The sequence below is a fragment of the Microcoleus pseudofavosus SVA1_A4 genome (genome assembly GCF_036700565.1).
GTDB lineage: Bacteria > Cyanobacteriota > Cyanobacteriia > Cyanobacteriales > Microcoleaceae > Microcoleus.
This window is the reverse complement of sequence record NZ_JAUBPE010000047.1, coordinates 1-55,443: the sequence shown is the minus strand read 5'-3', so window position 1 is coordinate 55,443 and position 55,443 is coordinate 1. Positions and strand designations below refer to the sequence as shown.

62 protein-coding genes and 1 tRNA gene (1 of these 63 only partly in view) are annotated in these 55,443 nt (G+C 46.9%); 39 read left to right on the top strand and 24 right to left on the bottom strand.

Going from position 1 to position 55,443, the window contains the following annotated elements; genetic code table 11:
- The 4 genes from QUA02_RS20150 to QUA02_RS20135 all read left to right on the top strand — a co-directional run.
- Window positions 1–484, top strand: partial view of an ATPase domain-containing protein gene (locus QUA02_RS20150; protein ID WP_333030145.1) — the 3' portion only. 980 nt of this gene lie to the left of the window's left edge; only the last 484 of its 1,464 coding nucleotides appear in the window; the start codon falls outside the window, past its left edge; the stop codon is at window positions 482–484.
- Window positions 485–886: 402 nt separating this feature from the next.
- A complete protein-coding gene (locus QUA02_RS20145) occupies window positions 887–1,258 on the top strand; it encodes a response regulator (protein WP_333030143.1) in 372 nt (123 codons plus the stop codon).
- A complete protein-coding gene (locus QUA02_RS20140) occupies window positions 1,255–2,415 on the top strand; it encodes a hybrid sensor histidine kinase/response regulator (protein ID WP_333030142.1) in 1,161 nt (386 codons plus the stop codon). Before QUA02_RS20145 ends, QUA02_RS20140 begins: the two co-directional genes overlap by 4 nt.
- 5 nt (window positions 2,416–2,420) lie before the next feature.
- Complete coding sequence (locus tag QUA02_RS20135; protein WP_333030141.1) at window positions 2,421–2,675, top strand: DUF4079 family protein; 255 nt, start codon at window positions 2,421–2,423, stop codon at window positions 2,673–2,675.
- Between the two features lie 96 nt (window positions 2,676–2,771).
- Here QUA02_RS20135 and QUA02_RS20130 read toward each other — a convergent pair whose 3' ends face one another.
- Complete coding sequence (locus QUA02_RS20130; RefSeq protein ID WP_333030139.1) at window positions 2,772–3,623, bottom strand: DALR anticodon-binding domain-containing protein; 852 nt, start codon at window positions 3,621–3,623, stop codon at window positions 2,772–2,774.
- 355 nt (window positions 3,624–3,978) lie between these two features.
- On the opposite strand from QUA02_RS20130, the gene QUA02_RS20125 reads away from it, so the two are divergent.
- From QUA02_RS20125 to QUA02_RS20105, 5 genes are all read left to right on the top strand, one after another.
- On the top strand, window positions 3,979–4,836 hold the full coding sequence (locus QUA02_RS20125) for a Crp/Fnr family transcriptional regulator (protein WP_445305187.1): 858 nt from the start codon (window positions 3,979–3,981) through the stop codon (window positions 4,834–4,836).
- A gap of 124 nt (window positions 4,837–4,960) precedes the next feature.
- Complete coding sequence (locus QUA02_RS20120; protein WP_333030150.1) at window positions 4,961–5,629, top strand: HAD-IB family phosphatase; 669 nt, start codon at window positions 4,961–4,963, stop codon at window positions 5,627–5,629.
- A gap of 259 nt (window positions 5,630–5,888) precedes the next feature.
- Window positions 5,889–6,518: a methylthioribulose 1-phosphate dehydratase gene (gene mtnB / locus QUA02_RS20115; RefSeq protein WP_333030149.1), complete on the top strand. Its 630-nt coding sequence runs from the start codon at window positions 5,889–5,891 to the stop codon at window positions 6,516–6,518.
- A 265-nt stretch (window positions 6,519–6,783) separates the two neighbouring features.
- A complete protein-coding gene (locus QUA02_RS20110) occupies window positions 6,784–7,818 on the top strand; it encodes a patatin-like phospholipase family protein (RefSeq protein WP_333030137.1) in 1,035 nt (344 codons plus the stop codon).
- A 202-nt stretch (window positions 7,819–8,020) separates the two neighbouring features.
- A complete protein-coding gene (locus QUA02_RS20105; RefSeq protein ID WP_333030136.1) occupies window positions 8,021–8,833 on the top strand; it encodes an MlaE family lipid ABC transporter permease subunit in 813 nt (270 codons plus the stop codon).
- Window positions 8,834–8,995: 162 nt separating this feature from the next.
- Here the strand turns inward: QUA02_RS20105 and QUA02_RS20100 are convergent, their stop codons facing one another.
- The 5 genes from QUA02_RS20100 to QUA02_RS20080 form a co-directional block, all read right to left on the bottom strand.
- Complete coding sequence (locus QUA02_RS20100) at window positions 8,996–10,285, bottom strand: SGNH/GDSL hydrolase family protein (RefSeq protein WP_333030135.1); 1,290 nt, start codon at window positions 10,283–10,285, stop codon at window positions 8,996–8,998.
- A gap of 332 nt (window positions 10,286–10,617) precedes the next feature.
- Window positions 10,618–10,920, bottom strand: coding sequence for a hypothetical protein (locus QUA02_RS20095; protein ID WP_333030134.1), 303 nt, complete (start codon window positions 10,918–10,920; stop codon window positions 10,618–10,620).
- Window positions 10,910–11,491 carry a cache domain-containing protein gene (locus QUA02_RS20090; protein ID WP_333030133.1) on the bottom strand — a complete coding sequence of 194 codons (582 nt, stop codon included), beginning with the start codon at window positions 11,489–11,491 and terminating at the stop codon, window positions 10,910–10,912. Before QUA02_RS20090 ends, QUA02_RS20095 begins: the two co-directional genes overlap by 11 nt.
- A gap of 409 nt (window positions 11,492–11,900) precedes the next feature.
- The gene (locus QUA02_RS20085; protein ID WP_333030132.1) at window positions 11,901–12,134 is read right to left on the bottom strand and encodes a hypothetical protein; all 234 of its coding nucleotides are present in this window, start codon (window positions 12,132–12,134) and stop codon (window positions 11,901–11,903) included.
- Window positions 12,135–12,242: 108 nt separating this feature from the next.
- Entirely contained in the window at window positions 12,243–12,629 is a 387-nt protein-coding gene (locus QUA02_RS20080) for an AbrB/MazE/SpoVT family DNA-binding domain-containing protein (protein ID WP_332983916.1), read from the bottom strand.
- A 267-nt stretch (window positions 12,630–12,896) separates the two neighbouring features.
- Here QUA02_RS20080 and QUA02_RS20075 point away from each other — a divergent pair, with 267 nt between their 5' ends.
- From QUA02_RS20075 to QUA02_RS20055, 5 genes are all read left to right on the top strand, one after another.
- Window positions 12,897–13,340 carry an Rrf2 family transcriptional regulator gene (locus tag QUA02_RS20075; RefSeq protein WP_332983918.1) on the top strand — a complete coding sequence of 148 codons (444 nt, stop codon included), beginning with the start codon at window positions 12,897–12,899 and terminating at the stop codon, window positions 13,338–13,340.
- Between the two features lie 33 nt (window positions 13,341–13,373).
- Complete coding sequence (locus QUA02_RS20070) at window positions 13,374–13,775, top strand: GFA family protein (RefSeq protein WP_333030131.1); 402 nt, start codon at window positions 13,374–13,376, stop codon at window positions 13,773–13,775.
- Window positions 13,776–13,884: 109 nt separating this feature from the next.
- Window positions 13,885–14,964, top strand: coding sequence for an adenosylcobinamide-phosphate synthase CbiB (gene cbiB / locus QUA02_RS20065; protein ID WP_333030130.1), 1,080 nt, complete (start codon window positions 13,885–13,887; stop codon window positions 14,962–14,964).
- A 268-nt stretch (window positions 14,965–15,232) separates the two neighbouring features.
- A complete protein-coding gene (pyrR, locus tag QUA02_RS20060; RefSeq protein ID WP_333030129.1) occupies window positions 15,233–15,766 on the top strand; it encodes a bifunctional pyr operon transcriptional regulator/uracil phosphoribosyltransferase PyrR in 534 nt (177 codons plus the stop codon).
- 116 nt (window positions 15,767–15,882) lie between these two features.
- Complete coding sequence (locus QUA02_RS20055; RefSeq protein ID WP_333030128.1) at window positions 15,883–16,005, top strand: hypothetical protein; 123 nt, start codon at window positions 15,883–15,885, stop codon at window positions 16,003–16,005.
- 80 nt (window positions 16,006–16,085) lie between these two features.
- On the opposite strand, the gene QUA02_RS20050 is transcribed toward QUA02_RS20055, so the two are convergent.
- Window positions 16,086–16,158: transfer RNA gene (locus QUA02_RS20050), tRNA-Ile, on the bottom strand.
- A gap of 184 nt (window positions 16,159–16,342) precedes the next feature.
- Between QUA02_RS20050 and QUA02_RS20045 the strand changes: the two genes are divergently transcribed.
- Window positions 16,343–17,035: a hypothetical protein gene (locus QUA02_RS20045; RefSeq protein WP_333030127.1), complete on the top strand. Its 693-nt coding sequence runs from the start codon at window positions 16,343–16,345 to the stop codon at window positions 17,033–17,035.
- Window positions 17,036–17,105: 70 nt separating this feature from the next.
- Window positions 17,106–18,584, top strand: a complete 1,479-nt coding sequence (locus QUA02_RS20040; RefSeq protein ID WP_333030126.1) for a hemolysin family protein — start codon at window positions 17,106–17,108, stop codon at window positions 18,582–18,584.
- Window positions 18,585–18,591: 7 nt separating this feature from the next.
- Here QUA02_RS20040 and QUA02_RS20035 read toward each other — a convergent pair whose 3' ends face one another.
- A complete protein-coding gene (locus QUA02_RS20035) occupies window positions 18,592–19,206 on the bottom strand; it encodes a hypothetical protein (protein ID WP_333030125.1) in 615 nt (204 codons plus the stop codon).
- Between the two features lie 164 nt (window positions 19,207–19,370).
- Between QUA02_RS20035 and QUA02_RS20030 the strand changes: the two genes are divergently transcribed.
- Complete coding sequence (locus QUA02_RS20030) at window positions 19,371–19,700, top strand: tetratricopeptide repeat protein (protein ID WP_333030124.1); 330 nt, start codon at window positions 19,371–19,373, stop codon at window positions 19,698–19,700.
- Window positions 19,701–19,963: 263 nt separating this feature from the next.
- On the opposite strand, the gene queC is transcribed toward QUA02_RS20030, so the two are convergent.
- Window positions 19,964–20,638 carry a 7-cyano-7-deazaguanine synthase QueC gene (queC, locus tag QUA02_RS20025; protein ID WP_333030123.1) on the bottom strand — a complete coding sequence of 225 codons (675 nt, stop codon included), beginning with the start codon at window positions 20,636–20,638 and terminating at the stop codon, window positions 19,964–19,966.
- A 166-nt stretch (window positions 20,639–20,804) separates the two neighbouring features.
- Between queC and QUA02_RS20020 the strand changes: the two genes are divergently transcribed.
- Window positions 20,805–20,930: a hypothetical protein gene (locus tag QUA02_RS20020; RefSeq protein WP_333030122.1), complete on the top strand. Its 126-nt coding sequence runs from the start codon at window positions 20,805–20,807 to the stop codon at window positions 20,928–20,930.
- 53 nt (window positions 20,931–20,983) lie between these two features.
- Here QUA02_RS20020 and QUA02_RS20015 read toward each other — a convergent pair whose 3' ends face one another.
- Window positions 20,984–21,166 (bottom strand): hypothetical protein, encoded by a 183-nt coding sequence (locus QUA02_RS20015; RefSeq protein WP_333030121.1) that lies wholly within the window; start codon window positions 21,164–21,166, stop codon window positions 20,984–20,986.
- Window positions 21,163–22,488 carry a cytosine deaminase gene (locus tag QUA02_RS20010; protein WP_333030120.1) on the bottom strand — a complete coding sequence of 442 codons (1,326 nt, stop codon included), beginning with the start codon at window positions 22,486–22,488 and terminating at the stop codon, window positions 21,163–21,165. Before QUA02_RS20010 ends, QUA02_RS20015 begins: the two co-directional genes overlap by 4 nt.
- A gap of 418 nt (window positions 22,489–22,906) precedes the next feature.
- Here QUA02_RS20010 and QUA02_RS20005 point away from each other — a divergent pair, with 418 nt between their 5' ends.
- The 3 genes from QUA02_RS20005 to QUA02_RS19995 all read left to right on the top strand — a co-directional run bounded on the left by QUA02_RS20005 (window position 22,907) and on the right by QUA02_RS19995 (window position 26,676).
- Entirely contained in the window at window positions 22,907–24,154 is a 1,248-nt protein-coding gene (locus QUA02_RS20005; protein WP_333030119.1) for a GTP cyclohydrolase II, read from the top strand.
- Window positions 24,155–24,349: 195 nt separating this feature from the next.
- Window positions 24,350–25,432, top strand: a complete 1,083-nt coding sequence (locus QUA02_RS20000) for an adenylate/guanylate cyclase domain-containing protein (RefSeq protein ID WP_333030118.1) — start codon at window positions 24,350–24,352, stop codon at window positions 25,430–25,432.
- Window positions 25,429–26,676 carry a URC4/urg3 family protein gene (locus QUA02_RS19995; protein WP_333030117.1) on the top strand — a complete coding sequence of 416 codons (1,248 nt, stop codon included), beginning with the start codon at window positions 25,429–25,431 and terminating at the stop codon, window positions 26,674–26,676. Before QUA02_RS20000 ends, QUA02_RS19995 begins: the two co-directional genes overlap by 4 nt.
- A 133-nt stretch (window positions 26,677–26,809) precedes the next feature.
- On the opposite strand, the gene QUA02_RS19990 is transcribed toward QUA02_RS19995, so the two are convergent.
- The gene (locus tag QUA02_RS19990) at window positions 26,810–27,382 is read right to left on the bottom strand and encodes a DUF4360 domain-containing protein (RefSeq protein ID WP_333030116.1); all 573 of its coding nucleotides are present in this window, start codon (window positions 27,380–27,382) and stop codon (window positions 26,810–26,812) included.
- 520 nt (window positions 27,383–27,902) lie between these two features.
- On the opposite strand from QUA02_RS19990, the gene upp reads away from it, so the two are divergent.
- Together upp and QUA02_RS19980 are read left to right on the top strand one after the other, a co-directional pair.
- On the top strand, window positions 27,903–28,538 hold the full coding sequence (gene upp, locus QUA02_RS19985; protein WP_333030115.1) for a uracil phosphoribosyltransferase: 636 nt from the start codon (window positions 27,903–27,905) through the stop codon (window positions 28,536–28,538).
- 319 nt (window positions 28,539–28,857) lie between these two features.
- Window positions 28,858–29,004, top strand: coding sequence for a hypothetical protein (locus QUA02_RS19980; RefSeq protein WP_333030114.1), 147 nt, complete (start codon window positions 28,858–28,860; stop codon window positions 29,002–29,004).
- Between the two features lie 303 nt (window positions 29,005–29,307).
- On the opposite strand, the gene QUA02_RS19975 is transcribed toward QUA02_RS19980, so the two are convergent.
- The gene (locus QUA02_RS19975) at window positions 29,308–31,227 is read right to left on the bottom strand and encodes a hypothetical protein (protein WP_333030113.1); all 1,920 of its coding nucleotides are present in this window, start codon (window positions 31,225–31,227) and stop codon (window positions 29,308–29,310) included.
- Between the two features lie 37 nt (window positions 31,228–31,264).
- Window positions 31,265–32,635 (bottom strand): glycosyltransferase family 4 protein, encoded by a 1,371-nt coding sequence (locus QUA02_RS19970; protein WP_333030112.1) that lies wholly within the window; start codon window positions 32,633–32,635, stop codon window positions 31,265–31,267.
- A 76-nt stretch (window positions 32,636–32,711) separates the two neighbouring features.
- Between QUA02_RS19970 and QUA02_RS19965 the strand changes: the two genes are divergently transcribed.
- The 3 genes from QUA02_RS19965 to QUA02_RS19955 all read left to right on the top strand — a co-directional run bounded on the left by QUA02_RS19965 (window position 32,712) and on the right by QUA02_RS19955 (window position 34,606).
- The gene (locus tag QUA02_RS19965) at window positions 32,712–33,182 is read left to right on the top strand and encodes a tetratricopeptide repeat protein (RefSeq protein ID WP_333030111.1); all 471 of its coding nucleotides are present in this window, start codon (window positions 32,712–32,714) and stop codon (window positions 33,180–33,182) included.
- Between the two features lie 128 nt (window positions 33,183–33,310).
- Window positions 33,311–34,267: a glycosyltransferase family 2 protein gene (locus QUA02_RS19960; RefSeq protein WP_333030110.1), complete on the top strand. Its 957-nt coding sequence runs from the start codon at window positions 33,311–33,313 to the stop codon at window positions 34,265–34,267.
- Between the two features lie 108 nt (window positions 34,268–34,375).
- A complete protein-coding gene (locus QUA02_RS19955) occupies window positions 34,376–34,606 on the top strand; it encodes a ssr2422 family thylakoid membrane protein (RefSeq protein ID WP_333030109.1) in 231 nt (76 codons plus the stop codon).
- A gap of 39 nt (window positions 34,607–34,645) precedes the next feature.
- On the opposite strand, the gene QUA02_RS19950 is transcribed toward QUA02_RS19955, so the two are convergent.
- From QUA02_RS19950 to QUA02_RS19940, 3 genes are read right to left on the bottom strand one after another with little or no spacing between them, the layout of a single operon-like run.
- Window positions 34,646–35,149: a DinB family protein gene (locus tag QUA02_RS19950; protein ID WP_333030147.1), complete on the bottom strand. Its 504-nt coding sequence runs from the start codon at window positions 35,147–35,149 to the stop codon at window positions 34,646–34,648.
- Between the two features lie 53 nt (window positions 35,150–35,202).
- Complete coding sequence (locus QUA02_RS19945; RefSeq protein ID WP_333030108.1) at window positions 35,203–35,484, bottom strand: putative quinol monooxygenase; 282 nt, start codon at window positions 35,482–35,484, stop codon at window positions 35,203–35,205.
- A gap of 56 nt (window positions 35,485–35,540) precedes the next feature.
- A complete protein-coding gene (locus QUA02_RS19940; RefSeq protein ID WP_333030107.1) occupies window positions 35,541–35,714 on the bottom strand; it encodes a hypothetical protein in 174 nt (57 codons plus the stop codon).
- 174 nt (window positions 35,715–35,888) lie between these two features.
- Between QUA02_RS19940 and QUA02_RS19935 the strand changes: the two genes are divergently transcribed.
- Entirely contained in the window at window positions 35,889–36,575 is a 687-nt protein-coding gene (locus QUA02_RS19935; protein ID WP_333030106.1) for a diacylglycerol/polyprenol kinase family protein, read from the top strand.
- A 153-nt stretch (window positions 36,576–36,728) separates the two neighbouring features.
- Here QUA02_RS19935 and QUA02_RS19930 read toward each other — a convergent pair whose 3' ends face one another.
- A complete protein-coding gene (locus QUA02_RS19930) occupies window positions 36,729–36,878 on the bottom strand; it encodes an isochorismate synthase (protein WP_333030105.1) in 150 nt (49 codons plus the stop codon).
- 499 nt (window positions 36,879–37,377) lie between these two features.
- On the opposite strand from QUA02_RS19930, the gene QUA02_RS19925 reads away from it, so the two are divergent.
- From QUA02_RS19925 to QUA02_RS19900, 6 genes are all read left to right on the top strand, one after another.
- On the top strand, window positions 37,378–38,781 hold the full coding sequence (locus QUA02_RS19925) for a nicotinate phosphoribosyltransferase (protein WP_333030104.1): 1,404 nt from the start codon (window positions 37,378–37,380) through the stop codon (window positions 38,779–38,781).
- Window positions 38,782–38,894: 113 nt separating this feature from the next.
- Window positions 38,895–39,494 carry a nicotinate-nucleotide adenylyltransferase gene (locus QUA02_RS19920; protein WP_333030103.1) on the top strand — a complete coding sequence of 200 codons (600 nt, stop codon included), beginning with the start codon at window positions 38,895–38,897 and terminating at the stop codon, window positions 39,492–39,494.
- On the top strand, window positions 39,455–40,204 hold the full coding sequence (locus QUA02_RS19915; protein ID WP_333030102.1) for an NUDIX hydrolase: 750 nt from the start codon (window positions 39,455–39,457) through the stop codon (window positions 40,202–40,204). Before QUA02_RS19920 ends, QUA02_RS19915 begins: the two co-directional genes overlap by 40 nt.
- 70 nt (window positions 40,205–40,274) lie before the next feature.
- On the top strand, window positions 40,275–40,568 hold the full coding sequence (locus tag QUA02_RS19910; protein ID WP_333030101.1) for an isochorismate lyase: 294 nt from the start codon (window positions 40,275–40,277) through the stop codon (window positions 40,566–40,568).
- An 89-nt stretch (window positions 40,569–40,657) separates the two neighbouring features.
- A complete protein-coding gene (locus tag QUA02_RS19905) occupies window positions 40,658–42,394 on the top strand; it encodes an NAD+ synthase (protein ID WP_333030100.1) in 1,737 nt (578 codons plus the stop codon).
- A 19-nt stretch (window positions 42,395–42,413) separates the two neighbouring features.
- Entirely contained in the window at window positions 42,414–43,340 is a 927-nt protein-coding gene (locus QUA02_RS19900; RefSeq protein ID WP_333030099.1) for a DUF192 domain-containing protein, read from the top strand.
- A 108-nt stretch (window positions 43,341–43,448) separates the two neighbouring features.
- Here QUA02_RS19900 and hpf read toward each other — a convergent pair whose 3' ends face one another.
- On the bottom strand, window positions 43,449–44,102 hold the full coding sequence (hpf, locus tag QUA02_RS19895) for a ribosome hibernation-promoting factor, HPF/YfiA family (protein ID WP_333030098.1): 654 nt from the start codon (window positions 44,100–44,102) through the stop codon (window positions 43,449–43,451).
- 151 nt (window positions 44,103–44,253) lie between these two features.
- Between hpf and lipB the strand changes: the two genes are divergently transcribed.
- On the top strand, window positions 44,254–44,931 hold the full coding sequence (gene lipB, locus QUA02_RS19890) for a lipoyl(octanoyl) transferase LipB (protein ID WP_333030097.1): 678 nt from the start codon (window positions 44,254–44,256) through the stop codon (window positions 44,929–44,931).
- Window positions 44,932–44,976: 45 nt separating this feature from the next.
- Here the strand turns inward: lipB and QUA02_RS19885 are convergent, their stop codons facing one another.
- Window positions 44,977–45,201 carry a helix-turn-helix domain-containing protein gene (locus QUA02_RS19885; RefSeq protein ID WP_333030096.1) on the bottom strand — a complete coding sequence of 75 codons (225 nt, stop codon included), beginning with the start codon at window positions 45,199–45,201 and terminating at the stop codon, window positions 44,977–44,979.
- Window positions 45,202–45,422: 221 nt separating this feature from the next.
- On the opposite strand from QUA02_RS19885, the gene QUA02_RS19880 reads away from it, so the two are divergent.
- Both QUA02_RS19880 and QUA02_RS19875 read left to right on the top strand, forming a co-directional pair.
- Complete coding sequence (locus tag QUA02_RS19880; protein ID WP_333030095.1) at window positions 45,423–45,656, top strand: hypothetical protein; 234 nt, start codon at window positions 45,423–45,425, stop codon at window positions 45,654–45,656.
- Window positions 45,657–46,017: 361 nt separating this feature from the next.
- A complete protein-coding gene (locus tag QUA02_RS19875; RefSeq protein WP_333030094.1) occupies window positions 46,018–46,365 on the top strand; it encodes a hypothetical protein in 348 nt (115 codons plus the stop codon).
- 150 nt (window positions 46,366–46,515) lie between these two features.
- On the opposite strand, the gene QUA02_RS19870 is transcribed toward QUA02_RS19875, so the two are convergent.
- Both QUA02_RS19870 and QUA02_RS19865 read right to left on the bottom strand, forming a co-directional pair.
- A complete protein-coding gene (locus QUA02_RS19870; RefSeq protein ID WP_333030093.1) occupies window positions 46,516–47,070 on the bottom strand; it encodes a single-stranded DNA-binding protein in 555 nt (184 codons plus the stop codon).
- A 114-nt stretch (window positions 47,071–47,184) separates the two neighbouring features.
- The gene (locus QUA02_RS19865; RefSeq protein WP_333030092.1) at window positions 47,185–49,728 is read right to left on the bottom strand and encodes a sugar phosphate nucleotidyltransferase; all 2,544 of its coding nucleotides are present in this window, start codon (window positions 49,726–49,728) and stop codon (window positions 47,185–47,187) included.
- Window positions 49,729–50,408: 680 nt separating this feature from the next.
- On the opposite strand from QUA02_RS19865, the gene QUA02_RS19860 reads away from it, so the two are divergent.
- Entirely contained in the window at window positions 50,409–50,606 is a 198-nt protein-coding gene (locus QUA02_RS19860) for a hypothetical protein (RefSeq protein WP_333030091.1), read from the top strand.
- A gap of 7 nt (window positions 50,607–50,613) precedes the next feature.
- Window positions 50,614–51,354 carry a class I SAM-dependent methyltransferase gene (locus QUA02_RS19855; protein WP_333030090.1) on the top strand — a complete coding sequence of 247 codons (741 nt, stop codon included), beginning with the start codon at window positions 50,614–50,616 and terminating at the stop codon, window positions 51,352–51,354.
- A 286-nt stretch (window positions 51,355–51,640) separates the two neighbouring features.
- On the opposite strand, the gene QUA02_RS19850 is transcribed toward QUA02_RS19855, so the two are convergent.
- Together QUA02_RS19850 and QUA02_RS19845 are read right to left on the bottom strand one after the other, a co-directional pair.
- Entirely contained in the window at window positions 51,641–53,302 is a 1,662-nt protein-coding gene (locus QUA02_RS19850) for a hypothetical protein (RefSeq protein ID WP_333030089.1), read from the bottom strand.
- A gap of 486 nt (window positions 53,303–53,788) precedes the next feature.
- Window positions 53,789–54,268 (bottom strand): NUDIX domain-containing protein, encoded by a 480-nt coding sequence (locus tag QUA02_RS19845; protein WP_333030088.1) that lies wholly within the window; start codon window positions 54,266–54,268, stop codon window positions 53,789–53,791.
- 145 nt (window positions 54,269–54,413) lie between these two features.
- On the opposite strand from QUA02_RS19845, the gene QUA02_RS19840 reads away from it, so the two are divergent.
- Window positions 54,414–55,115 (top strand): esterase/lipase family protein, encoded by a 702-nt coding sequence (locus QUA02_RS19840; RefSeq protein ID WP_333030087.1) that lies wholly within the window; start codon window positions 54,414–54,416, stop codon window positions 55,113–55,115.
- Window positions 55,116–55,443 lie beyond the last annotated feature (328 nt).

Genomic DNA, 55,443 nt, shown 5'->3' with positions numbered 1-55,443 from the left:
TGTGGAACCTTTGCTGTACTCGCCGGATCAGTTTGCCTGTATGGTACGCCAGGAGGTGGAGCAGGAAAAGACGCGGATTGTGATGATTGACAGTATTTCTGGCTATCAGCTTTCGATGCAGGGGCAAGATTTGGTGAACAATTTGCACGCTTTGTGCAAGTATCTCAAGAATATGGGAGTCACCGTTATCTTGATTAATGAGGTAGAAGCCCTTAGCGGAGATTTTCGGCTGACCGAGATCGGGATTAGCTATTTGGCGGATAATCTTCTGTTTATACGTTATCTGGAACGCCAACTGCATAATAGGACAGAAATCCGCAAGGCGATCGGAGTAATTAAAAAACGAGTCAGCAATTTCGAGAGAACTCTGCGAGAACTCGAGATTACTCGCTACGGCATCAAAGTCAGCAAACCGATAGGGGGGCTGCGCGGCATTTTGAGCTCGGCGCCGGTGTGGATTGAGGAGGGAGCGGATGAAGATTGAATCGGGGCTTGTCGTGCTGTTTTTGGGCAATTGCAGCTAATTTTGCAGTAGTGAATCAAATTAGTAGGGTGCGCACCGCGCACCTCACCACTAGCCTCTGTCCTGGAAAACTTAAATATATTGGTAAATTTGTGTATTTTTCGACTTTTATCGTAGTGTAGTTTTCAATTCTATGAAATACACTAGGGGCAAAGGGCACGCGGCCGTGTCCTGTACCCCTACTGTATTTCACTCAACTGAAAACCGATGAAATCCCTCGCCGAAAAGTAAGCTAATACCAGATAAAAAAAACTCCAACTTTATGCACGATCCAAACCCATATATAATCAGTCATTCCCTATTCTTCAATTCTTTAATCTAAAATCTAAAATAGTAGAACTCGTATTGAAAGGAAGCTGATAGATGACTGAAAACTCAATAATTTTAGCGGTTGACCGCAATCACCGAAACTTGGAACTCCTAGCACAATTTCTCAACAAAGAAGGATACCAGATGATCGCAGCTTATAGCTTTGAAGATGTTGCACAAGCTATCAGTCAGCCTGCTAGGATCGGGATGGCTTTAGTAGATATTTCTGGTTTCGACCGCCGGATTTGGGACTGCTGCGAAAAATTGCGAAATCACCAAATCCCTTTTATGATACTCTCGCCCAAACAAAGCGCTGCCATTCAGCACGAAAGCCTCTACCACGGTGCTCGGAATATATTGGTAAAACCTTTGATAGTTAGAGATTTGCTGGGAATTGTTCACAGCTTGCTAGGAGAACTTGCGTGAGTCAAATTTTATTGCTTGTCGAACAGAAAGAAAATCGCCGCCTGTTATTAGAATGGCTAGCTGTTTACTATGAGGTATTGCTGCCACACTCAACAGAAAATAGTGAGGAGTTTTTACCATTTAATCAATCTTTTGACCTGGCGATAATTGACGGTCTTGCCCTGAAACGCCACTGGCAATGGGTGGCAGCCCAAAAACAGGCCGAACACCCGGTATCCTTGCCTTTTCTTTTGATTACATCCCGCTCGGATGTAGGGATGGCAACGCAATTTATTTGGCAAAGTATTGACGATTTGATTATCGCTCCGATCGAGAAAATAGAATTGCAAGCGAGGGTGGAGATTTTGCTGCGATCGCGCCAGTTGTCTTTAACTCTCAAATTGTCTCACGACCAGCTCGATCGCACTCTGCAAACAGCTCAAGAACTCAACGAGATGAAAACATCTTTGCTGTACATGATTGCCCATGATGTTCGCAACCCTTTAAATTTCATCATCGGCACTACACAACTTCTTACCAAGTACAAGTTGACATTAACAGAGGAGAAAACACAAGAACTTCTAGACAAAACTCAAGCCGCCGCAAAAGGCATAGATTTGTTATTAGATGATGTTCTGCTGCTGGGGCGTGTTGAGTCAGGACAAGCCGGGTTTTGCTTGGTACCGCTAGACTTAGCAAAGTTTTGTAATGAGTTGGTAGGGGAATTTCAGAACAGCCTGAAGTTGAAACCTCAAACTGACCCGGTGACGCTGATTTTTGTGAATCACAGTCAATCGGCGATCGCGTGTTTGGAGGTCAGCTTGCTCCGGCGCATTCTGGGCAATTTGCTGTCAAATGCTATTAAGTATTCTCCCCCAAATACCGAAGTAATTTTTGAATTCAAACTTACTGAAACTGAGGCTATTTTTTCGGTACAGGATGCAGGAATTGGCATACCTGTCGCAGACCAAGAACGGCTGTTTGATTCATTTTACCGGGCTAAAAATGTCGGTCGCATTCCCGGTACTGGACTGGGGCTGAGCATTGTTAAAAAATGCGTTGACTTGCACGGCGGCGAAATTACTTTGAGTAGTGAAGAAGGCGTCGGCAGTACATTTACAGTAACGCTGCCGATCGCAAAACCTGGAAAAAATCAAATCTCGCCTGCAACGCCTTAAACTAGATGCAGGAACTATCTTGGGATTTCAAGACGGGATTTTTCGCAGGGACGATGAATGGCTGGTTTCTTATTTTTACGGCATCGCTGCCGCTTTTGATGGTTTTTTCGCTGGCAATTACGCCGGAATTTTATCAGGCTCGATCGCACCGCTGGCGGAAAATTCACACTGTTTTAAACTGCATCGCGCTGCTATTTCTCTGTCAAAGACTAACGGCTTCTCGCTATTTGTTGGAAATTCGTTTAAACTGGCAAAAATAACTCAGTTATTAATGCGATTTCAAAAATTAAACTTGTCAGAAACAGCGCCAAAATACAGTAAGATACTTTATTTTATGCTCGTTATTACTTTCTAACTCAAAGTTCTAAAGGAGCAATAGCGTTAAACAAATTTTCTAGGATAAATCGCAGCAAAGATTGTGTTGCTAATACTAAACCCAATCTGGATTGGGCGAGTTTTGGCTGTTCTATTTTAACTTCTCCCCAAATTCGGCACTGACTGTAAAAGGTCTGAAATGCTTCGCTCAAACTATTGGCTAATTTGAAATAATTGACAGGCTTTTCGCGTTTTGTTACTTCAAAAATAGGATATAAATTGTCTAGCACTGTTAACAGTTGCGATATTAAATTGCATTCTGCTGGATGTACTAACCGCAGTCGATCGCCACCGTCAATCCAAGGGATAGGATTTGGACTTGCCAGCGACCAAATTTCGGGTGCTGTAGCGACATCGGGCTGCGCGATCGAAATTAGGCGATCGCGGTGGGCCATTCGCAGCAGAGAACAGCAGCGCGCGTGGCTGTACTGAATGGGAAACAGCCGATCGGCACACACAACAGGAGATAATATTGTAGATTCTGGAACTGGGAGGTTCGTTTGAGCTAAACGCTGCAACCAGACGGCTAAACCCGCATCAGTCAACTCCAGCTCGATAATTCCAGCCGGCGCGACTTTAACTGCGAAATCTGGGCCGCACAGCGGTTCGAGAGTTTCGGCCAACTGTGCCGCGATCGCCTGCGGTGTCTGCTGCCAAGTTTTAGCCAATTTCAGGGCGATCGCAGACACGTACAGCACCCGCGCGCTATCTTTACCCCGATTTAACGGAATTTCAGTCAGTGTCCCCTGCTGGGCGATCGCGCTTTGGAACCTTGAAAGCAAGAAACGCTTCACTGTAACTTCCAGGCACTGCTCCATATTTGCTGTATCCATATCGGCCGATCCTGCGGTAACAGCGACGGTCGATTGTTACCGCTTGCACTGTTGTTGTACGTTAAACTGCTGATGTCAGAGATAGTCGATCGGCTCCCCCGGGCGGGGCTACATCGAAATCATCGGCTTTATAGCGATTTTTGGGCTCAACATACAATAATTTACGACAAATTCTTTGCTGAATTCTACCATTTTGATGTATTTTTTGCTACATTAAATCTTTCGGTAAAACTGAGAAAAGTTAGCACAGTTAAGCTAGTGTAAGCTCGATCGCGGGTTGGTTATCTCACTTTGTATCGCACTGCTGGCAGAAGCTGTTTTTCTTACTGATTAAATATATCCCAGAGCCTCACTTATGCAATCAACTTCCACACCTCTAGAGACTATCGATCGACCGTTTATCACTTGGCAGCGAATTATCGACTGGGCCCAGGAACACTACCGCTACCGGACTTTTAGCAAAGACGAGCGGATTCCCGCCAGACCCGGACTGCTGTATTTAGTCCAGAAAGGTTCTGTGCGGCTCGTAGGCAGCGCTCAAGTTAGCGCCGCAGCCACGAAGTCAAAATCCGCTGACAAAACTACAGAAGAAGCTTTTTTGGGCTTCGTCGGCGCCGGTCAGCCGTTTGAACTGGTTGCTCAGTCTCCGTTTACTCTCCAAGCTTACGCCCACGCAGATCAAACTCACGTAGTGTGGATGTACTGGCACGACTTGGATAATTGGCCTCACTTCCGCAGGGAAATTTTGGATGCGTTTCGCTACCAGCACCAGCGGAAACTTCTCTGGCTGAGCACTTTGGGACAGCGCCGGACGATCGACCGACTGCTGGGATTTCTCACTTTGTTGATCGAAGAGTTCGGCGAACCTTACGTAGGTGAGGCTGAACCGGATGTGGTTCGGGGCTACCGGCTGCCTTGGACCTTGACTCACGCTCAAATTGGCAGCGCGATCGGCTCGACGCGGGTGACGGTGACGCGGCTGATGGGTAAGTTGCGATCGAAAGGTTTGATTAATACTGAGGATGATAATTTAATCTGTTTGCCGGCTAAGTCTAACCCCCAAAAGACAAAAAACCAAAAACAGGACGTAGAAGCATTCCTCGAAGATTCCCTCGAAGATTCCCTCGAAGATTCTCTCGAAGATTCCCTCGAAGATTCCCTCGAAGATTCTCTCGACGATTCCCTCGAAGATTCTCTCGAAGAATCTGCATAAAATCCTGCGGGCAATTGCCAACAAACAGCGCGTCACTATTAGTTTTTCGCCGTCGCGCTCTGTCGCTCGACAGTGTACGATGAATTGTGTAAAATTTTCCCGCGATCGAAAGGTGCGACTGACAATGACCGATGACAAGCAAAAATCTCCAATCCCGAACAGTCAGCAACGGGTGGTATTCTGCGACTTTGACGGCACGATAACCGTTGAAGAAACTTTTGTGGCAATGCTCAAGCATTTCGCACCGGAATTGTCGTCTCAACTGATGCCTGAAATATACGCTAGAAGGCTGAGTTTGCGATCGGGAGTGCGGCAGTTACTAGAGTCTATTCCCTCGGAACGTTATGGGGAAATTGTGGAATTTTCTAGGGGAAAGCTGATGCGGCCGGGATTGGTGGAATTGCTGGATTTTTTGGACGAGCGAAAAGTGGATTTTGCGATCGTTTCCGGCGGGCTTCGGGTCATGGTAGAGACGGTAATGGGGGATTTGGTACACCGGGCGAGCGCTATTTACGCTGTGGATGTGGACGCTAGCGGCCCTCGCTTGCAAGTCAATTCTGAGTTTGAAGGAGATGCGGAATTGGTGTCTAAGGTACGGGTGATGGGACAGCACCCGGCCCGGGAACAGGTGGCGATCGGAGATTCGCTGACGGATTTTAACATGGCTTTGCAGGCTTCGTCGGTGTTTGCGCGCGATCGGCTTGCCGAGTATCTAGACGAACAGCAAAAGCCTTATACTAAATGGGATAATTTTTTTGACATTTTGGAAAGTTTGTCCCAGAAATGGAAGTGAAACTATCGGCTTTCTCAAGAAAAGCTATGTGTGTATTGGTAAAGTACGCACTGCCCACCATACGTTTAGATAAGCCAGGGCAATTCCTATTAACTCACATCTTGCACCATTGTCAATAAGCCTTTCACGAGCGGGCAGGATGCCCACCGCACAAGAAAATTTACTCTTCGCTTCACAGGCATCTTGCCTGTTCTTGAGAATGGTGCAAAATGTCACTATTAACGTAAAAAGTAGATTAAAAGCTGAGGATTTGCAAAGAATGAGTGGCGATTTGAGATCGGATTTAATTGCAGCAGCCAGACATTTTTACGATCGCGGTTGGATGGTTGGTACTGCTGGCAATCTTTCAGCCCGCTTACCAGATGGCAGTTTTTGGATTACTGCTAGCGGCCGCGCGAAAGGGCAGTTAACTGAAGAAGATTTTATCAGAATGAGCTCAGACGGCGCAATTGTCGAGCAACCTGTTCCCGACAGCCGCCCTTCGGCCGAAACCAGCATTCATTTAGCCGTTTACAATTGTTTTCCAGACGCTAAAGCTTGCTATCACGTCCACTCCATTGAGGCAAATTTAGTTTCTCGGCTAACAGCAGGAGATGCAGTGCCTTTACCCGCGATCGAAATGCTGAAAGGTTTGGGGGTGTGGGAGGAAAACCCGCAGGTGGCGATACCCCTATTTGCAAATTATTTGGAAGTCCCTAAAATAGCCAAGGAAATTTGCGAATCCTTTGCCATTTGTGCGCCCTCTGTACCTGCTTTGTTAATTCGCGATCACGGCATCACAGTCTGGGGAGACTCGCCAGCGGCCGCCTACAATTACGTAGAAATTGTAGAATACATTTTTCGCTACACGATCGCGGCCCGCCAATTAAATCTAGATTTGAAATGTTAAATTAGGACAGTCTTGGACGCAGCAGAGGTAGGGACACGGCAGTGCCGTGTCCCTACGGCACTCGCGAGTCATATCAATTCCGGCTGCACCGGAATGATATAGAGGACACGGCTTGGCCTAAGTCCCTACAATTGATCGTGGTAGGGAAACGGCACTGCCGTGTCCTCCGTTTATATCATTCCGATGAAGAGCCCAATTGATATCAAACCACTTTTTGCATCCAAAAAAGTAAGAAACGAGCAAACATCGAGAAGAGGCAACAATTATGGCTAAATATACCAGAGTTTTATCCATAGATGGAGGCGGAATTAGAGGGATTATCCCCGCGCAAGTTGGAGTTAGGATTGAGTCAAAGCTGCAACAAAAAAGTGGCAACCCAGATGCAAGAATAGCTGACTATTTTGATTTAATCGCCGGCACGAGTGCGGGAGGAATTTTAACTTGCATCTATTTATATCCCGATGCCGAAAATCCCAGCAGACCTCGGTGGTCTGCCCAAGACGCTGTTAATTTTTCGATCAAAACCGGCCGCGATGTTTTTAAGAGCTCATTTTGGCAAAAACTCAAATCTCTAGACGGTTTGGTAGATGAGAAATATCCGAGCGATAGCTTAGAAAAATTCTTTTTGGAAAACTTTAGAGATTGCAAACTCAGCGAACTGCTGAAACCTTGTTTAATTTCCAGTTACGATGTCGAAAGGAGAAAAGCTCACTTTTTCAATCAAATAGATGCTAAAAAAGCTCCAGCAGAAGAGTATTTTATTCGAGATATCGCCAGAGCCACATCTGCCGCTCCCTCTTACTTTGAAGTTCCCAAAATCCGCTCTTTGACCAACGAATCCTATGCTTTAATTGACGGAGGAGTATTCGCAAACAATCCCGCACTTTGTGCCTATGCAGAAGTTAGAAATAAATTCAGAATTCCCGACGAGCGCCCCGACAAAGGTCCGACAGCAAAAGATATGGTAATTTTATCCTTGGGGACGGGAGAAGCTCAGAAAAAATTCCCCTACGAAGAAGTGAAAAATTGGGGTCAAGTTGAGTGGGTTGAGCCTTTGATTAATATCATGATGACGGGAGTTGCTGAAACTGTAAATTATCAAATCCTCCAAATTTTTGATGCGATTGAAAGACCAAATCAATATTTGAGAATTAATCCAGATTTGAGCCACGAACAACCGCTGCCGATTGATGATGCCTCGGAAGAGAAGATATCGGAACTGGTGAGAATTGGCAAGGAGCAAGCCGAAAAGTACAATGAAGAGTTGGATAAGTTTATCGACTTGTTGCTTGCCCAGTAGTCAGTCATATTGTAGGGTGGGTTGGGCGCGGCGATTAAGTTAAGTCACCAATAAATAAATCTTAAACCGCGCCTAACCAATCGCAGGGCTGGCAGACAGAAAATATATGTTGACAAATCGTGCAATAACTGCTGTACAATAAACTAAATCTCTATTTAGCAATGCTTCGCCCTGTTTGCAATTAATCGCGAGCCGTCAGTAATTGGTTAAAAAATACCAAGAAAAGCGCGATCGACATTTAGACGAAACCTTCAAGAACAGGTGGTTTCAGCGGTTTTTAGTGACCCTGTTCCTGGGCGGTCAAGTGCTGCTGCGTATACTCCAAGGCAAAATCGACCGCCGCAAAATCATGGAACATTTAGTAACAGTAGGGCTGGATTCTTTCCGATCCGTGCTGCTAATAGCCTTTTTTGCCGGCATGATTTTTACCGTTCAATCGGCCAGAGAATTGATTCGGTTTGGGGCGGTTGGGGCAGTGGGAGGTGCTTTTGCTGTGGCATTTTGCCGCGAATTAGCACCAGTGTTAACGGCGGGCGTGGTGGCGGGACAAGTAGGTTCGGCCTTTGCGGCGGAGATAGGAGAAATGCAGGTGACGGAACAAATAGATGCCCTGTATATGTTGAGAACAAATCCGGTTGATTATTTAGTAGTGCCGAGGGTGATAGCTTGTTGCATCATGCTGCCGATTTTAACAATTTTTGCGGTATCAGTGGGGATTTTGGGCGGGCTGTTTGTGGCGGCTTATTTTTATGATTTGGAACCGTCGGTATTTTTGGAATCGGTGCGGACTTTTTTGGGGCCTTGGGATTTAGTAACTGTGGCGATTAAGAGTTTTATTTTTGGGTTGATAATTTCCCTTGTCGGTTGCGGTTGGGGCTTGACGACGGTGGGCGGAGGGAAAGGAGTAGGTCAAGCTGCAACGGCGGCGGTGGTGACTTCTTGGGTGTTTATTTTTGTCGCGGATTTCTTTTTATCGCTGTTGATGTTTCACGAGTTGGGGATTACGAGAAGTTGATAATCTTGGCGATTATAGCAGGAGTCAGGAGTCAAGATGCTTAAATATTAAGGGTTTGAACAATCATCAACCCGATTGCCACCAGGATTGCTATAAAATAACATGAAGATTTTTTAAACCGCAGATGAACGCAAATAAACGCTGATGCAATTTGATCGGCGTTTATTTGCGTTCATCCGCTGATATCTGCGGTTTAAAACTCTCAACTTTAGATGGTAGATTGGAGAAAGGAGGGCGATACACTCGAATTGCTTTAATTGGCACTTTCCCATCAGTTTCGGGGACGATTTCGAGGATGTGTTTAGAGTTGCTCAAATTCTGAGCTAATGTTGTAGGGTATTCGCGGCTTGAATCTGCAATCTTTGGCGGAACGTATGAATCAACAAACATCGGTCGCACCTGCCACGCAATTTCAAAGCCTTTTGGCGTCGGCTTTTTCGAGTATTCATAGGCATTTTGCAGCCACCAGTTTCTCGGTTCAATTACGACGCGGCCAGAGTTTGAGACAAACATTTTGTCGTTTGTACCGCTGCCGTCGTAACCTGTTTTAGAACCTACAACGTCAAATTTAAACTTGCTGGCGTCGCTGTTAATCTCAGTAATTACGGCTTTCCAATCTTCGACGATTAGCGGTTTTTGGCTGGATACTTGGAGAACAGCCGGCCAAGCGACGCCAAGACTAAGGCTAGGTCTGGTGATGCTGTAAAGTTCAGGAAATTCGGAGGGTTTTTTGCCGTCGATCGCAATTCTAGCAGAAATTGCCTCGCCGTTGAAGGTTTTATCGGCGATCGCATCTATTCTATTTCCTTCAAATTCTAAAACCAACTTGCCATCTTGCCACTTAACATCGCTGCCAACTGTATAGGTTTTCACTAAATCCTGCGGCAGCGCTTGAGGAGAATTTGGGTTGTATCGCAGGTGCGGTTTTATGAGAGCAGCTAGGAGAAAATTTCCCCAAGCGTTGAGGTGAATCCCGTCGCTCAATAGCTGTTTTGGCTGCAAGCGATTGTCTTTCAAATACCTGCGCCAAGGTTCGCGAATTTCCGCGATTTCGCAGCCGTATTTATCGGCCAACTCCGGCAGCCATTTAGTAGAATGAGTGTTGTGCCATTCGTATCGGTCGATTGCATGTGGATCGTCGCTGCGGCCTGTCGGCATCCAGTCGATATGGTCTGAATGCAAGAGTATTTCGCTAGCAGTGCGGCGGCGGACATTAGCAATTATAGCTTCGTAATCTTCATCGCCTCCGTAGACGTGGAAAATTAGCAAGTCTGGATAAAAAGGATACAAATCGTGTTCGCTGGGACGGATTAAAATCTGGGCTGCAAATCCTCCGATTGCCCGATTTTCAACAATCAAATCTGCATTGGGAAATCGCTGTTTCAAATCCTTTACTACATCTTGCCACCAATCTTGCTGAGTGATGGATTGACCGTAAAATAGGATACGCACTTTTCGACGTTCTGTTGGAGTGCTTGCCGCAAGTAACCCCATCGTCCTTTGAATTCTTGCTCCAAAACTAGCATTATTTGCAATAGGAGCGGGCGGGGGAAATGAGGTATCGGCAGCTATTTTTTTGATAACCGGAACTAACAGAAAGCTCAGACACAAAAAAAGCAACCACAAGTAGCGATAAATCTTTGATTTCCTGCTATTTTCCGGCAATTTTTTCATATAAACAACTCGGTAAGTGGGAAACGAGCGAGTCTTTAGACCTGAGAGAGAAACGACCCTGCGGCTACGCGAGCAGGCATCGCACGGGCGGTTTTAACCGCCGTGAATCTTTAAAATGCGTAACCGTAACCATCTCGACGACGGACAATTTGACAGTATTTGTAACTGATTCGTTGCACCAATTCTGATGCTGAAATATTAAATGAATTAGTTGACCTGACTGCAACACGACCAACGTATTCACCTACTTTCTTGCCAGCGGTGACTACTGCTTTATTAATGTCACCCGTTTGAAAGCCTTTGACCAACTTAAACCTCGGAACGTACCGAGATGGAAAGCCAAACTTGTGGGTACGGCACATTTGCCTGGTTTCGTATCCCGTTAATTTAATCAACAAAGGCTTAGTTGTCAAAACTTTCAACTCCCCAACTTGTCCAACACAATTGGCTGTCTAAAACATTCAGCGGCTCCGGTTGCTGCTTTCGAGACATCTTTCTAAAGGGTGATTCTTGACTCGAACTGGCAACCAGCAAGCCCGATCGTTCGATCGCGAAAATTTGTCCCGTTTTGCTAAGCTTGATGCGATCGAGATATTGCTGAATCTCCGAGAGCGAAAAGTCTACCGCACTAACTCCCAGCAATTTACCATTTCGACCGAGAATCGGTTGGCTCGCAGCAATAAAAACAGTCCCGGGAGTAAAACCCGGATAAATGCTCGTCCAAATCGGTTTGTTAGGTGCGACAGCTTCTTTGTACCAGGGGCGCAGGCGGACACCGTAGGTTCCCGCTTCTGCGTTTAATTTGGCCGTGCGAGTGCCTCTTTTGTCTGTAGCGTAGTAAATGTTATGAGAGTTGGTAGACTTCGAGGCTGCGACGATTTGCACCGCAGCAGAGGCTACTAGAACGCAGGGCAGGGGTATTTTTGTTTGCTGTTGGAAAGTTTTGCTCGCGAATCGGGGCAACGGCACAGGCAGGTGACTCATGGCTCCCTAACACTTTAACTGTTCCGACCGGTAATTTCAGTAAGGGGCGATCGGCGCTGTTTGCTTGCCGTCAAAACACCTCCCACAGAAACAAGCATCAGGAGCGATCGCGGGACTTATACTATTTTAGATTTTAGATTAAAGATTAAAGAATTCAATAATTGGGAATGACTGATGACTACCGTGGTTTGGAGTGTGGCTACATTTGCATTCTTTTTTTCAACTGGTAGTATTACGCACTGTTAGCTTAGAATACCTCCGCCATTTTCTTGCTTTGTTGGGTTTCCTACCTCAACCAAACCTACTTCTTCCCTCAAACCTCTTCCCCACCTCCGTTACATCTGAGATGTTGCACCATTCTCAATAAGGCTTTTATGGGCGGGCTAGAAGAGCCCACCCCACAAGAAATTCATTCTTTGTGGAACAGGCCTTTCGGGCCTGTTAAGCGAGAATTGTACTCTGGGCGTGAGTTACATCCGTTAAATCCCGTACACAATCCGCTGCCGAACTTCTCTTCAACTGCTACGCGGAAAATCCCCCGCTTGTCCAAACGGATGTAGCGAGGGGCGAGAATAGGTATTCTCGGAAAATATGAAGTGGTGGCATTGGCTTTTGTCGAGCCATTGCCATCTATAGAAGCCATACTGTTTTAGGCGCACTGAAAAATTTCAGAGCCAACTCTCTGCTTGCAGTCAATGCTTGAAATCAAACCAATTAGTTCAAGCAAGAAGTCAAAGCACGTCGTAAAGGCCTAGGATACTTCTTCGCGATCGATTTGGCGCAGGTGAATGTGCTTGCGTCCCAGAGAGATTTCAAATTCATCTCCCGGCTGGAGTTCCATCTGTTTGGTGTAGGCGGCTCCAATCAGTAAGTTGCCGTTAGATTGAACGCTAATCCGATAGCTGGCCGAACGTCCGCCGCGTCCGTTGCCGTTTTGCTTCCCGTCTAGCTGAATGCCTTCTGCATCAATCAGCGCATTCAGGAATTTCATCATGTTGACCCGTTCTACGCCGTTTTTGGTAACGGTGTAGTAGCCGCAGGCTCTAGCTTTTTCTTCCTTGGTAAGGTTCTCTAGGTCTTTGACCTTTTTGATGAGACCTTCGCCTTCAAGGGGTTCGACATTTTTCTTTTTAGCCATCTACTGAGTCCTGAAATATTCAACTGGTGTACGGATTTTTTCTCGGTTGGTTTTTGGTTTGACCAAGAAACTTTAGCTTTATAGCTGGTCGTAAAACCATATTACACCGATCGGCTCAATTGTTAACCACTATTATCTAAATATTTTTAACAGCGTGCAGTCTTTCTTGAGGAGTAGCTGCTGGGTTTGTGCGAGCAATCTCTAGACTCGGTAGCATAAGCTATCAGCTATCAGCTAGCTGAATATTTGCCCCGATCTTAAAATCCCATGAAGTTAACCACACGCGGACACTACAGTGTCAAAGCACTACTGGATCTAAGTTTGCAACCTCGGTTCGGCCCGACATCGGTGAAATCGATAGCGAACCGACAGGAGTTACCGGCTCCGTATCTAGAAAAATTGCTGATTGAAATGCGACGAGCCGGTTTAGTCCAATCAGTTCGGGGCTCCCAAGGAGGATATCAATTGGCCCGGGAGCCCGCTCAAATCTCTTTAGGACAAATCTTAGAGGCTGTAGGCGAAACTATTGAACCTTTACCTCGACATTCTCCCGACGCTTCCCAACCAGAGGACTGGGTAACATTCAGTTTGTGGAACCGATTGCACAAAAAACTCGCCGAAGCGCTGTACAGCATTTCCCTCGAAGACTTATACTATGATGTCCGCAGTTGGCAAGCGGCTCTTGGGGAAGAAACTAGCTTTATCATTTAACTGGTAAGTTCATTTATTCGATCGCGAGCAAACATGGACGAAACACTTGTTACCTACTCCGGCGGCTGTCACTGCGGTGCTGTCCGCTTCCTTGTCACCGTTGACAAACACGAAGCATCTGATTGCAACTGCTCTATCTGTAAAAAGAAGGGATTTTTGCACCTGATTGTGCCGCCGGAACGTTTTACCTTGCTGTGCGGCGAAGATGTTTTGACAACCTATACGTTTAATACAGGCACTGCTAAACATACTTTCTGTCGGATTTGCGGTATTCACTCGTTCTATCGCCCCCGATCGCATCCCGATCAATTCGATGTCAACGTCCGCTGTCTTGACTCAGATGCCATCAAACACTTTCAGATCCTACCCTTTGACGGTGTTAATTGGGAGCAGAACGTACACTTGCTGGGCGACGAAAGTAATCTCAGCAGTTAAAATTGCAGCTCAAAAATCTTGCGTCCGCAAGGGTAGCAGCAGTTAAAACCTGCGCTATCCGGCGATCGAGGAGAGCTCGGACGGACTATCAAGTTTGACACAATATATAATGATGCCGGATCAATTTGCTGTTTTGATTTTAGCTGCGGTATTGGATTATTCGATCGGCGATCCTTGGGGTTGGCCTCATCCCGTGCAGGCGATGGGTTGGGCGATCGACCGCTATACTCGACTTGTCTTTAATATATGGAATAATCCCGCAGCCCAAATGCCTGAAGCTGGCGATCGTCCCGCTCTCGTCCGGCACAAACTGCTGCTACGATGTGCTGGGACAATGCTAGGGATCGGGCTGATTCTAGGCAGTTATACTGTCAGTTGGTCGATCGTCCTTGCTGCTAGTTGGGTGCATCCTCTTTTAGGCATTGCCCTGCAGACCATTTTGCTGGCAAGCTGTTTTGCAGGCCGCAGTTTGAGGGCGGCTGCGGTAGACGTGCTAACGCCTTTAAATGTTGGAGATTTAGTCAAGGCGCGAGAACTGTTGAGCCTTTACGTCGGCCGGGATACCGAAAACTTATCGGAGCCAGAAATTCTGCGAGCATTGTTAGAAACTGTAACAGAGAATGCAGTCGATGGCGTCACAGCACCGCTATTTTATGCCCTAGTTGGGTTCGCTGTGCCGCATCTATTATTAAGTGTTACCGATCGCCCGATCGATCCTAACTCGATGTGGGTGAATGCTATAGTCCCCTTGGCAATGGCTTACAAAGCAGCCAGCACATTAGATTCTACCGTCGGCTACAAAGAAGCGCCGTACACTGATTTAGGATGGTTTAGTGCCAAACTAGAAGACGTGCTGACGTGGATTCCTTGCCGGCTAACAGTGATTACTTTAGCCGTTATATCTGGCAAACCGATTTACATTTGGCAGATTTGTCAGAGAGATGCTGTTAAAGATGCCAGTCCCAATTCCGGTTGGAGCGAGTGCGCCTACGCCGCCATCTTGGGAGTGCAACTAGGAGGTACAAATTCCTATCGTGGAGTTCTCAAACACAAACCGCTGTTAGGCGAGCCGGTTCACCCGATCGCAGCGCAGCTAATTTGCCAAGCATTGCAATTAACTCGGTATTGCTTTCTGATTTGGTTGGGACTATCATTGCTTTTTTATACCTTATTATGTTTGAGCCGCTAACTGATGACCTCACCCAAACAGTCCAAAAAGCATAAATAACGTATTTCTGTCATTGTTCGCGCTCCAAGCATTGCAATCGCAGCATCTGCTTTTCATTCGTTCTGGGTAAGCCCAGCAGAAGACAGATATAAGCCACCGACAGGAGCAAAAAAAGTTTTGACCTTAGTTCAAACCCCCAAATTCATCTGTAAAGTCAATCTAAAATCTAAAATCTAAAATCTAAAATTGTTCGATCCGTCAACAGCCAACAATTAGCTCGCAGCAAGCAATGACTAAAATTATCCAAATTTTATCGCCAGATGAAGTGAGGCGCACTCTCACCCGCGTCGCTTCCCAGATTGTCGAAAAATCAGGGAACCCCTCGGAGTTAGTGCTGTTGGGGATTCATAGTAGAGGAGTGCCTTTAGCTCAAATTTTGGCAGATCAAATTGAAGTCCTCGAACAAGTCAAAGTATGCGTGGGCGCTTTGGATATTACCTTTTACCGAGATGACTTGGATCGAGTTGCGATGCGGACACCGGCTAAAACAGAAATTCCTTTCGATTTGACGGGCAAAACTGTGGTGTTGGTAGATGATGTTATCTATAAAGGCAGAACGATTCGAGCTGCTTTGAATGCGGTAAACGATTACGGGCGACCGGAGAAAATTTGGTTGGCGGTATTAGTCGATCGCGGCCACCGAGAAGTACCGATTCAGCCGGATTTTACAGGTAAAAAGTTGCCGACTGCAAAGGAAGAACAAGTTAAGGTTTACGTTCAAGAGCTCGACGGGCGCGACGGAGTGGAGTTAATTAAGGGTTGATATCATTTCCGGTTACACCGGAATGATGTTGACGGTTGACTGTTGACTGTTGACAGTGAACAGTCAACAGTCAACAGTGAACTCGAATTTACTATTCCGAGGCTAACGGATTTGATATGATATCGTTGACCAACGATCGGAATCAGAATTTTCGAGTGCAGTGCGATCTCAGGAGCGAGTCGATCGACCAAGTGTCTAGTTCGCGATCGCACTTGCGACCTCAGAAACCTGGTTTCTAGCCCCCTATGCGCCCAGGACAGGTATCTGGGAATAAACCTGGTTTTTAGCCAGAGCGCGGAGCTTCCTGATTTATTTGAAATCGGCAGTGCAGGAGTTGAACCTGCCTGGGGCGAATTATGAGTTCGCTGCCTAAACCGCTCGGCCAACTGCCGTTAAGTCGATTTGTTCGACCTAACTCAAAATGAATTATAACATAATTTCCCAGTCCGTGCTAGAACTAGAGAACAAAAATCAAAATCTTTAGATCTGCTGAGTCCCGATCGCCTGTTAGCCGCTGTGCTCAAGCCGATCGACCCGACAAAGCAGTTTCTACGACTCGGCATAAACTTATAGGCAATGGCAGTGAATTCGACAGTAGTGCTGACTCTAATTCTGCTCGCTCTGATGTTTGGAGCAGGTGTGACGAGTTCTGTTTGGGGATTTACTATAGGTCGCGAAGCCTTGAAAGGAACGACTCAACCCGATATTCGCCCCAGCAACAATGCCGGCAGCGGCAAGCAGGGAAATCCGGCTAGCAAAGACCAAGTGAGCATTTTGAAAGAAAAAGACATTCTCAAAACCGTCAAAGCGCGGGTAGAAGGTCGCGATCCAGACAAAACAACGGCCGGGGCAAATACTAAAACAGACAAGGCAAGCTCTAAACCAGCCACGGCAAAAAAACCAACTGCACAAAATGCCAGCGCCAAGTTTCCCCTCAACAGTCGCGACGGGGGAATAACCCTGGAAGTGAGCGCGGCCAGTCAGCGCAGCAATTCCATGCTGCTAGACGTGAGTATGAAAAACGAAGGCTCCCAAGCTGTGAGGTTTCTCTACAGTTTCTTGAACGTGACTGACGATCGCGGCCGGGCCCTGAGCGCGACTGCCGAGGATTTGCCGGCGGAACTGCCCCCCAACGGGCAGGTGTATTACGGTACGGTGACTATTCCCACAGCTTTGCTGGAAAATGCTAAGGAAGTTTCGCTGACGCTGACAGATTATCCAGGTCAAAAACTTCAGTTGCAAATATCTGGCATTCCAGTGGCGAAGTAAAACAAAAGGAGCAAAACCTCCAAAGGGATTCTCACGTTTTTTGATCGAGAAAGTTTTTTTAGGGAGCATTGTGTCACTTTTAGGGGCGAGAGTGCAGGAGATATCTGATTTACCCGCGATGACTTGGACAGAGGTGCTGTCGCGGTTGCTGTCAGTGCTGTTGCTGATTGCGATCAATGCTTTTTTTGTGGCGGCTGAGTTTTCGATGGTGACGGTACGCCGATCGCGCATCAATCAGTTAGTAGATGCTGGCGACGTTGCAGCTTTAACTGTTCAATCTTTACAGCACAGTATTGAGCGATTGCTCTCGACAATGCAGTTGGGAATCACTCTTTCTAGTTTAGCTCTCGGCTGGATTGGGGAAGATACGATCGCCGTGCTAGTCCAAGCTGCGATCGGCTGTTTGCCGCTGCCAATTTACATCAAGTCTGCGATCGCCCATTCTTTGGGCATATCAATAGTAACTTTTTTCCTGTTAGCTTATCTGCAAATCGTACTCGGCGAACTCTTTCCCAAATCTGTAGCGTTACTGTATTCCGAACAGCTAGCGAGAACTTTAGGGCCTCCGAGTTTATTGATTGCCCGTTTGTTCAATCCCTTTGTGTCGTTTCTCAATCAATCTACTCGATCGCTCTTGCGGTTTGCGGGCATCGAATACGACCTAAGGCACCGACCGGTTACTCCCGAAGAACTGCAATTAATTATAGCTACTTCCAGCGAATCAAGCGGCTTGGAAGCAGAAGAGCGAGAACTGCTTAACAACGTGTTTGAATTTGGCGAAGTTTGGGTAGAAGAAGTTATGGTGCCCAGGCCGAGCATTGTCGCACTTCCGAAGACGGCTACCTTTCAAACTTTGCTCGAAGAAATGGCGATTTCTAACCATTCCCGCTATCCGGTGACGGGAGATTCTTTAGACGACATTATCGGCATTATTGGCTTCAAACAACTTGCAAAACCCCTAGCTGAAGGTTTGCTCTCTCCCGACACGCCAATTGTAACTTGGATGGGTTCGGTGAGGTTTGTGCCGGAGATGATGCTGCTGGGGGAACTGCTGCCTTTGATGCAGAGTTCGTCGGAAGAAATTGCGATCGTAGTTGATGAATTTGGCGGCATTTCCGGGTTAGTGACGCTGAGGGATTTGATTGCGGAAATTATCGGCCGCAGCTACGAGTCGCCCGACAGCAAAGAAATTGCTTTGCAAGTATTGGACGATCGCACTTTTTTAGTGCAAGCGCAGTTAAATTTAGATGATGTGAATCAAATATTGAATTTGGATTTGCCAGTAACTGACGAATATCAGACAATCGGAGGTTTTCTGAGCTATCAGTTGCAAAGAATGCCTGCTGTTGGGGAAGTTTGGCGCGGCGAAAATGTGGAGCTTACGGTTGTTTCTGTGTCCGGGCCGCGGTTGGATCAACTTCAAATTCACTTGCTGTCAGGGGCGGCGGGCGATCGAGCTTTGGGTGAAGTTGCAGCAGCGGATGGGGAAGTTGTGGGGAAAGGGCGATCGAATAGCGGGGTGAGTAGTGTGGCGAAATTTTCTAGTTGAGAATATTTTAGCGAATACCTACATAATCTACTCGCTCGAAGTCGCTGCGTACTAAATCATCTAACGTCGGGCCTTTGGGGCGTAAATTAACGCGATCGCCAGCCTTCACATTTTCGTAATATACGTAGGGAATATAGATGTCTTGCTCCTGCATAAAAGCGAAAGTAAAGCTAAAAGCACTGTCAATGTCCTCAGCTTTAACATCACGAAAATCAGAGAGGAATAGGAGATCCATTTCTGCTTCAAAGTACAGCATCTCTGCAAATGCACCTCTGTCATAGCAGTTATAACCAATATAACCGCAAGTGTCGCTACACTTGTAGTAGATGGCGCGAGTGGATAGGAACCAGGAAAGGGTGATAGCATCTCCTTCTCCAAATACAAGGCCACCGGGCTGATGATTTAGTTGCTCAACGATCGTCCAAGGGTGTCCTCGGAACTGAAATACAATATAGCTTTCGGTGGTAATTTCGATTTCGCGATCGTATATATCCCGTTCCCAAACATCCGCACGTCTCGCCCTACTAAGCTTTTGGGCTACTGATTCAATAGGAGCGCGAACGAGAAGTAGATTTTGGTTTCTGTCAATTGTTTCAATACCTCGGCGCTCTTCAATAGACATATCTTTTAGCTTGCGAAAAACAATCAATAATTAGTCTACCTCTTTTTCAGACTCTAGCGAATGCTCAGGAACAACCAGGGTGCTTTATAATTGATTCATCAGGTCAAGTCAACAGACTCGATCCTTTATGCAAGCGAGATGAACAGCAGAAATTAAGAAATGCCATGAAAGCTCAAGAACTTTATCAAAAAGGATTCGACCTCGGTCGCAGAGAACTGTATAAGGAAGCATCTGAAGCTTTTACTCAAGCAATTAATCTCAATCCTGATTTGGTAGAAGCTTATATGGTTCGTGCTCGTATGCGAGCTGTAATTAGAGAAAAACAAGGTGCAGTAGAAGATTTTCAGAAAGCGATAGATATCTACAGGGCTAGAGGACAATCGCAAATAGCTGATATGCTTTTAGTCCCATTGAATTCGCTGCAAAATGAAATTAAGTTTGACCAGGAAGACCAGCTTCAACCGGAAGTTGAGGATGAGCCGAAAGCTAAATAAGCAACGGAGGACACGGCAATGCCGTTTCCCTACCCCGAAATAATCACGAGCACTCCATCAGAGATATAACTATCGCCCGATTAATTGTAGGGAAACGGCACTGCCGTGTCCTGACTGTGGGTAATATTAATTTCGATGCCACCGGATTTGATATGACGCACCCTACGAACTAACTTAGAAACCGGGTTTTTTACCGTTTCGGCGGGCGGAAGCGAAGAGACTCGAAAAAACCCGGTTTCTGACTACCCGTGCGTAAGTAATGTTTAAGCGTAAGCCACGGGATCTTTTAATCCCAATTCCTCAAAAGCCGCCAGCCGCAGCCGACAAGAATCGCAAACGCCGCAGGCAGTTTCGCCGCCTGCATAGCAAGACCAAGTTTGCTCCCAAGGCACTCCTAATTTGTTGCCTAATTGAATAATTTCTGTTTTTTTAAGTTCGATTAAAGGTGTTACAATATTAATAGGTTCTCCTTCTCTTCCTTGCTTGGTTCCTAACCGAAATACTTCCTGCATGGCTTGGATGTAATCGAGGCGACAGTCGGGATAGCCGGAATAATCTAAAGCGTTGACACCGATGTAAATACGATCGGCTTCTAGGGTTTCTGCGTAGGCGAGGGCAAAGCTGAGAAAGATCGTATTTCTAGCTGGAACGTAGGTACTGGGGATGTTTTGAGACATTTCTCCCAGAGTGCGATCGATCGGCAATTCAATCTGATTGTCCGTCAAAGCCGAACCGCCCCAAAGCGTCAGGTCAAAGTTTACCACCTGATGCGCCTTAACATCCGCCGAAAGTGCGATCGCCCGTGCTGATTCCAACTCCCGCCGGTGCCTTTGCTTGTAATCAAACGAAATAGCGTAACACTCGCAGCCGTCGGCCTTGGCTTGATACAAAACAGTTGAGGAATCCAGCCCTCCCGACAATAAAATAACTGCTTTCACTTAAAACATCCTCGATTGAATCAGCTTTTATATTTATATCAAATTAGTTCTCAATTGACAAGATGGAATTATAAATGAAGAGATTTTTTTTGAACTAACCGCGAGGACTCGTTCGGCGAAGCCGTTCCCGAAGGGTAGGACGCGAAGGAAGAAAAGAGAAGAGAATTTGGTTGATAATGTAGGGTGCGTGTTGTGTACTTTATCTAATATCAAATCCGTTGGCATCGTAATTAATATTACCGGAAATCAGGAGACGGCAGTGCCGTTTCCCTACAATATTATTTGGGGGTAGGGACACGGCATTGCCGTGTCCTCTATCATGTCGCTCCTGCAACCGGAATGGATTTAAATTCCTAACAAATCGTCTAGTTCGCGGTAATCGGGCAAAGTTGTATGAATTTTAATATTACCGGAAATCAGGAGACGGCAGTGCCGTTTCCCTACAATATTATTTTGGGGTAGGGACACGGCATTGCCGTGTCCTCTATCATGTCGCTCCTGCAACCGCAATTGATTTAAATTGCTCACAAGTCGTCTAGTTCGCGGTAATCGGGCAAAGTTGTATCAATTTCTTTACCCTGCCGCAAAACTGTGCGATCGCGCTGTGACCTAGATAACAATTCGCTGAAATTCCGCGCTTTAAACAAAATTAAATCTGCTGGTAAACCAACTCCTATTCGTCCTAAATTCGGCAATCCCATTAAATCTGCTGGTGTTTTTGTGACTGTGCGCGGCCAATCTTCCCAAGGCCTATCTAAATGGGCGATGCGAACTGCCATATTGAAGACTTCTAAAACATCGTGATCGCCAAATCCGTAAAACGGATCGCGACAATTGTCGCTAGCAACTGCAACGGGAATTCCTGCTGCTTTGAGTTCGTGCAGCAGCGTCACTCCCCGCCAGCGCGGTGTACGCCCAGATTGTCGATCTTGCAGGTAAAGGTTGCACATCGGCAAGCTGACAATGCCAATATTTGCTTCCTTGACTAATGTCAAAGTTTCTGTTACTAAATCTGGTGGTTGTACGGCTAAACTACAGCAGTGCCCGCAGATTATTTTACCGCTAAATTCATGGCAAATAGCCGTTTTTGCTACTTCCCGCAGTGTTACTGATTCTGGATCGTCGGTTTCGTCGGTGTGGAAGTCGAGGTTTAAACCGCGTTCTTGGGCTAAGCTAAAGATGCGATCGAGTTGTTTGTCTAAGTCGGGATTCATATAGGCGACGCCGCCGAGGATGCCACCGATTTCAGCAATTTTGTCGGCTAATTTTTCGCCTGCGGGTGTCAGGAAATAGTCGAGGGAAACTAGGGAAACTGCTTGCAAAATTAGCCGATCGCCCCATTCGGCTTGCAGCGCTTCAAATACTCCCAAACTAACGGTTCCCTGTTCCCCTGCGCTGTCGATGTGAGTGCGGATGGCCTTGGTTCCGTGGGCGTAGCTGCATTTGAGGCCGAACTCCATCCGCCGGTAAACATCCTCTGCATTCCAGTTTTTTTCGGCATCAGCGCGTGCTGTGTCGATCGCGCTGGCAAAAGTTCCATCGGGATTGGGCGATCGTTCCCAAATGTGTCCTTTATCTAGATGCGCGTGCATATCCACAAAACAAGGCCAGATTAAGCCGCCTTGCAAATCTACAACTGGGATATCTGCAATTGGGAATAAAGGTTCCGTACCTGTGGGGATGATTTGGGCGATCGTACCCGCTGCAATTTCCACATCCACCGCACAAAAATTGTTCTCAGTCCCTGTTGTTGCGACAGTAGAAGCTGAGGGGGCGATCGATTGCATCTCTAGAATAGACGCCGGCACGCGACCATTTTTGAGCAAATAATTAGATGAACTTGGCAACATTAATTTTGTGAGTTAGTATGTATTTTCTTGATAATTCAGCGCTACCAGTTTTAACTATAGCAACCCTTGCAGGAATTGCGAACATCTCTCTTTTCCTCTTTATCTCTTTTCTAGATTGTCTGCGTCAAGAGCGCCCTCTGCGGTTAGTTGAAAAAAAATCATGCACAAATGAAATACAATTGCTCAAGAAACTGGGGTTAAATATGTAGCTTTGTTGTTGGCAGTGCAGCCCCGATCGCTGAAGCACAAAGATAAAATTTTTATATTTTTGAGGAAAGCGCGCAAGTCAGCGTCACGGGTTTGGCTATGCCGGATACTTCCCGATCCTGAATCCTGTTGCTATCATAAATCACTGCTTCAAATTGCAATTTCACTTTCAACCAACAGCAGCATCCATAGCAAGAACCCAAAAAAAACTGTGTCAAAACCCAAGCATATAGTTTTAACCTCCCATCCCGACAGATCCGGCAGAAAACCTCTTCCCATCTACTGGGGAGAAATCGATCCCCTGAAACGGGGGCCTGTGATTGGCAGCCTCACCAAATCATCTCACCGGAATGCGATCGGCACTCATTCGGGTTCCTACTCTGTTTATCGAGCGCTAGCAGTTGCTTCTGGCGCACTCCAAGCAGATCACCGCCCCGATTTTACCAACACATCTCCGGCCGCACACATCGGGCCGCACCAGAGTTGGGGCGATCCCAATTTGATTGTTTCTCTCGATCCCTTTGGGGGTTTGGTCAGCGAAGTTTATACTTCATTTCTCCAGCAGGGATACGATATTCGACCGACAATTGCTGTTACTAAAGCTCACATTAATATGCCGGAATTGCAAGATGCTATCGCTAAGGGGCGAGTGCAAATTGATGGTAAAATAGTCAAAGAAGGTGGCAATTTAGCAGTAACTAAAATTGCGATTGACCCGGTGTGGTATTTACCGGGAATTGCCCGCAGGATCGGCGCCCAAGAAAGCGTTCTCCGTCGTGTCCTGTTTGAGGAAACAGGCGGAATGTTCTCGGACTTAGTGACGCGGCCGGACTTGCACGTTTTTTTGCCGCCAATTGGCGGAACTACGGTTTATATTATTGGCGATGTCGCGAATATTTCTGACCCGGACAAGCTGTTGGCGGTACGGGTACACGATGAATGCAACGGTTCTGATGTCTTCAGTTCGGATATCTGCACTTGCCGCCCTTATTTAGTACACGGGATTGAAATTTGCATCCAAACGGCACAATCCGGCGGTTCAGGGGTAATTGTTTACTTCCGCAAGGAAGGGAGAGCCTTGGGGGAAGTGACTAAGTTTTTAGTGTACAATGCCAGAAAACGGCAGGAAGGCGGCGATCGCGCTGATGCCTATTTTTCTCGCACTGAATGTGTTGCGGGAGTTCAAGATATGAGGTTTCAAGAACTAATGCCAGACGTGCTGCACTGGTTGGGTATCGCTCGAATCGACCGTTTAGTTTCCATGAGCGATATGAAATACAATGCGATTATCAATTCAGGCATTCAGGTGGTCGATCGCATCCCAATTCCAGAAGATTGGATTCCAGCAGACGCACAAGTCGAAATCGTCGCCAAAAAAGCCGCTGGCTACTACACGCCCGACCCCGTGCCAGATGCTACAATTCTTGCTGAAACTCAAGGGCGGGATTTAGGAGATTGAAATGGCAAAGACGCGATCGATCGCGAACAATCGCGTCTTTGCCAAATAAAATAGGACGCTTGGCAAAAAAAACTGGTTTCTGCCAAAAATCCTCTGGTGGTCGCCAAATAACTGCGCTAGAAATCTGTTTTTTGGTCAAGGGTGCGTAAGTTCAGTAAAATTAATTGCTTGTTTGTTTATAAGTCAGGGTAGGTTATGGCTAATTTGCGCTCTACTGTGATCGTAAAAACAGATATTTGCGGATATACCGGCCGAGTTAAAAAATTATCTCAGTCGGACTTAAGTAGTTTGTTAAACGAGCATAAAACTTTTGTTTCAAATATTAGCACCAGAAATGAAGGCAGCGTGATTAAAGGGGAAGGTGATTCATTTTGGATGATTTTTCCCAGCGTCACAGCAGCGGCTGTGGCAGCCATAGAAATGCAGCAAGAATTGAGAGCGCAGCAATCTAGCAAGGCGAACGACGAACGATTGGCTATTCGCGTGTCGATTACATTAGGAGATGTCTTGCATCAAGATAAAGATATCTTTGGCGATACGGTGAATTTAACAGCGCGCATAGAATCAGTAACTCCGCCGGATGAAATATATTTGTCCCAAGCAGCATGGCTGGCGCTCAACAAAGCAGAAGTGCAAACATCTTTTGTCAACGAGTTTTCTTTGAAAGGGATGAGCGAACCTGAAAAAGTTTACAAAGTTGACCAAAGTTACAAAACGCGAATAGTAGAAAATCAAGCAATAATTAAAGCAGATTTGAGAGGTTTTATTGCTTATCAAGAATCTAATTCTATCAAAGACGTTGAATATTTGCTCACCAACTTCGATACTTTTGAAAAAACAATTTGCGAAGAATACGGCGGCACAATTCGGAGTATTGTTGGCGATTCGCATTTGTTGACTTTCCCGGAAGCTCACGCAGCCTTAGCGGCAATGGAAAGTTTGTGCGAGAATTGGAAACTTTTTATTCATGGCAATCACATACCTTGCGGCTTGTCGGTGGGAGTTGCTAAGGGAAATTTGTATATATTTCGGTCTTGCACTTATGGAAAAGATATTAACATCGCCGACAGGCTGGAAGATTTAAGTAAAATAGTATCCCCTGGTTCAGAAAAAAATTCGGTGATAGTTTCCGATAAAATAAAACGCGAAGTCAGCGGCTCGAAGTGGGAATATAAGCTGATTAAAATCGATAAAAATGCGATTTTAGATAATCTTTTAGATTACAGTCAGTTTGACTTTTTTCAAGAAAACGATGTTTATCGGTGTTTGGTGGCATGAAGTTGAATAAAATTGAACTTGAGACTGTAGAATATCTGAGAACGCCGGCAGCTATTCGCCAAAAGTGCGATCGGCTTTTTGATTTAGCCTCCGAAAATAAACTCCCCTACTTCCGCGTCGATTTATCCCAACTCGACAAAGCAGCAAATTATGTAATTGACACAACGCGGGAACAGTATCCCGATTTTAACATTCCCTTTCACAGTCGCTGGCGGCATTTTGAAGCCGACAACCTGCCGCGCCTCGCCGAATTGGATGCAGCTTTAGCACAATTTGCGCCGGTTGAAAAAGCTAAGATCAAATTTGATTTAGCAATTGTCAGCGTTTTGCTCGATGCCGGTGCTGGTGCAGATTGGCAGTATTGCGAACCAGAAACCAAACAGGTTTACCGCCGTTCTGAAGGGTTAGCAATAGCCAGCTTGCGGATGTTTTGTCAAGGTGTTTTTTCCAGCAATCCCGATTTTCCTTGGCAAGCTGATTCTCGCGGACTTTCTCAATTAAAACTAGAAAGCTTAGCGGCAGGATTTCAGGTAAGTCGAGACAATCCGCTAGTTGGTTTAACAGGCAGATTAGAATTATTGCAGCGTTTGGGAAATGTAATTTGCCAGCATTCATTATTATTTGGCAGCGAAAACCCGCGTCCCGGCAATTTGGCAAAATACTTGCTCGACAGTCGGGTTTCGGGAGTCAAAACTGTGAATGCTGCGGTCGTATTGAGCGCTGTTTTAACAGGCTTTGGGGAAATTTGGCCGGGAAGATATGCTATTGGTGGCGTTAATTTAGGCGATGTTTGGTGGCATCCGGCATTACAAGGAGAACATCTGGGAGATGAATTCGTGCCGTTTCACAAACTCTCGCAGTGGTTGACTTATTCGCTGTTGGAACCGCTGCAAGAACTTGGTTTAGAAGTCGCCGGATTGGATGAGTTAACGGGATTGCCGGAGTACCGCAACGGCGGTTTGTGTTTGGATATCGGGCTGCTGCGGGCAAAAGATTCGGCTATTTTTGAGCAGAGTTACTTGCCCGGTTCGGAAGTTATAGTGGAATGGCGATCGCTAACTGTGATTCTTTTAGATAAAATTGCCGCAGCTATGCGAGAAAAGCTGCATTTGAGTGCGGATCAATTGCCGCTGGTGAAGATTTTGCAAGGAGGAACTTGGGCGGCTGGGAGAAAAATTGCGGCAGAATTGAGAGCCGGTGGAGTACCGCCAATTAAGATTGAAAGTGACGGCACTGTGTTTTAGGGGGAAGAAGGAAGAAGGAAGAAGGAAGAAGGAAGAGGGAATAGGGAAGAAGGAAGAGGGAAAATTATTCCCTCTTCCAACTCAAAATTCAAACCTGAAAACTATTCCTCACACTACACTCCCCACAAGCTGCTTAGCGGCAAGTGCGATATTTGACGTGATAAACTAAACCGCGATGAGCCAAATCGAAGGAGTCAACGGTGGCAGTGCCGGCACCGCGGGCTGTCATCGAAGCATTTACTCTCATGTTTACACTGTCGCCGCAGCTAGACCAAACATCAGCTACAGTGGCTAAGCTATCTCGAACGTTGTAGTTAGTTTCGCCGCTGAGATTCCGATTAAAAACTGGGCCGCGGGCTCCAGCGAAAAAGTATTCTGCTCGCAGGTTGCCTGTGGTTTTAGGAGCCACGTAGCCGCGATAATCAGCATCGTAGATAGAAATTTGGAAGCCTTGGGGTACTTTGATGGGAATGCTCAAATTGCAGCTTTTCCTGGTTTCTGCTGAGACATTTCCCTGGGCTGCAAACTTATCAAATAGGATGGTGAGTTCTTGACCGTCGGGGCTGACGCTGACGCTGGCGGAGCGATCGGGGCAACCGCTACCGCCGTAGCTTGCACCTAAAATTTGAACTGCCGGATTAGCAAAGGCGGGGCTGATAGAAGCAGTCATTAATGCCGTAGCTAGCAATAGTTTTACAAACTTCATGGATGTTCTCCTTAATTCATTTTTGTGTGAGGACAACCCTGCATAATTCAAGGAAGATTGAGGCGATGCCCTTCCAATTAGGAGATGGCAGGCCTTTACTGAAAAGGCAGTCAGACTTTGACTAGGAGCTAGATACCTGTACCTGGCTCCGGGCTTTTTCTAGTAGCATTAGTTCATGGATTAATGCCTGTTGTGTCCTGATACTTTCTAAGATTCATCGCATTTAAAGACTGTTCCGGAGGATTGATTGCCAAATATCGATCTTTTTTCCCGGCTTTTTGGGGAACAAAGCTCTGTTTTTTTTGTCGGCGCAGCGCGGGCAAATGTTTGTCGAGCTGCGAATTTTCTTCCCTCGCTCTTTGCTGAGAAAAGATGCTTGAATTCGGGAATCCGAGGCTCCGTAGCTGTAGGAAAAGGATCTGTATGGTATCGGGGAACTGGAAAAAAAGACGAGATATGTATTCTCAGGCAGCTCCCGCACAGGAGAGATTATAATAAGGTAGATTAACTCTAAAAAAAAATGATTGCTAAAGTTACTGTCATCGACCATCCTTTGATACAGCACAAGTTAACTCTAATGCGGCAAACTCAAACGAGCACGGCGAAATTTCGCCAACTGCTGAAAGAGATTGGGCTGCTGCTAGCCTATGAAGTGACGCGAGATTTGCCGCTAAAATACGAACAAATAGAAACGCCGATCGCCAAAATGAATGCACCGATGCTGGCTGCGGAAAAGAACATGGTCATTGTTTCGATTATGCGCGCCGGTCAGGGACTGTTAGATAGTATTTTAGAACTGATTCCGTCGGCGAGGGTAGGACATATTGGTTTGTACCGCGATCCGACAACTCGGATGGCGATCGAATATTATTTCAAAGTTCCACAGGATATCGACCAGCGAGATGTTTTAATTGTCGATCCGATGCTGGCTACTGGTAATTCAGCAGTCGCGGCAGTGGATAGGCTTAAAGAAGTTAATCCCAAGTCTATTAAGTTTTTGTGCTTGCTGGCGGCGCCGGAGGGAATTGAGCACTTTCACGAACAACACCCTGACGTGCACATTTATACGGCGGCAGTTGACGAGTGTTTGGACGAGCACGGCTATATTGTACCCGGACTGGGAGATGCGGGCGATCGGCTTTACGGCACTATGTGAATTCACTTAAATTATTATCTGCTGTATATGTCAATACATTCATTAAAAAATAAGTTTACTAACATAACTATTGGTTTGATAGTGTCAGGCAATGTAAATTGTAAGATTTTAATGTCAGGAAAAGCCTATATACAGCAAGGGTTGTAGGATTTTTTAACATGAAATTCGTAAATTGCATTATCTCAATGTATTTACTGCATTTTATGGTGTAATTCTCTGCCTTTAGTGTAATTAATCGCAGGAATTTGTTCATAAAATAGATATATGATGCTCACCGTTTGCGATCGACTACTAACATTTTTTGGACGAGGAAAAAAGAATGGAGACTACAGCACAGAAAGAAGCCCCACCTCAGCCTGTTGAGGAAGTGAAAATTAACAATATCAACAGTTTGGAGTTTGAGCTTTGGGCTAAAGCGGTGAAACGGCAGATGATTGCAGCACTCTCTAAAAAGGGCGCGATTTGACATCTCTGGTTTTTTTGTGCGCAAGTTGTGTTAATTAAATTAACAAAATTTTTGTCTGCATTGTTGTCCGAGATCGAGAGGGGGGAGGGGAAGAGTTTTGAGATTGCGCCGCTTTTCGGAGTTGCGGGAGGGGCAAAATAAAGCATTTTCCTTTTTCCTAGTTTTGGACGTACAGGTGGCAGGAAGCCGGGTTTTTTTACGAAAATACTTCTGTTGCAATCGGCAGAAACGGTAAAAAACCCGGTTTCTTTGTCTCAAGAGTGCGTCCGGGACTGTTCCCTCTGCTGAATGCTTTCTGCCAGATTACGATCGCTTGTCAACCGCCGCCAGCAACCGCAGACTTCCGTCTTGAATCTGCACTGCTTTCACGGTTCCCACAGCGACTCTTTGTTGACCGTTAGCCATCGCTACCTCAATCTTAATTTTGGGGTCAGCCTGCAAGCCCAGCCGCCCCCACAGCCACTTGACTTGAGTAGCAGGAAAAGAGCGCACTTCTACATCTGAAAAGGGCGAATTAACCCAGCGGCTGCCGTCGTGAAAACTCGCTACTTGCACCTGATACCAAACTTGTTCTCCCGCCAATTTTAACTCGTTGTTCGGTTCTGGTTCCAGCCACTCAGCGGGATTGACACTGCTAATTAAAGTAGCAGAACCCATAATTTGACTTTTGTGGTCTTCTAAACTTTCAGCCTGAGAAACTGCTTCCTCAAGTTTATTAACCAAATTCCGAATTCGACTTCTTGTTTCGCTGTCAGTATCTGATTGCTGGTCGAGCCAATTCATCGCCTCGCGAGTTCCGTCTTGAGACGCTACAATGAGCGCGCCCCAAGCTTTGACATCGGCGTCAGCGGAATTCACTCTCAAGGCGGCGTCTATGCGGTTCCAGATCCGCCCGCCGTCATTTTTGAGGGTTGTGCTAATTTCGTGAGTGTTGCTCGGATCGGCTTCAAATACTTGCAAAGCTTCGCTCCAGCGGCCGTCGATCAATTCTGCGAGAACTTGTTGGCCGGGACTAGCCCAAGATGCGATCGCCTGAGCCCGAGTAATTTTAGCGTGAAATTCGATCGTCTCTAGCTGAGCTTGCGCGACTGCCGGCCAATTTTTGCCGGCTTTCCCCTTCGCCAAACGCATGACATTTAATGCTGGAGACCACAGCCCGCTTTTGGCCAGTCGCAGCCCATTTTTGTAAGTCTCGTCATTGAAGGCAAACTCTTCTAAAGAAATCGCCGTTAACTGAACTGGGTTCGGCAAAAATTTGCGCGGGCCAATTTGATAAAGGGTAAATTGCGGCTCTAAACCAACTGTTTGGTCGATCGTCAACTGCGGGTTTGGCCCCTTAACAATTTGCTGCCAATTCGGCGGTTGTCCGGCCGCACTCACCCAATCCAACAGCGACATTAAATGATTTTGGCTGGGGTTGTAGCGAACGACTTGTCCGTAGGGAATTTTCTTGTCGCCCCGCATTAGTTGACCGCTGACATTAAACCAAATGCCCGAGGCGGGGGGCTTGCCGTCAAAGCGGCGCAGTTCTGTTAGGGGTAGCGACTGATTGGAGGCTTGATTGTTAGAGGTAGAGTCAGCTAAAGAAGCAATGACAAAAGATTCCGCAGGGCCTTCTAGATTCACAGAACTTGCTAACTGAAAATACTGCTCTTTATCGGAATCGCGATCTGGAAGTTGCACCCGCTTGTACACTCGAAGTTCGACAATTTGACGGCAAGGATTTTTGCAAACAGTAGAAGCATTAACAGTCCTTTCCACCATCACCGGCAACAGCAAATCGGAAACAGAATTATCGTCGGATCGATCGACGGGAAGCGGCAGGGATTCTCCGGTTACGAATCCCAATTTGCGGACGCTGGCTTTGATTTGATCCAGAGTTTGGATCGAATCTCTGCTACCTGTAGGCAGGCGCGACCATCCAGGCACAAACTGAGAGATCAACTTGTTACCGTTGGGATCGACAATTAGCTGGTAACTCAGCCAAGCGCCGCCTCCCATCAAAGCGGAACAGCCGCACAAGACGCTGAGGGCTGTCAAATTAGCTACCAGTCTTTTCCAGGGATATCTGGCGGTAGTTGGGGAAGCAGGTATGGGAAGCTGGGACTCTTGAAGTTTTTTGGGGCGTCGGGAATGGCGGCGGCGTCTTGTCGGAGGAGGAGCAACTTTGGGATTTTCTGGGGGTTTGGCTCGATTTTTTGAGGGGTTAATTTTGTGTTCCATCGTCGCATTTTAGAATTTAGATTTTAGAATTTAGAATTTAAAATTGCAATAGCCGATCGTACTGCCGACCTATGATATCCCAGGTGTATTGGTTTTCAACGAGCGATCGCGCGCTGACAGAGAGCTCCTGTCTTAGCTGCTGATTTTCAAACAAACTGGTAATCGCCTCAACATACTCCTGAACTTTGTTCGCCCGCAAGGCCTTTCTCGGTTGTGGGCCGCCATCGACGGCTAAACCCTCCAAGCCTCGATCGCTAGCAACCACGGGAGTTCCCGCAGCCATCGCCTCCAAAGTTTTATTTTTAATCCCAAAACCAATCCGCATCGGCACCACACAAACAGCAGCTTGATGCAAATATTCTGCCACCCTTTGCACCCGACCTACTACTTGAATTCCGGGGAGTTTCCCCAAGGCGAGCACTTCCGGGACTGGCGAAGCCCCTACTAAGGTGAGGGTAGCATCGGGATAGCGCTGCTGCAAAGGCGGCAGTATTTGCAAACTGAGAAACCGCGCCGCGTCAATATTGGGCAAATTGTTCATTGCGCCTGCAAAAATTAAGGTGTGTCCTCCCGGATCGATCGACCGGTACGGAAATTGGACCAAATCTACCCCGTTAGGAATTACATCAATTCTAGGCACAAAAAAATCTTGTTTTCCTCGCACCCGAACCGGCGGCGACAGCAATTCTAGGAGTTGCTGCTTGTCTGTGGATGTTGTCGCGACAATGCGGGAGAATTTGGAACAGTAGCGTTTTTCGTAGCGGGCGAGTAGCGGTAAATTCAGTCGATCGCGCAGGGGTTTTTCGGAGGTGCCGGTTGCTAATATTTCCCTGCAAGTTCCCCAAACGGAACTGTGAATGTTTGCCACTGTCAGCAGTTTTTGCCGCCATTCTGGACGCACGTAAATCTCGTTAACGCTGTGTTCGCAGGTGACAGCATCGCATTTGCCTGCTGTTACCAATTCGTCTGCCCAATTCTGCATTGCTCTTGAGTAGCTTGAAAGTACGTTCGGAGGCGTCCCGGACAACAAAAATCGACTGAATCTGTGGAATTTTCCTATTATTTCAGAGAACCCCCCCTGGTTAAGGGCAGGAAATAACCCCCCCTCAGTCCCCCCCTTGTTAAGGGGGGGAGGTAAGAATCCTTCCTCAGTCTCCTGGTGGAGTCTTAGCCCCCCCTTAGCAAGGGGGGGTTGGGGGGGTGTCTGCGGATGGGGAAAAACTGCCAATTCTGTAACTTGCTGGCGCAATGCGTCGATTTGTGCGTCGGTGACATCGGGCGATCGCACAGTGCCGAGAATTACATCATGCCTCCTGCTCAAGTATTGCAATAAATTAAACGTCCTTACCTGAGTTCCTCCGCGGCTTGGGGGATAAGGAAAAGTCGAGGAAAGCATCAAAATCTTCATGGAATCTAGGATAAATAAAGTTGCCGCCTGCGCGATAAGATTGATTGATAAAACCTTTTTAACAATCCTCGCACCTATGGACGAATTATCTGTTAAGGCGCTGCTCGAAGACTTGAAAAAGTCCGACGAAAGCGTGCGCGATCGGGCAACTACAGAGCTCTGGCGCACTTGGTTTAACCAGAAGGGTGAGTATGGGATGCAAATTCTCAGGCGATCGCAAGTTTCGCTAGACTCCGGCGATGTTCGCCACGCTTTGGATTTGCTGACGAAACTGATCTCCGAAGCCCCGGATTTTGCTGAAGCTTGGAACCGGCGCGCCGTACTTCACTATACCCAAGGAAATTATAAAAAGTCGATCCACGACTGCGAAACCGTTCTCAAACTGAACCCGGTGCACTTTGGGGCGCTGCACGGTCTGGGTTTGTCCTACGCTGCCCTGGGAGAATACAGAAGTGCTATTCGAGCTTTTCGCCGCGCTTTGGAAATTCAACCGTTTGCTTTGGTGAATCAAAAGTTAATTCTTGAATGTACGGCTCGTTTGAGTTAAAATCAACTGTCCCGGAAGCGAAATCTGTTAATACCAATAGGTAAAAAACTCTGCGATTGCGGGCAAATTTTTAATCGGTCTTGTTGTCACTTTTTAGCAATCTCAAATCTCAAATCTTAAATCTCAAATTGTCTAAAGTACCCAAAATTAGCGTTTGCATTCCTACTTGCAATCGAGTGCATTTGTTGGCTTGTGCGATCGCCAGCGTGTTAGATCAAACTTATACAGATTTTGAATTAATTGTCTGCGATGACGGCTCAACTGACAACACTCGGCTGTTAATGTCGGAATTTGTCGATCGCGGGATTCGCTACATTCGCCACCCGCAGAATATCGGCAAGAGTAATAATATGCGATCGGGCTTTGCGGCGGCAAGGGGCGAATATTTTATCAAGTTTGACGATGACGATCGCCTGAGCGCGCAATTTCTAGAGCGCACATCTGCTATTTTAGATAAAGACCCCAGCATTGATTTTGTCAGTACAGATCACTGGGTGATCGACATTCACAATTATATTGATGAAAACCAGACTAAACTCAATTCGCAACGGTGGGGCCGCACCGAGTTGTCGGCTGGAATTATTGAAGATTTGCTCTCCACAGTTTTTGTGAGACAAAGTTTGCAAATAGGGGCAACTTTGTTTCGCCGCCGCGCGCTGGAAGAAGTCGGATTTCTGCGCCCGAATTTGCAAAATTGCGAAGATAACGATTTGTTTGTGAGACTTGCGATTGCGGGCAAAAAGTGCTATTACTTGCCTGAGCTGTTGATGGAGTATCGAGTTCATGCTGGACAGCAAGGAGTCGATCGGGCAATTCCGTATTTAAGCGATAAATTGCGCTATTTGACCAGTTACGAGTTTGATTCCGAGAAGTTGGAAACAGTCAGGCTCAACAGGATTGCAGAAACTCAATTAGCGCTGGGTTTGCGGCTGATTGAGGTTGGTGAAACTGCAAAAGGGCGCCTGATGGTGCGAGCTGGAAAGTCAGTTTCTGAGGCGAAAATGTGGGCTGGTTTGGGGTTGTCGCTGCTGCCGTTGGAGTGGCGGGGGAGGGCTTTTGCGGCTGTGCGGGAATTGGTGAAATGATAATTAGTAATAGTTCTTGGTTATGAGCAAGTGATAAAACAGTCGCTTTTTAATTATGTTATCATATTTATACAGTCAAGCTAATCTCTGTTAATAGGAGAAGTCGCCATGCAAATACCAGAAAATCCCAGCAATAATGACATCAGGGAAGCATTGATTGAGCTAGGTCAGAAAGTCGATCGCCTGGAATACAAGTTTGACGCATATCAGAAGGGAACAGATGGTATGGTTAGGATGGCTACAACTATTATTATTGCTACTGCCTCCGTCGTTGTCTTGTCTAGCCTCAGTCCCGCAGTAACAGCCATAGTCACAGCATTGTCAGCAGGAAACGGATAGTAAAAATTAGGAATCAAATGCCTTGATATTATCTTGACGTTATACAGAGGCGACGGGTAGCCACGGAATATCTGTAACGCCTAGGTCGTAGCCAAGTTGTTTGAGCAGTGTGGTAATTTGTCCTCTATGGTGAGTTTGATGATTGAACATATGTGTCACGAGAACCCAAGTCGGTAGCACGCGGCATTTACCATCTACATTGCTTGTGTACTCAAACGGTTGACTCAACCAGTCAGAATTAAGGTTTGTAGACCATTCTATAATTTGCCGATCCATTGTCTCCCGTTCGGCTCTCAAAGCCTCAAATTCAGCATACAGTTCTTGCCCGATAACAGTTACCGAAAATGGCTGAAGAGTGAAACGACCCATCCATGCTTTGTCACCATACAGTAAGTGATTCAAAGTGCCATGAATAGACTTGAAAAAGGCACCCATATCCTGTTTGCGCTGTTCGTCAGGAATTGCCGAGCAGACAGAATATATTTTTTGATTCATCCAGCAATTGTACTCAGCCATTAGCTGGTAGTAGCTACCGTCGTACATACTCAAAACTTAACCCCATAGTTTGAACAACTTACATTATACAAATAGGTCTTTCACAATACTCCTGACTCTAATTGGTCTAGATAAATAAATTCAGGAGCTTTAACTCCGGCTTCTTCTCTAATTTTAACCAGTCTAGGCGACTCAAAAAACGCCCTAGCATCTGCGATTGATGTCCACGCAGAGAAATGAACAATTTTGTTGGGTTCTTTGTCATACTTCAAGACCTGATAGGAGCGCTCGCCAGCTTCTTTTCGGATGCTTTCAGCACGATCGAATACCTGTTTCCAAGCTTCATAGTTTTCTACTTCATGAATAATTAAGACATACTGCATAGCAATCACATTCTCTGAGAATTTCAAAACTTCACAGGTTCGGTTTACTCCTGCTCTTACTCATCTAACTCTATAAAAATTCCCTCAGCATTCAAAACTAAATCGTCATCAGACAGCGGTGGAAAGTCTAAATCAACAGTCCGTTTCAAAATTTCCAATACCAAATATAACCGCTCTGAGTCTGTTAATAGCTCAAAGGTATTCAAAAGTTCTTCTACTAAAATAGTCATAGCTTTTTCTCTAGACTTGCTTATAGCATAGCACAGGTTTTAAGTAGACCAACCTCAAAAAACATAACAGCCAGCTCCCCGCAGCACTTTAAGGCTGCGGGGTTCTAACATCGATCGCGCTTTCCACTAAAGTAGTAAATAGTGCCTGATGTAAATAAGTTTTTCCTAAATATCGTGTCTATATTTGCTGAAATTCCGACTGTGTGGCTGCAAATTTCCCTCGTGGGTATCTGGCTGGGTTTAATTTTACTGGTAGCTGAGGGCTTAAATCGCTTTACTTCTGTCGATGCTGAGGTATCGCGGAAGGTGGTGCACATCGGTACTGGAAATGTGATTTTGCTGGCTTGGTGGCTGGAAATACCCGGTTGGGTGGGGATTTCGGCGGGAATTTTAGCGGCGGCGATCGCCCTAATTTCTTACCAAGTTCCGATTTTACCCAGTCTCAACAGCATCAACCGGAAGAGTTTGGGGACTTTTTTCTATGCTGTTAGTATCAGCATTCTCGTAGCTTGGTTTTGGCCGCTGCAACGTCAGGAATACGCTGCTTTGGGCATTTTAGTGATGACTTGGGGCGACGGATTGGCTGCTGTCATCGGCCAGAAATACGGCAAACATATTTATCGAGTTTGGGGAATGCAGAAGAGTTGGGAAGGTTCTGCAACTATGTATTTGGTGAGTTTTGCTGTTAGCAGTTTGATTTTGCTGGCGGTTCAAGGCAATATTTGGCAAACTTGGGCGGTGTCTGCCGTTGTGGCTTTGGTTGCTGCTAGTTTAGAATCGGTTTCTAAGTGGGGAATTGACAATTTGAGCGTGCCGATCGGCAGTGCTGCGATCGCCTTTTTCCTGAATCATTTTTTGTGAATTGGTAATTGATAGGTTGGGTAGAACGAAGTGAAACCCAACCTACAATTAGTATTAACAGTCAACAGTCAACAGTCAACAGTCAACAGTCAACTGTTGACTGTTAAACAGAATGCCTTGACCTGCATCGCTATAAAATCCCCGATCGGCTGCTCATCTTTCCCGTTTAGAGCCTTTAGATGGCGTACCTTCAAAAGGCTGAACGCCACTGTTGGGATAATCGTCATCGCTGCGTCTAAAAATCCGCGAGGCTGCTTCCGAAACGTAACGCATTGCGTTTACAACAGATTTATAAACATTCATAAAATCCGCCTCTCTTGTGTGGCTTGGGATACTTTTATATTACTCTTATTTTTTGCCTTTGAACTACTTTAGCAATATTTATTTGAATTACTTATTAGTCTGCAACATAGAAGCAAGCTGAAGGTTTTAGGAATTACGCATTTGTGGGCGATCGACCTTTTGCTGGTAGATTTTTCCAGGCTCAACTCATGCAGTGGCGATCGCACTCCCGACGCTCAGAAACCGGGTTTTCTAACTCGGTTCGAGGGCTGCAACCAAATATTTGCGTAAAAAACCTGGAACGCTTGAGTGTTTGCGGTTAATTCCTGAGTTTGTTAAATGATGTGTTTTTATGGATTCTACCATAATATTCACGCCTCAAGCCACCTAAAATCTGCTACTCACCGCCGTACTCAAGGAATTATTCAGACAGACATCTGCAATCTTTATCAAAAATTTACAAAAAGATATGGTGTTAGTCACTATAATTAAATAAAGAAATTTGTTCGGGGTTTTTCTTATGAAAACTACCACAGAAAGCTTGCAGCTCACAGGTTTTGAAGAAATCCAAGAAGACCAAGAACTGACGGTTTCCTCAGCAGATTACAGCCTTTTAACCGATCTCTACCAGCTAACGATGGCAGCTTGTTACGTTGGGGAAGGGCTCGACGGGCGGGCTGCGAGTTTTGAATTATTCGCGCGCAGGCTGCCAGAGGGTTTTGGCTACGCGATCGCGATGGGTTTGGCTCAAGTTATCGACTATCTGGAGAAATTTCGGTTTTCTCCGGCGCAAATAGAGGCTTTGCAGTCCACTGGGATTTTTGCAGGTGCGCCGGAGCGATTTTGGACTCTACTCGCCACAGCCCGCTTTACTGGCGATGTTTGGGCGGTGCCGGAGGGGACGGCGGTGTTTGCCAACGAGCCGCTGCTGCGAATTGAGGCTCCTCTGTGGCAGGCTCAGTTGGTGGAAACTTATTTGTTGAATGCGATAAATTATCAAACATTGATTGCGACGCGGGCTGCGCGGCTGCGGGATGTGGCGGGCCCGGATGCTAAGTTGCTGGAATTCGGGACGCGCAGGGCTTTTGGGCCTCAAGCTGCTGTGTGGGCTGCTAGGGCGGCTCTGGCTGCTGGGTTCGACGGAACTTCTAATGTTTTGGCTGCTTTGAAGTTGGGCCGCAAACCTGTAGGTACTATGGCTCATGCTTTGGTAATGGCTGTGGCGGCCCTCGAAGGTAGCGAAGAGGAGGCGTTTGCAGCTTTTCACCGCTATTTTCCGGGGGCGCCGCTGCTAATCGATACTTATAATACTGTGGCGGCGGCGCGGATGTTGGCCGATCGAGTAAACAGCGGTGAAATGCAGTTGGAAGGCGTGCGGCTGGATTCGGGCGATTTGGCAGCGCTGTCTCGGGAAGTGCGATCGATCCTTCCGGGCGTTCCAATTTTTGCTAGCGGCGATTTGGACGATCGAGAAATTGCTAAATTAAAAAGCAGCGGCGCTTGCATTGACGGTTACGGTTTGGGAACGAAGTTGGTGAGCGGTTCGCCTGTGAACGGTGTTTATAAGTTGGTGGAAATTGACGGAATTCCGGTGATGAAAGAGGCAAGCGGCAAGGTAACATATCCAGGAAGAAAGCAAATTTTTAGACATATTGAAAATGGGCAAATTCTTGGAGATTGTTTGGGATTGTCAGGAGAAAATATTAAGAATTGCGATTCTTACTTACCATTAATGGAGTTGGTTGTCAAGGATGGGAAACGAGTGCAGAACCAGGAAAGTTTGGAGGATATCGCCAAACGAACTGCTGCTTCTGTCGCCAGTCTTCGAGCCGAAACTCGGCAACTTGACAACCCGATTTCGCCGCCAGTGGAAATTTCTCCAGATTTGCAGAGTCTCACTCAAAAAACGAAAAAGAGTCAGTAGTCAGTAGTCATTAGTCATTAATCATTAGTCATTAGTCATTAGTCAGTAGTCAACAGTCAACAGTCAACAGTCAACAATTCCCCATTAACTATTAACGATATTACCGATTACCTATGCAGAAGATTGCTCTTTTTGGAACCAGTGCCGATCCGCCTACAGCGGGACACAAAACTATCCTGAATTGGCTTTCCCAAAATTTTGATTGGGTAGCAGTTTGGGCGTCGGACAATCCTTTTAAGTCGCACCAAACTTCTCTAGAACACCGATCGGCAATGCTGCTATTAATGATTCAAGAAATTAATTCGCCGACACACAATCTTTGCTTGCATCCAGAACTCAGCAGTCCGAGGACGCTAGAAACTGTGGAACAAGCAAGATTGCTGTGGCCGGATGCAGATTTGACGCTGGTAATAGGTTCGGACTTGGTGGGGCAACTGTCTCGCTGGTACAAATTTGAAGAATTGTTAAAACAAGTGGAGTTGCTGATAGTACCGCGCCCGGGTTATCCGTCAGAACAATTAGATTTGTGGCAGTTGAGGCGGATGGGTGCAGAGGTGGCGATCGCATCTTTGAGTGCTCCCAATGTTTCTTCTACCTCATATCGGGAAACAGGAGACACGGAAGCCCTAACTCCGACCATCGAAGATTACATCAATAGGGAGCATTTGTACGCATGGCACGAGGCACAAAAAAGAGCGAAGGTTGCTCATTAGCTGACTTTAAAGTAGGAGTAGATAATGTTATTTTCTCCGTCGATACTGTGCAGAACCGCTTGTTGGTTCTGTTGGTAATGCGGCAAGACGAACCGTTTATTGATTCTTGGAGTCTTCCCGGTACTTTGGTGCGGCACGGAGAGTCTCTTGAAAATGCGGCTTACCGGATTTTGTCTGAGAAAATTCGGGTAAAAAATTTGTATCTGGAGCAATTGTATACTTTCGGAGAACCGGGGCGCGATCCTCGGGAATTTACCAGGGGCGATCGCTATCTTTCGGTTAGTTATTTTGCTTTGGTTCGCTTTGAGGAAGCTGAGTTAATTGCTGGGAGTGTAGTGGCGGGTGTCGGCCACCGCGTCGGCGGCATTGCTTGGTATCCCGTGCAACAAGTTCCTAAGCTGGCATTCGATCACAATCAAATTCTCGAATACGGATACCGGCGACTGCGTAACAAACTTGAATACAGTCCGGTAGCTTTTGAAGTTTTGCCGGAACTTTTTACTTTGAGCGATTTGTATCAACTTTATACAACTATTTTGGGGGAAAATTTTTCTGATTATTCTAATTTTAGAGCTCGATTGTTGAAATTGGGTTTTTTGTGCGATACCGGTGTTAAGGTTTCGCGGGGGGCTGGCCGCCCTGCTAGTTTGTACCGCTTTGATGCGGCCGCTTTTGCTCCTTTCAAAAATAAGCCGCTGGTGTTTATCTAGCTGTTCCTTGGGTGACATTTGGGGATCAATTTAGTAACATTAGAATAGAAGCTATTAAGGAGTGTCGGCGATGAAAGACCCTGATGAATGCGCTAATATTCACGAAGTTCGGGAGGAAATTGATATCATCGATCGAGAAGTGATCGACGCTTTGAGCAAGAGATTTAAATACGTCGTCGCGGCAGCAAGGTTCAAAACGAGTGAAGCTGGCGTTAGATCCCCCGATCGCTTTCACGATATGTTACAGCAGCGGCGCGAGTGGGCTTTAGAATCGGGTTTGAATCCTGATGTGGTTGAAAATATTTACCGGGATTTGGTAAATTATTATATTGAGGAAGAATTGAAACATTACAAATCTGAGTAAAGTTTCCCTATATTCAAATCTAAGACTATAGGAAATCGAGTCCGCGCGGGCGGACTGTTAGCAATATTTATGGTAGTGATGCAGGTAATATGAAAATTGCGATCGCACAACTAAACCCTACGATTGGTGACATCTTTGGCAACTCCAACCTAATTCTGGAGGCTGCGAAAAAAGCAGAGGTTGAGGGCGCAAACTTATTGCTAACACCGGAACTTTCCCTGATCGGTTATCCGCCGCGCGATTTGTTGATCGATCCGAGTTTCATTGCAGCCGCAGGCGCACAGTTGCAGCAACTGGCGCAAGCTTTGCCGCCGGAGTTGGCAGTCATAGTCGGCACTGCCGTACCTAATGCTGATGGTGTTAAAATAGGCGGAAAACCATTGTTTAACAGCGCTGTTTTGTTGCAAGATGGCGCAGTCAAAACAGTTTTTCATAAACGCTTGTTGCCTACTTATGATGTATTTGATGAAGATAGATATTTTGAACCGGGAGAAAACAGCAATTACTTTTCTATTGGCGAAGTCAAAATCGGCGTGACAATTTGTGAAGATTTGTGGAACAATGAGGAGTTTTGGGGTAAACGCAGTTACGCGGGCGATCCTGTTTCTGATTTGGCAAAATTGGGCGTAGATTTAGTGGTGAATTTGTCGGCATCGCCTTACTGTGCGGGGAAGCGGAGAGTGCGATCGGCTATGTTGCAGCACAGCGTCATCCGCTGCGGGATACCGATTGTTTACGCTAATCAAATCGGGGGAAATGACGATATTATTTTTGACGGCAGCAGTTTTGCTGTGAATCGAAAGGGTGATTTGATTCAGGTATTAGCTTCTTTTGAAACTGATTTTGCGGTGCTGGAATATGACGCAGCTAAACAAGATTTAGTTGGCAGCGGCGGGAACGGGCAAGATGCCCGTTCCACAACTGATTTGAGTTTTCATCCGGCAGAAGGAGATGCCGAAATTTGGGCTGCTTTGGTTTTGGGAGTGCGAGATTATGTTCGCAAGTGCGGTTTTTCTAAGGTTGTACTCGGTTTGAGTGGGGGGATAGATTCGGCTTTGGTGGCGGCGATCGCCAGTTGCGCGATCGGGCCCGAAAATGTGCTGGGGGTGTTGATGCCTTCTCCTTACAGTTCCGATCATTCGGTTAATGATGCTTTGGAATTATCCCGAAATCTGGGCATCGCGATCGAACTATTGCCGATCGGCGATTTGATGAAAACTTACGATCGCACTCTCGCCGATTTGTTTGTCAATACAACTTTCGGGATTGCTGAGGAAAATATTCAATCGCGGATTCGAGGCAATCTGTTGATGGCAATTTCTAATAAGTTCGGACATTTGCTGCTTTCGACTGGCAATAAGTCGGAAATGGCGGTGGGCTACTGCACTCTCTACGGCGATATGAATGGGGGATTGGCGGTGATTTCCGATGTGCCGAAAACTCGCGTTTATGCCCTTTGTCGGTGGCTGAATTCTGGCGGATATGTAGGGGCGGTGCCCCCGTGCCCGCCCCTGGGAAAGGAAATTATTCCTGTTAACATTATGAGTAAAGCGCCGAGTGCGGAACTGAAACCGGGACAAATTGACCAAGATTCTTTGCCGGGTTACGATGTTTTGGATGACATCTTGCAGCGGTTAATAGAACATCACGAATCTGCCCAACAAATTATCGCTGCGGGACACGATGAAGCGGTGGTTAAACGTGTAGTAAAATTAGTGAGGCAAGCGGAGTTTAAACGGCGGCAAGCAGCCCCGGGTTTGAAAATTAGCGATCGAGCTTTTGGTACCGGTTGGCGGATGCCGATCGCCAAAGTTTCCTCTTATTAAACCCATCATTAAACGCAAAATGGTTAACATCGACGGTACTTTCGGCTTCGATTTTCTCCTGGGAACTCTCAGCAACGATACGATTAGAGGATTTGCGGGTAATGATACTGTTCAAGGTTTGGGGGGGAACGATCGAATTTTTGGCGATCGGGAAAATGACTTGCTAGCAGGAAATGAAGGCGCTGATACGCTGTCTGGCGGTCAGGGAAGCGATACAATCTATGGAGGACAAGAGTCGGATTGGATGTTTGGCGATCGGGGTAACGATTTGCTAACAGGCGGCGAAGGCGGGGATATCTTGACAGGAGGCGCGGGCGATGATTTATTTGTGATTGAAAGAACCGCCGCCGCATCTATTACTGAAGCCGATACAATCACAGATTTTGGCAACGGCAATGATAAAATTGTGTTGACAGAAGGCCTGAAGTTTAGCGATTTGGAGCTTTCTGTTTCAGACAACCAAACTGTTATGAAAGATAAAAACTCTGGTAATTATTTAGGAGTTGTTTCGGGAAACTATAATCTGACTGAATCAAACTTTATCTCGCTGTTTGGCGGAATAGATAGGGGTCAGCTTTTGCCAATTTCGGTTAACACGATCGTAGCCGATCGCGCGATCGGACTGGAAGTGGCGAAAACTCCCCAAGAACAAGCCACAGGTTTAATGTTTCGCACAGCATTACCGGACGACAGGGGAATGTTTTTCCCGATCGAACCCGCGCGAAACGTGCGTTTTTGGATGAAAAACGTGTTTATTGAGCTCGATATGGTTTTTCTGCGGGAAGGCGTAGTGCAGGCGATAATTCCTAACGTACCGCCGTGTTTGGGCGAAACCTGCCCCAACTACGGCCCGGATGTTCCCGTTGACGGAGTTATTGAACTCAAAGGCGGAAGGGCGGCCCAATTGGGACTCAAAGTGGGCGATCGAATTCCGAATTTAACCTAAAAAACAAACAAAGCAACAAAGTCCTTACTACGAACGGTTTGTAGTAAGGACTTCAGTCCTGAATTGCTAACGGCTTGCAGCTATTAACAATTAGCAGTCAGCAATTATCTAGCTTTTCCCAACACTAGATTTTTCAGGTACAGCGCTTTCGGCAGTTTTGCCATTTTTGCTATTACCGTGGCCGTTGCTGTTGCGGGGTTGGATAACTCCATAGCCGCCGTGAGTTTTGCGTTCGTAGAGCACGTTAATTTCGCCTGTTTCCGCATTGCGGAACATATAAAAATCGTGATCGATAACCTGCAATTGTTCCAAAGCTTCTTGCACAGTCATCGCAGGCATGGCAAAATACTTAGTCCTCACCACCTCGCCAGGAAGTTCGGGAGTGCGATCGCCAATCAGATCCGCTACTACAGGATGTTCATCAACCGCCGTAACCGTTTTGGCATTACTCTGGGTTTTGTTGTCGTGGCGTTTTTCCTTAAATTTCCGCAGTTGACGAGCTATCTTGTCGGCAACCAAATCGATGCTGGCATAAAGGCTTTCCGTGCTTTCCTCAGCCCGAATCACGCTGCCATTAGCATAGATAGTCACCTCAGCAGTCTGCTTAGGATTGATCCTGGGGTTACGAGCCACCGACAAATGGATGTCCACTTCAGTAGTCAAAGATTGAAAATGGCTGACAGCCTTTTCAATCTTTTGGTTGACGTACTCGCGAATTGCATCGGTGATTTCTATATTTTTACCCTGGATAACAAGCTTCATAGAGCTCCCTCCCTTCTGTAACGTGGGTATAGTTCATACAATAGCACTATGTATTCTACAAAACACTCTTCTTTAAAATCTTTTTCGATCTGTTGACAATTCTTGATTTAAACTGCGCCAATATTCAGTAATAATACTCTTGATTTTTTCCATGATTTCCCCTTCTTTTCCTCAACATCTAAATTCTCCATCCTGCTTGCTCCTCGACTGGGGACAAGTGTCCTACTCAACAGCTTGGGAGGCTCAGCAAAAACTGGTGCAACAGCGCCGGGACAATCCTGATTTGCCAGATGTCCTGATTTTGCTGGAACATCCGCCGGTTTACACTTTGGGACTGGGGGCAAAGTTGGAATTTCTGAAATTTGACAGCGAAACTCAGCCGGAATTGCACCGAGTTGAGCGGGGCGGCGAGGTGACTTACCACTGTCCGGGTCAGTTGGTGGGGTATCCGATTTTAAATTTGCGCCGCCACCAGCCTGATTTGCACTGGTATTTGCGGCAGTTGGAGGAAGTGCTGCTGGGCGTGCTGGAAGTTTGCGGGCTGAAGGGTTCGCGGGTTCCCGGTATGACTGGGGTTTGGGTGGATGGGTGCAAAGTAGGCGCGATCGGCATTAAAGTCAGCCGCTGGATTACGATGCACGGTTTTGCTTTAAATGTTTGTCCGAATCTTGAAGGTTTTGGGCAAATTGTACCTTGCGGGATTCCAGATAAACCTGTTGGCAGTTTAGAGCAGTTTATTCCGGGAATTGAGGTCGATCGAGTTAGGGCGATCGTTGTCGCTGAGTTTGCTCGCGTTTTTGGAGTGGAAATTGTGCGATCGAATGTGTAGGGTGCGTCGCTGTCAACCTTACTACTAACGATCGCAGTCGGTTTTTTAAGTGCGATCGGAATTTTCCTCCTCATACACCATTAAATCTCCCGGTTGGCAGTTTAGTGCTTTGCACAAAGCATCAAGAGTTGTTTCATCAATTCTTGTCAGCCGGCGGCGGGTTTTGAGTCTAGAAAAGGAAGTTGGGTGCATTCCCACCAAAGCAGCCAACTCTTTATTGCTGATATTTCGCTCGGCCATTACAACTGCCAATTTCCAACGGATGACCACTGTTGATGCTCAATTAATAGCCTGGACTTTGCAAGCTGATGTTACCATCCCGCAACCTTCACTATCCTTTAATTAACCGCTACGGTAAATTATTTGAGCTTGGCAGTTGACTAAATTGGGAAAATGACCTATACTCAGAATGTCCAAACGGAAAAGCGATCGCCCCTGGGCCTGGAAAACTTAAGGGCGATCGCTATCCGACTATTTTGTAGTTAAAACTTATGATATCACAGCCAAAGTCAGTTCCCGAACTCCTGCGCGAAGAAATTCCCGACGCACCCACCGGCAAACAACCGATCCGATTGTTGATTTGCGGGATTCCCAAAGGAGTAGAAAGCCTCATCAATCTGCTGCACGTTTTGGGTTTTGCTGAAGTTGGGGAATGGAGTCCGCCTTTACCGTCCCCTCTAGCAGGTGAAGTAATGCGGATTTTAACCCGTTACTGGAAAGAATAATCTTTAAGGGCGATCGCCCTTTATTGAGCAAAGTGCGATCGCTCTTAAATGATCAAAAACATCAGGCTTAATTTTCCACCCAATCAATTAAAAACTCCAGACTAAGGATGCCTAAATATCGAATCGAATTAACGCGGCGGTGTTTGCGAGACTTGGGGGTATTATAGAGATAATTTTAACGGTCTGTACTTACTGACTCAAGAATTGAGAGACTTGGTGGTACAATGCGCGATCGCGGGCTTCTCTAACCTTAGAGATAAGCAAGACCGATGCAGAAATACGTCCTAAGAGTTTTGCGATCGCCCCTAGCGTCAGGTATGATTCTTGTTGATTATTGCGCTCCGCTCAAGAGAAAAAATTTATGTCAGATATGTCCGGTCAAGACCCCTCGGAAATTAAAATGGCGACGGTTGATGAAGAACAAAAAGGCGCAACGTTTAGCGGTACGGTCATCCTTGCTATCGATGTCGAGGGTGCTGGGGAAGTCCTTTTCTTCAGAGACTTTTTGATTGAAGATTATAAAGGCGAACTTACCGCTTATCTGGCAACAGATGGCAATATAACGAAAAGCATTGATTTAGGCGAACTTAAGCATAAGAGCAGCAGCTTTAAGCTGCCAATTCCGCTGGGGACGGATACATCACCCTACAATACAGTCGTGCTGCGCGACGAAAAAAGCAAGAAAAAAGTTGTGACGATCGAGCTGTAAAATTTGCAATTTAGCTCGTAGTTGGGCCAAATTCGTTAGCGCAGCCCTCGAAGAGGATCGCCCTTTTTTTCCTGAAGTGCGATCGCTCTTAAATTAAGGTGCGTCACTTTCGATAGAACAGTTTAGTTGTAAAGTGATGCACCCTAATTTTTAAAATGGAATCGGATCGTAATCGGGATTTTCCGGTTCGTTAGAGGAACCCGACGGGCGATCGGACTCAGAAGAAGACTGATGCGAGTTCCAATCCGAACTAGACGTGCGGTTAGCGCTGCCTGGAGCGCTGTTAGGACTGCGGCCTCGGGAGTTCATGGGAACCACGTTGCTCGGCACGTTAGCCGGCGCGCTGTCGCGAATTTGAGCCTGTTCCGGGGCGGTTCTAGTTGCCGGAGGTGCACTCATTGCATCGGCGCCGACACTGTAAATCCTTTGAGCTGTCAGTTCAGCGCGCTTTTCTTTAATACCATCTCTTTCGATCGTATTCATACCCAGCCGGCCTTCAATAATCACGCGATCGCCCTCGTGATATTTTTCGTGAATTTCTTGAGCCAAATTGCCCCATCCTATCACCTTCAAATGTTCTGGCGGATCTTCAGGTTTTGGGCCTGGAAACTGCACCAGCATCTCAGCGATCTGAAGTTGATTCTCAGAAGTATAACGGAGTTGCGGTTGTTGAATTATTTCCGCCATCAAAATGCAGCTATTCATCTGTTATCTGTGCGTAATTGGGAATTGGGAATTGGGCATCGGGCATCGGGCATCGGGCATCGGGAATAGGTAACTAATGACAACAGTTAACAGTTAACAGTTACCAATTAACAATTACCCATTCCCAAATTTATCTTGGCGAACCGCCGCCTCGGCTTGGGTGACAAAATCGTGAACGAGGGCGCGGTACTCCTTCAAAGTTTCAGATACCCAATCTCGATCCTCGCTGTTGGCGAAGATATGAACGGTCGGTTCGCTAGCATCGGGCAAAACTAATACCCAATTGTCGTCGCTGTAGTTAAAAATCTTCACTCCATCTACTAATTCTAAACGATCGGGCGAATGAGTTTCTACTAAATGTCGCATCAGCGAACCTTTGACCGTCCAAGGACAGCGGACGCTGTAACTGCGGTGGGTGACGCGGGGAAGTTCGGCCTTGATCTGTCCGAGCGATCGCTCCTGAATCGTCATCATTTCTATCACTTTAGCAATGCAGAACATTCCATCAAATCCCGGATGCAACTGCGGGAAAATAAAACCCATGTTGCTGCTACCGCCCAAAACCACATTCGGGTTCCTGTGAGCGGCTTCCATCAAAGCAGTTGGGTTCGCCTTAGTGCGGATTACCTTGCTTTGATAGCGGCGGGCGATCGCCTCCACCGCAGAAGACGCATTCACCGGTACTACCACTGTACCTCTGGGATGAGAAGTCAGCATCAAATTTACCATCAGCGCCGTCAGCATTTCCCCGCGAATCGCTATTCCCGATTCGTCTACCAAAATTAGCTGTTCGCCGTTGGCTGACACCTGTACGCCAAAATTAGCGCTGAGTGCTTTGACCACCCGACCGAGTTGGTCGAGCAAATATTCCCGTTCGCCGTTGCTCAGAGAAGTCTGCTTGAGACTGGCATTGAGCACCACCGCATCGCAGCCGAACTTAGCCAGTATTTGCGGTAGAAATGCTCCAGAAACCCCGTAAACGTAATCGATTACCACCTTAGAATTGCTGTAGCGTATTGCTTCAACATTCATCTGCCGCTCAAAGGTGCGACTGTAAACTTCGAGAGCTTGGTTAAAGTACGACATCTCTCCAATTTCGGGAATTAGAGCTCGCCGCAAATCTTCCTTAAAATAAGCCCCCTCGATTTTTTTCTCCGCCGCTTTAGTAATATTGATGCCTTTGATATCGAAGAATTCAATTAAAATGTGGTCAGAGCGATCGGGCGAAATGCGAACGTGAATGCCGCCAGCAATCGACAGTGTAGACAAAACCGTGCGCGCGATCGGAATTGCCGTCGATTCCAAATTGATCACATTAATTCCCACCGACATCAAACCCGCAATCAAAGACCTCGAAACCATCCGCGAAATGCTCCGCTGGTCGCGAGAAACCGATACCGAAGTCCCGGGTTTCAAAGTCGAGCCGTAAGCCGCGCCCAATTTCACCGCAAATTCCGGGGTAACATCCACATTTGCCAGTCCTTGAACGCCGCGCTGACCGAACAAATTCCGCTTAGCTTGTTCTCCCCAAATTAAATTTTGATTTAACAGAGCGCCGGATTCAATATTTTTGCTCGGCCAAACGCGCACGCTCGGCCCCACTTGCGCTTCTTCTCCCACGACGGACATCGAACCGACCACAGCACCTTCCAATACATGAGCGCGCCTGTCTACGCGGGTGCTGCGGCAAATCACGCAGGCTCTGAGGTGAGCGTCTTCGCCGATAATGGCGCCGTTCCAGACGATGGGACGTTTGAGGTTGGCGTCGGCCCCGACTGTCACGTTATCTCCGAGAACCGTACCGGCATCGATTTTAACTCGGGCTCCAATCCGGCAATTGTTGCCGATCATGGCCGGTACTTCGACGATCGCGCTATCGTCAATAAAAGTATTCTGACCTACCCAAAGTCCCGATCGAACTTCGTTGTAGTAGGTCAAATCCAGTTTGACCTTTCCCCGCAGCGCGTCGTACTGAGCTTCCCGGTAAACATCGAGCTGACCGACATCGCACCAGTAACCCTCGGCGATGTAACCGTACATCGGCTCGTTTTTTTCCAGCAGCAGCGGAAACAAGTCATTCGAGAAGTCGCACTCCTGATTTGCCGGCAGGTAATCCAAGACTTCGGGTTCTAAAATGTAGGTGCCGGTATTGACCGTATCGGAGAAAATTTCGCTGCTAGAAGGCTTTTCCAGAAAGCGGCTGATGCGGTAATTTTCGTCGGCAATCACCACCCCGAATTCCATCGGGTTGGGAACGCGAGTTAAAATTAACGTGGCTTTGGATTGCTTGCTGCGGTGAAATTCGATCGCTTCCGTCAAGTCGAAGTCTGTGATGCTGTCGCCGCTGATGACCAGAAAAGTTCGATCGAGCAGTTCAGCAATATTTTTGACGCAACCAGCCGTACCCAGCGGTTGGTCTTCCTCCACAGCGTAAGTCATTTGAACGCCAAAGTCTGCCCCGTCAGTAAAATATTCGCGCATGACATCGGGAAGGTAGTGCAGGGTAGCAATAATTTCCGTAATCTGATGCCTTTTTAGCAAATTGATAATGTGTTCTGCGATCGGGCGATTTAAAATTGGCACCATAGGTTTAGGCAAATCGCACGTCAGGGGTCTGAGCCTCGTTCCCGACCCACCAGCCATTAGCACTGCACGCATAACATCCTCCTTGCTTAGAAACCTCTCTACCGTTATTGTCCGCTAGAAAAAGTTTGCCTGCTGTAACTTGTGGGGCACTAACTATCAGTGTTAATTATCTTTGAGTAGTTGCACGTCTGTGAAATCCAAGGGAAGCGAGGCCGTCCCGCAACAGCAACCGATTTCAACCGAATTATGACTTGCCGTGTCGGAGCAATTCCCCGGTCGAACTCGGTTTTGTAGAAAATGTTGCGTAAGTCCTCAGAATCATTTGAGATTTTAGATTTGAGATTTGAGAATTGGGAATCACTGATGACATAAGGGTTTGGAGCACGGGCCTAAAGTTGCATTTTTTTTATTGCTATCAGAATCATCGACTTTTGCCAGAAGTCCCTTCTTCCGCGATCCCTAAAAGCTATTTCCTGGCTGTTATAGCAACCGCGACCGACGGTCAGGACGTTCTTAATTGCTGAAACCCTTGCTGAATATTGCTTCTTCCTTCTTTCTTCTTCCGACTTCCATTTCTCTTCTTCCTTCTGTTATATTTTTTAGTCTGCGGCCGGGGGGATTTTGAAGTCTCTTTCTGACGGTGGAATCGCTACGGGTAGCGGTGCGCCTTGGTGTCTGATAAATGATAGATTAAGGGGTAGCGCTTTGACTAGCTGACCCAAAATCCTATCCATTGCTTAGGGGTTTTTTAAATGAGTACGTTAATTAGCTTGGCATTGCTGATCGCTTACGGCGGCGGTATTTGGAAATTTTGGAATGGTTTCGATCGCACTAACTTCGACAGAAGTTTTGCAAATCGCCTGAAGCTGTCGCTGCTCTGGCCCGCGTTAATTTTTAATAAGCCTTACCGCCAAAACTTTACAAAAGCTCTCAAAGCTTCTAAAAGGTAATTCAAGAATGTCTAAAAAGTCCGAACGCCTAGCTGCTTCTAGTCCAGAGCAAACTTGGTTTGCTCTGGACAAATCAGATACCTGGCCACTTTTACTTTCCCCAGTTGCTGCTCGGTTCGATCGCGAATACCGAGGAGAAGCTTTCGCCTTACCCGAAGAAGTCGAAGCAATGCCAATTTTCCTCGAATCAGTCGCAGGAACACTCCAAGCAAAAACAGTTTCTCCCTTCTGGAAAATTGCCAAACCTCAAAAAAATCAGCGCTGTTTAGACATTGGCTGCGGAGTCAGCTTTCTCATCTACCCTTGGCGGGAGTGGGAAGCATTTTTTTACGGTCAAGAAATCAGCAGCGCCGCCAGAGATGCCTTAAACGCTCGCGGCCCTCAACTCAATTCCAAGCTATTTAAAGGCGTAGAATTGGCCCCCGCTCACCGCTTAAATTACGAAGAGGATCAATTCGACTTGTGCATCGCCACAGGCTTTAGCTGCTATTTTCCCATAGATTATTGGGCGATTGTCATGGCAGAAGTAAAGCGGGTATTAAAACCGGGCGGTCATTTTGTTTTTGATGTCCTCAACCCCAATGCTCCTCTAGCAGAAGATTGGGCAATTTTGGAAACTTATCGAGCCGGTGAAGTTTTTTTAGAAGAAATTGAAGATTGGGAAAAACTGATTAAAACTGCGGGCGCTAAGGTAGTAAAAAAGCAAAGCGGCGACTTATTCCAAATGTATAAAGTTCAATACAATTGAAATCAATCTCGCTTGTCGGCGGACGCAGACTTCGTTTGTGTAGGATCGGTTTCAACCGCCGATTCTCAGGATTTCAAATGTATAAAATTCAATACAATTGAAATCAATCTCGCTTGTTAAGAAAGTAGGGTGCGTCAGCAAGTAGAAATTAGTTTGAGAAGCCAAAAATATCGAAGCTGACGCACCCTACTAACTACTAACTCACAATAGTGAAGCAAGCAGATTGGATATTACCAATTACCGATTACCAATTACCCATTACCAATTACCCATTACCCATTAACAATTAATTTTCGGTAGCAGGAGAAGGCGACACTTCCGGGGTCGGAGAAGGCGCAGCTTCTGGCGAGGGCGACACTTCCGGGGTCGGAGAAGGCGCTGCTTCTGGCGGCGGCGACACTTCCGGGGCCGGAGAAGGCGCAGCTTCTGGCGAGGGCGACACTTCCGGGGCCGGAGAAGGCGCAGCTTCTGGCGGCGGCGACACTTCGGCTGCTGGCTTCGGTTGAGGCGAGGGCGACGGTTTGGGGGCTGCCTTTTGTGCGGGCGGCGGCGACGGTTGGGTTCCTGGCTGCGGTTTGTTTGAGGCGGCCGGCGGCTTCTCAAACTGCGGTTTCACTTCAGCAGGCGCTGGGGAGGGCGGCTGGGCTGTTGGTCTTGGCACTGTCGGGGCTACCGCTGGCGGCTGCTGGCCTGTTGGTCTGGACCTGGTTGGGGCCGTGGGTGAGGTGGCGGGAATGCCGCTGCAAACTTTTTCGTCGTATTTAAACGCGACAGCCACCTGGTAAAGCTTGTGCGTGCTGGCTGGTGGAAATATTAGAGAAGTGTCAATAATCGCAGTTTTAGCCGCATTGTCGAGAATACCGTAACCCGTCGGGACGATCGGCTGAGGCTCGGCCCTGAGCAAGCCTTGAGGGTTGACAACTGCTCCGAAAACTGCTGTTCCTTCGAGTTTTTGCGAGCAAGCTGCTGCGGGATAAGCGACATTCACAGGAGTCGGCGCCGTCATTTCCAAGTCGGGATAAGCTTTTTTGAATCTGTCAAACAAAGCAACATAGGTATTTGCAGCCGCAAGCTGTGTCTCTCTGTCGGTGGGTAAGTTTGAACTTGGTTGTCCGGGCTGTTGTAGCTGTTGCTGTCCCTCTTCAAATTGTTGCCTCTTGTTTCTTTCTTCGGGAGTTTCTGCGATGAGATTCCTTTTATTCGGATCTTTTTGAGTCAATTTTGGTCCTCCATCTCCCGAATTTCTGGGACCAATTGGGAATTCCGGGGTAAAGACTGGAGCTCCGTCTGGAAATAGCGGGAGTCCGCCTCTACTGGCTATGGTTCTTTTGAGCGTTTCTGCCTCATCTTCCAAGGGCCCGCCGGGAAGCTGGGGTTCTCCTGTGACTGATGGTGGCGGCGGCGGGATATTGCGATCGAAATTACCGGGCAATGGCGGGAAAATCTGAATACCGGGAGGGACTTGCGGGATGAGAGTTGGTGTTGTCAGGGAGGGGGTTCTGACAGTTGGGGATGGAGTTTTGGGAGGGGGCGGGGCTGTTGGGGCCGTGAAGGGCGGGAGAGGGGAAGAAGGGAGAGGGGAAAAGAATCCAGGCGGGGGCATTCCCGGCGGCAGGGCGGGCAAGTTGATGGTTGGAGGTGCGGGGGGCAAGGGCGCGGCTAACTTGGGCGAGGGCCCAAGGGGAACAGGTGCGATCGAAAACGGCGTATTGGACGGCCGCGGGGGTATGGTTTGCGGCAGGCGGCTGACTTCGGCAGCAGTTAGTTCTACGAAGCCGACGGAACCGGGCAGATTTTTTGATGAATTTCCACCGTACAGGATGTTTGAGAGCGTCGGGGCGCTTACTCCGAGAGCTCCGTGAAGGGTGATAGAAGCTAGGGCGGCCCACCAAAAAGGCTGGCGCAGCGGTTCGGAAAGGGCGTTGGCTAGGGAGGAAGAGTCAGTCATGACCGTGGGGAATTGGGAATGGGGAATTGGTAATGGGGAATTGGTAATTGGAAGTTAATAGTTATTAATTGATATTTTTTTATTTTGAACGATTTAAAAAGTGGCTGTTGTGGAATTCAAAGGTATAATTTTAGCACGGTCGGTATCGAAATTGCCCGATCGCCAGTGCCTTCTCACAAACCTGCCGCTGCAATACCGTCCTTTCCTGGCTGGCAAACTGAATTAATTTATTAAACACGGATTATCGGTGCGATCGACCCCGGTTTCCAATTCGGTTACAAAACCGGATTCATCTGTGGAAGTAATTATTCAATAGATATCTTGCTCTCGTCAAATTCACCCCCCTTAGTCCCCCCTTATTAAGGGGGGAAACAAGAATAATCTTGCCCCCTCCCCTTACTAAGGGGAGGGTTGGGGTGGGGTGCATTGTATTTTTGCAAGAGTTCTAATCCCAAATCCCAAATCCCAAATCCCAAATCGATGGATTCACCAGCGATAGCGGTAAGTTTTAAAAGGAGCTCCCTCAATGGTGAGCAAGTCGATCGGATAAATAGGAGCGCCGCTTGCCATATATTGAAACATTTCCCGAACTTCTTCTCCCCGCAACGACAACTGGTCTAATTCCTTGAGAGAATACCAGCCAGCGCACAAAGTATGCTCGTCCGGCTTGCTCTTGGGAGGCGTCTTATCTTGTGGACGAGCCACAAAAATGACTCGGAGGCGTACATTGCCTCTAGGCATCACTGTGTGCTCTACCCTGAGAATTCCCTCAACGATGACGGAAATGCCCGCTTCCTCGATGGTATTGCGCATAGCAGCTTCGAGCAAAGTCTCCCCTTTTTCCACTCGCCCTGCTGGGAGATACCACTGCTGCTCGTACTTGCGCTCTTGTACCAGTAGAAAACGGTCTTCTAAGTGAACGACAACTAGGGTAAAATACCATGTTTGAATCGGCTCGCGAGCCATAGAAGTAGATATTCCCTAAGCAAAAGGTTTAACGAGCGGCAGATGTTAGCAATCCGAAGGATGCTTCGGCAAGCGTCTTTGAACTTGAAAAACAGATCGTAGCACCCCGGCCGCAAAATCTAAAATCTAAAATCTAAAATTGACAATGCCATTACCAACCGTGATTTTACCAGGATATTTTGCTGCTGCTTCCGACTATGGGGAATTAGAAAAATCTCTGGTCGATCGGGGTTTCCCAACTGTAACAGTACCTCTGAGCAAGCGAGATTGGTTGCCGACTTTTGGCGGGCGATCGATGGTGCCTATTTTGCGGCAGCTCGATCGTACGGTCAAACAAATGTTACAGCAATACGGCGTCTCCCAGATCAACCTAGTCGGTCATTCCGCCGGCGGCTGGATTTCTCGCATCTATTTAGGCGAAAAGCCATACACAATTCACGGCGACGTGCTTGAGGATGTCGGTTTGTGGAACGCTCACCCTTGCGTCCGCACTCTCATCACTTTAGGCACGCCGCACGTCTCTGTTGAGCGCTGGACGCGCAAAAACCTAGATTTTGTCAAAATTCACTATCCGGGGGCTTTTCACCCGCAGGTGCGCTACGTGTGCGCTGCTGGGAAGGCTGTTTTTGGCAAGCGCGGTTTTGGGACTTGGCTGGCTTACAAAAGTTACGAGTTGACTGTGGGGAAGGGTGAAACTTGGGGCGATGGAATTACGCCGGTGGAAGCTGCTCTTTTGGACGGGGCCGAAAATTTGGTGTTGGAGGGGGTTTGGCATTCACCTCGTTCTCCGGGCAAGTGGTACGGTTCGCCGGATGTTTTGCCGGCTTGGATTGAGTATTTGGATTGAGTTTAATCTTAAGTTAGCTGTTATTTTCTCTATTAATTTAGGACATTTTTTTATAACCGCAGAGGGCGCAGAGGACACAGAGAGAGAGAAGAGAGGACGATCGCATCTCCTGAAAGGAACGCTATATTTATGTTAAAACTTAATTTTCGATCGCGAAGTGGAACTATTATGATGACGCGCCCAAAGTTACTGAATCTTCCTTAGACATCAGTCATGAGTCATTAGTCATTAGTCGTTATATCGTTTCCGATGGGAGCGTGTCACTTTTGCGATGAGTATAAATACTCAGAAATACTAGGGCAGAGGTTTTGAGCTATTGTTGGGCAAA

Coding starts and splice junctions, on each gene's coding strand:
- QUA02_RS20145 (WP_333030143.1), top strand. CDS start 887: ATGACTGAAAACTCAATAATTTTAGCGGTTGACCGCAATCACCGAAAC.
- QUA02_RS20135 (WP_333030141.1), top strand. CDS start 2,421: ATGCAGGAACTATCTTGGGATTTCAAGACGGGATTTTTCGCAGGGACG.
- QUA02_RS20130 (WP_333030139.1), bottom strand. CDS start 3,623: ATGGATACAGCAAATATGGAGCAGTGCCTGGAAGTTACAGTGAAGCGT.
- QUA02_RS20125 (WP_445305187.1), top strand. CDS start 3,979: ATGCAATCAACTTCCACACCTCTAGAGACTATCGATCGACCGTTTATC.
- QUA02_RS20120 (WP_333030150.1), top strand. CDS start 4,961: ATGACCGATGACAAGCAAAAATCTCCAATCCCGAACAGTCAGCAACGG.
- mtnB (WP_333030149.1), top strand. CDS start 5,889: ATGAGTGGCGATTTGAGATCGGATTTAATTGCAGCAGCCAGACATTTT.
- QUA02_RS20110 (WP_333030137.1), top strand. CDS start 6,784: ATGGCTAAATATACCAGAGTTTTATCCATAGATGGAGGCGGAATTAGA.
- QUA02_RS20090 (WP_333030133.1), bottom strand. CDS start 11,491: ATGAGTCACCTGCCTGTGCCGTTGCCCCGATTCGCGAGCAAAACTTTC.
- QUA02_RS20085 (WP_333030132.1), bottom strand. CDS start 12,134: ATGGCTTCTATAGATGGCAATGGCTCGACAAAAGCCAATGCCACCACT.
- QUA02_RS20080 (WP_332983916.1), bottom strand. CDS start 12,629: ATGGCTAAAAAGAAAAATGTCGAACCCCTTGAAGGCGAAGGTCTCATC.
- QUA02_RS20075 (WP_332983918.1), top strand. CDS start 12,897: ATGAAGTTAACCACACGCGGACACTACAGTGTCAAAGCACTACTGGAT.
- QUA02_RS20070 (WP_333030131.1), top strand. CDS start 13,374: ATGGACGAAACACTTGTTACCTACTCCGGCGGCTGTCACTGCGGTGCT.
- cbiB (WP_333030130.1), top strand. CDS start 13,885: ATGATGCCGGATCAATTTGCTGTTTTGATTTTAGCTGCGGTATTGGAT.
- pyrR (WP_333030129.1), top strand. CDS start 15,233: ATGACTAAAATTATCCAAATTTTATCGCCAGATGAAGTGAGGCGCACT.
- QUA02_RS20055 (WP_333030128.1), top strand. CDS start 15,883: ATGATATCGTTGACCAACGATCGGAATCAGAATTTTCGAGTGCAGTGC.
- QUA02_RS20045 (WP_333030127.1), top strand. CDS start 16,343: ATGGCAGTGAATTCGACAGTAGTGCTGACTCTAATTCTGCTCGCTCTG.
- QUA02_RS20035 (WP_333030125.1), bottom strand. CDS start 19,206: ATGTCTATTGAAGAGCGCCGAGGTATTGAAACAATTGACAGAAACCAA.
- QUA02_RS20030 (WP_333030124.1), top strand. CDS start 19,371: ATGAAAGCTCAAGAACTTTATCAAAAAGGATTCGACCTCGGTCGCAGA.
- QUA02_RS20010 (WP_333030120.1), bottom strand. CDS start 22,488: ATGTTGCCAAGTTCATCTAATTATTTGCTCAAAAATGGTCGCGTGCCG.
- QUA02_RS20000 (WP_333030118.1), top strand. CDS start 24,350: ATGGCTAATTTGCGCTCTACTGTGATCGTAAAAACAGATATTTGCGGA.
- QUA02_RS19995 (WP_333030117.1), top strand. CDS start 25,429: ATGAAGTTGAATAAAATTGAACTTGAGACTGTAGAATATCTGAGAACG.
- QUA02_RS19990 (WP_333030116.1), bottom strand. CDS start 27,382: ATGAAGTTTGTAAAACTATTGCTAGCTACGGCATTAATGACTGCTTCT.
- upp (WP_333030115.1), top strand. CDS start 27,903: ATGATTGCTAAAGTTACTGTCATCGACCATCCTTTGATACAGCACAAG.
- QUA02_RS19980 (WP_333030114.1), top strand. CDS start 28,858: ATGGAGACTACAGCACAGAAAGAAGCCCCACCTCAGCCTGTTGAGGAA.
- QUA02_RS19975 (WP_333030113.1), bottom strand. CDS start 31,227: ATGGAACACAAAATTAACCCCTCAAAAAATCGAGCCAAACCCCCAGAA.
- QUA02_RS19970 (WP_333030112.1), bottom strand. CDS start 32,635: ATGAAGATTTTGATGCTTTCCTCGACTTTTCCTTATCCCCCAAGCCGC.
- QUA02_RS19965 (WP_333030111.1), top strand. CDS start 32,712: ATGGACGAATTATCTGTTAAGGCGCTGCTCGAAGACTTGAAAAAGTCC.
- QUA02_RS19955 (WP_333030109.1), top strand. CDS start 34,376: ATGCAAATACCAGAAAATCCCAGCAATAATGACATCAGGGAAGCATTG.
- QUA02_RS19950 (WP_333030147.1), bottom strand. CDS start 35,149: ATGTACGACGGTAGCTACTACCAGCTAATGGCTGAGTACAATTGCTGG.
- QUA02_RS19945 (WP_333030108.1), bottom strand. CDS start 35,484: ATGCAGTATGTCTTAATTATTCATGAAGTAGAAAACTATGAAGCTTGG.
- QUA02_RS19940 (WP_333030107.1), bottom strand. CDS start 35,714: ATGACTATTTTAGTAGAAGAACTTTTGAATACCTTTGAGCTATTAACA.
- QUA02_RS19930 (WP_333030105.1), bottom strand. CDS start 36,878: ATGAATGTTTATAAATCTGTTGTAAACGCAATGCGTTACGTTTCGGAA.
- QUA02_RS19925 (WP_333030104.1), top strand. CDS start 37,378: ATGAAAACTACCACAGAAAGCTTGCAGCTCACAGGTTTTGAAGAAATC.
- QUA02_RS19920 (WP_333030103.1), top strand. CDS start 38,895: ATGCAGAAGATTGCTCTTTTTGGAACCAGTGCCGATCCGCCTACAGCG.
- QUA02_RS19915 (WP_333030102.1), top strand. CDS start 39,455: ATGGCACGAGGCACAAAAAAGAGCGAAGGTTGCTCATTAGCTGACTTT.
- QUA02_RS19910 (WP_333030101.1), top strand. CDS start 40,275: ATGAAAGACCCTGATGAATGCGCTAATATTCACGAAGTTCGGGAGGAA.
- QUA02_RS19905 (WP_333030100.1), top strand. CDS start 40,658: ATGAAAATTGCGATCGCACAACTAAACCCTACGATTGGTGACATCTTT.
- QUA02_RS19900 (WP_333030099.1), top strand. CDS start 42,414: ATGGTTAACATCGACGGTACTTTCGGCTTCGATTTTCTCCTGGGAACT.
- hpf (WP_333030098.1), bottom strand. CDS start 44,102: ATGAAGCTTGTTATCCAGGGTAAAAATATAGAAATCACCGATGCAATT.
- lipB (WP_333030097.1), top strand. CDS start 44,254: ATGATTTCCCCTTCTTTTCCTCAACATCTAAATTCTCCATCCTGCTTG.
- QUA02_RS19880 (WP_333030095.1), top strand. CDS start 45,423: ATGATATCACAGCCAAAGTCAGTTCCCGAACTCCTGCGCGAAGAAATT.
- QUA02_RS19875 (WP_333030094.1), top strand. CDS start 46,018: ATGTCAGATATGTCCGGTCAAGACCCCTCGGAAATTAAAATGGCGACG.
- QUA02_RS19870 (WP_333030093.1), bottom strand. CDS start 47,070: ATGAATAGCTGCATTTTGATGGCGGAAATAATTCAACAACCGCAACTC.
- QUA02_RS19865 (WP_333030092.1), bottom strand. CDS start 49,728: ATGCGTGCAGTGCTAATGGCTGGTGGGTCGGGAACGAGGCTCAGACCC.
- QUA02_RS19860 (WP_333030091.1), top strand. CDS start 50,409: ATGAGTACGTTAATTAGCTTGGCATTGCTGATCGCTTACGGCGGCGGT.
- QUA02_RS19855 (WP_333030090.1), top strand. CDS start 50,614: ATGTCTAAAAAGTCCGAACGCCTAGCTGCTTCTAGTCCAGAGCAAACT.
- QUA02_RS19850 (WP_333030089.1), bottom strand. CDS start 53,302: ATGACTGACTCTTCCTCCCTAGCCAACGCCCTTTCCGAACCGCTGCGC.
- QUA02_RS19845 (WP_333030088.1), bottom strand. CDS start 54,268: ATGGCTCGCGAGCCGATTCAAACATGGTATTTTACCCTAGTTGTCGTT.
- QUA02_RS19840 (WP_333030087.1), top strand. CDS start 54,414: ATGCCATTACCAACCGTGATTTTACCAGGATATTTTGCTGCTGCTTCC.